This is a genomic window from Ascidiaceihabitans sp., from assembly GCF_039986515.1.
Classification (GTDB): Bacteria; Pseudomonadota; Alphaproteobacteria; order Rhodobacterales; family Rhodobacteraceae; genus Ascidiaceihabitans.
The window spans coordinates 507,004-551,274 of the sequence record NZ_JBDWQO010000015.1 but is presented as its reverse complement, the minus strand read 5'-3'; the positions used below and the strand labels follow the sequence as shown (position 1 = coordinate 551,274).

At 54.1% G+C, this 44,271-nt stretch carries 45 protein-coding genes and 1 pseudogene (1 of these 46 only partly in view); 23 read left to right on the top strand and 23 right to left on the bottom strand.

Annotated features, from left to right (window positions below; all coding sequences use genetic code 11):
• Nucleotides 1–223: hypothetical protein (locus ABJL60_RS17270; protein ID WP_348375604.1), on the bottom strand; the 223-nt coding region annotated here is incomplete at its 3' end.
• Nucleotides 224–642: 419 nt separating this feature from the next.
• Complete coding sequence (locus ABJL60_RS17265; RefSeq protein WP_348375606.1) at nt 643–1,830, bottom strand: diaminopropionate ammonia-lyase; 1,188 nt, start codon at nt 1,828–1,830, stop codon at nt 643–645.
• Nucleotides 1,831–1,939: 109 nt separating this feature from the next.
• On the opposite strand from ABJL60_RS17265, the gene ABJL60_RS17260 reads away from it, so the two are divergent.
• Nucleotides 1,940–2,410: an Lrp/AsnC family transcriptional regulator gene (locus tag ABJL60_RS17260; protein ID WP_348285374.1), complete on the top strand. Its 471-nt coding sequence runs from the start codon at nt 1,940–1,942 to the stop codon at nt 2,408–2,410.
• A gap of 222 nt (nt 2,411–2,632) precedes the next feature.
• On the opposite strand, the gene ABJL60_RS17255 is transcribed toward ABJL60_RS17260, so the two are convergent.
• Nucleotides 2,633–3,502: a LysR family transcriptional regulator gene (locus ABJL60_RS17255; protein ID WP_348285375.1), complete on the bottom strand. Its 870-nt coding sequence runs from the start codon at nt 3,500–3,502 to the stop codon at nt 2,633–2,635.
• Nucleotides 3,503–3,654: 152 nt separating this feature from the next.
• On the opposite strand from ABJL60_RS17255, the gene ABJL60_RS17250 reads away from it, so the two are divergent.
• Genes ABJL60_RS17250 through ABJL60_RS17240 form a run of 3 tightly spaced genes read left to right on the top strand, consistent with a single transcriptional unit; the run spans nt 3,655 to nt 5,988 of the window.
• Nucleotides 3,655–4,488, top strand: a complete 834-nt coding sequence (locus tag ABJL60_RS17250; RefSeq protein ID WP_348431238.1) for a hypothetical protein — start codon at nt 3,655–3,657, stop codon at nt 4,486–4,488.
• Between the two features lie 12 nt (nt 4,489–4,500).
• Nucleotides 4,501–5,052 carry an isochorismatase family protein gene (locus ABJL60_RS17245; protein WP_348375610.1) on the top strand — a complete coding sequence of 184 codons (552 nt, stop codon included), beginning with the start codon at nt 4,501–4,503 and terminating at the stop codon, nt 5,050–5,052.
• A gap of 24 nt (nt 5,053–5,076) precedes the next feature.
• Nucleotides 5,077–5,988 (top strand): NAD(P)-dependent oxidoreductase, encoded by a 912-nt coding sequence (locus tag ABJL60_RS17240; RefSeq protein WP_348285378.1) that lies wholly within the window; start codon nt 5,077–5,079, stop codon nt 5,986–5,988.
• A 346-nt stretch (nt 5,989–6,334) separates the two neighbouring features.
• On the opposite strand, the gene ABJL60_RS17235 is transcribed toward ABJL60_RS17240, so the two are convergent.
• The 4 genes from ABJL60_RS17235 to ABJL60_RS17220 all read right to left on the bottom strand — a co-directional run bounded on the left by ABJL60_RS17235 (nt 6,335) and on the right by ABJL60_RS17220 (nt 9,009).
• The gene (locus tag ABJL60_RS17235; protein ID WP_348375612.1) at nt 6,335–6,592 is read right to left on the bottom strand and encodes a hypothetical protein; all 258 of its coding nucleotides are present in this window, start codon (nt 6,590–6,592) and stop codon (nt 6,335–6,337) included.
• Complete coding sequence (locus tag ABJL60_RS17230) at nt 6,576–7,541, bottom strand: WD40 repeat domain-containing protein (RefSeq protein WP_348375614.1); 966 nt, start codon at nt 7,539–7,541, stop codon at nt 6,576–6,578. Before ABJL60_RS17230 ends, ABJL60_RS17235 begins: the two co-directional genes overlap by 17 nt.
• Nucleotides 7,542–7,621: 80 nt before the next feature.
• Nucleotides 7,622–8,593: a GTP-binding protein gene (locus ABJL60_RS17225; RefSeq protein WP_348285382.1), complete on the bottom strand. Its 972-nt coding sequence runs from the start codon at nt 8,591–8,593 to the stop codon at nt 7,622–7,624.
• Nucleotides 8,594–8,604: 11 nt separating this feature from the next.
• Entirely contained in the window at nt 8,605–9,009 is a 405-nt protein-coding gene (locus ABJL60_RS17220; protein ID WP_348375616.1) for a Fur family transcriptional regulator, read from the bottom strand.
• Nucleotides 9,010–9,104: 95 nt separating this feature from the next.
• Between ABJL60_RS17220 and ABJL60_RS17215 the strand changes: the two genes are divergently transcribed.
• From ABJL60_RS17215 to ABJL60_RS17200, 4 genes are read left to right on the top strand one after another with little or no spacing between them, the layout of a single operon-like run.
• Nucleotides 9,105–9,527 carry a DUF1636 domain-containing protein gene (locus tag ABJL60_RS17215; protein ID WP_348375618.1) on the top strand — a complete coding sequence of 141 codons (423 nt, stop codon included), beginning with the start codon at nt 9,105–9,107 and terminating at the stop codon, nt 9,525–9,527.
• 52 nt (nt 9,528–9,579) lie between these two features.
• Nucleotides 9,580–10,428, top strand: coding sequence for an ABC transporter ATP-binding protein (locus ABJL60_RS17210; RefSeq protein WP_348285385.1), 849 nt, complete (start codon nt 9,580–9,582; stop codon nt 10,426–10,428).
• Between the two features lie 16 nt (nt 10,429–10,444).
• Nucleotides 10,445–11,380: an ABC transporter substrate-binding protein gene (locus tag ABJL60_RS17205; protein WP_348375620.1), complete on the top strand. Its 936-nt coding sequence runs from the start codon at nt 10,445–10,447 to the stop codon at nt 11,378–11,380.
• A 48-nt stretch (nt 11,381–11,428) separates the two neighbouring features.
• Nucleotides 11,429–12,433: an iron ABC transporter permease gene (locus ABJL60_RS17200; RefSeq protein WP_348375794.1), complete on the top strand. Its 1,005-nt coding sequence runs from the start codon at nt 11,429–11,431 to the stop codon at nt 12,431–12,433.
• Between the two features lie 165 nt (nt 12,434–12,598).
• On the opposite strand, the gene ABJL60_RS17195 is transcribed toward ABJL60_RS17200, so the two are convergent.
• The 10 genes from ABJL60_RS17195 to ABJL60_RS17150 form a co-directional block, all read right to left on the bottom strand.
• Nucleotides 12,599–12,835 carry a hypothetical protein gene (locus ABJL60_RS17195; protein WP_348285387.1) on the bottom strand — a complete coding sequence of 79 codons (237 nt, stop codon included), beginning with the start codon at nt 12,833–12,835 and terminating at the stop codon, nt 12,599–12,601.
• 1,177 nt (nt 12,836–14,012) lie between these two features.
• Complete coding sequence (locus ABJL60_RS17190; RefSeq protein WP_348375622.1) at nt 14,013–14,780, bottom strand: TIM barrel protein; 768 nt, start codon at nt 14,778–14,780, stop codon at nt 14,013–14,015.
• Nucleotides 14,777–15,424: an aldolase gene (locus ABJL60_RS17185; protein WP_348375624.1), complete on the bottom strand. Its 648-nt coding sequence runs from the start codon at nt 15,422–15,424 to the stop codon at nt 14,777–14,779. The genes ABJL60_RS17190 and ABJL60_RS17185 overlap by 4 nt, the downstream gene beginning before the upstream one ends.
• The gene (otnK, locus tag ABJL60_RS17180) at nt 15,421–16,671 is read right to left on the bottom strand and encodes a 3-oxo-tetronate kinase (protein WP_348375626.1); all 1,251 of its coding nucleotides are present in this window, start codon (nt 16,669–16,671) and stop codon (nt 15,421–15,423) included. The genes ABJL60_RS17185 and otnK overlap by 4 nt, the downstream gene beginning before the upstream one ends.
• Entirely contained in the window at nt 16,671–17,567 is an 897-nt protein-coding gene (ltnD, locus tag ABJL60_RS17175) for an L-threonate dehydrogenase (protein WP_348375628.1), read from the bottom strand. The genes otnK and ltnD overlap by 1 nt, the downstream gene beginning before the upstream one ends.
• A 14-nt stretch (nt 17,568–17,581) precedes the next feature.
• Nucleotides 17,582–18,523 carry an SMP-30/gluconolactonase/LRE family protein gene (locus ABJL60_RS17170; RefSeq protein WP_348375629.1) on the bottom strand — a complete coding sequence of 314 codons (942 nt, stop codon included), beginning with the start codon at nt 18,521–18,523 and terminating at the stop codon, nt 17,582–17,584.
• 1 nt (nt 18,524) lies between these two features.
• Nucleotides 18,525–19,478: an ABC transporter permease gene (locus ABJL60_RS17165; RefSeq protein ID WP_348375631.1), complete on the bottom strand. Its 954-nt coding sequence runs from the start codon at nt 19,476–19,478 to the stop codon at nt 18,525–18,527.
• Nucleotides 19,475–20,440, bottom strand: coding sequence for an ABC transporter permease (locus tag ABJL60_RS17160; RefSeq protein ID WP_348285394.1), 966 nt, complete (start codon nt 20,438–20,440; stop codon nt 19,475–19,477). The genes ABJL60_RS17165 and ABJL60_RS17160 overlap by 4 nt, the downstream gene beginning before the upstream one ends.
• Nucleotides 20,433–21,962 (bottom strand): sugar ABC transporter ATP-binding protein, encoded by a 1,530-nt coding sequence (locus ABJL60_RS17155; protein ID WP_348375633.1) that lies wholly within the window; start codon nt 21,960–21,962, stop codon nt 20,433–20,435. The genes ABJL60_RS17160 and ABJL60_RS17155 overlap by 8 nt, the downstream gene beginning before the upstream one ends.
• A gap of 111 nt (nt 21,963–22,073) precedes the next feature.
• Nucleotides 22,074–23,153 (bottom strand): sugar ABC transporter substrate-binding protein, encoded by a 1,080-nt coding sequence (locus ABJL60_RS17150; protein WP_348375635.1) that lies wholly within the window; start codon nt 23,151–23,153, stop codon nt 22,074–22,076.
• A gap of 133 nt (nt 23,154–23,286) precedes the next feature.
• Here ABJL60_RS17150 and ABJL60_RS17145 point away from each other — a divergent pair, with 133 nt between their 5' ends.
• The 4 genes and pseudogenes from ABJL60_RS17145 to ABJL60_RS17130 all read left to right on the top strand — a co-directional run bounded on the left by ABJL60_RS17145 (nt 23,287) and on the right by ABJL60_RS17130 (nt 25,661).
• A complete protein-coding gene (locus ABJL60_RS17145) occupies nt 23,287–24,300 on the top strand; it encodes a LacI family DNA-binding transcriptional regulator (protein ID WP_348375637.1) in 1,014 nt (337 codons plus the stop codon).
• Nucleotides 24,301–24,322: 22 nt separating this feature from the next.
• Nucleotides 24,323–25,183, top strand: a pseudogene (locus tag ABJL60_RS17140) (type IV secretion system protein B4); the annotation flags it as partial.
• Entirely contained in the window at nt 25,180–25,404 is a 225-nt protein-coding gene (locus ABJL60_RS17135; RefSeq protein ID WP_348375639.1) for a hypothetical protein, read from the top strand. The pseudogene ABJL60_RS17140 and the gene ABJL60_RS17135, both read left to right, overlap by 4 nt.
• Complete coding sequence (locus ABJL60_RS17130; RefSeq protein WP_348375640.1) at nt 25,404–25,661, top strand: hypothetical protein; 258 nt, start codon at nt 25,404–25,406, stop codon at nt 25,659–25,661. Before ABJL60_RS17135 ends, ABJL60_RS17130 begins: the two co-directional genes overlap by 1 nt.
• Before the next feature lie 52 nt (nt 25,662–25,713).
• Here the strand turns inward: ABJL60_RS17130 and ABJL60_RS17125 are convergent, their stop codons facing one another.
• Together ABJL60_RS17125 and ABJL60_RS17120 are read right to left on the bottom strand one after the other, a co-directional pair.
• Nucleotides 25,714–27,126, bottom strand: coding sequence for a chromosome partitioning protein ParB (locus ABJL60_RS17125; RefSeq protein WP_348375642.1), 1,413 nt, complete (start codon nt 27,124–27,126; stop codon nt 25,714–25,716).
• A 249-nt stretch (nt 27,127–27,375) separates the two neighbouring features.
• Nucleotides 27,376–28,740: a DUF3179 domain-containing protein gene (locus ABJL60_RS17120; RefSeq protein ID WP_348375644.1), complete on the bottom strand. Its 1,365-nt coding sequence runs from the start codon at nt 28,738–28,740 to the stop codon at nt 27,376–27,378.
• 164 nt (nt 28,741–28,904) lie between these two features.
• Here ABJL60_RS17120 and ABJL60_RS17115 point away from each other — a divergent pair, with 164 nt between their 5' ends.
• Nucleotides 28,905–29,423 (top strand): redoxin domain-containing protein, encoded by a 519-nt coding sequence (locus tag ABJL60_RS17115; RefSeq protein WP_348290244.1) that lies wholly within the window; start codon nt 28,905–28,907, stop codon nt 29,421–29,423.
• Nucleotides 29,424–29,449: 26 nt separating this feature from the next.
• On the opposite strand, the gene ABJL60_RS17110 is transcribed toward ABJL60_RS17115, so the two are convergent.
• Entirely contained in the window at nt 29,450–30,118 is a 669-nt protein-coding gene (locus tag ABJL60_RS17110; protein ID WP_348375646.1) for a GntR family transcriptional regulator, read from the bottom strand.
• A gap of 320 nt (nt 30,119–30,438) precedes the next feature.
• On the opposite strand from ABJL60_RS17110, the gene ABJL60_RS17105 reads away from it, so the two are divergent.
• The 6 genes from ABJL60_RS17105 (at nt 30,439) to ABJL60_RS17080 (ending at nt 35,391) form a co-directional block, all read left to right on the top strand.
• Nucleotides 30,439–31,413: a TRAP transporter substrate-binding protein gene (locus ABJL60_RS17105; RefSeq protein WP_348375648.1), complete on the top strand. Its 975-nt coding sequence runs from the start codon at nt 30,439–30,441 to the stop codon at nt 31,411–31,413.
• Between the two features lie 72 nt (nt 31,414–31,485).
• Nucleotides 31,486–32,019, top strand: a complete 534-nt coding sequence (locus tag ABJL60_RS17100; protein ID WP_348375650.1) for a TRAP transporter small permease — start codon at nt 31,486–31,488, stop codon at nt 32,017–32,019.
• Between the two features lie 2 nt (nt 32,020–32,021).
• Nucleotides 32,022–33,308 carry a TRAP transporter large permease gene (locus ABJL60_RS17095; protein WP_348375652.1) on the top strand — a complete coding sequence of 429 codons (1,287 nt, stop codon included), beginning with the start codon at nt 32,022–32,024 and terminating at the stop codon, nt 33,306–33,308.
• 19 nt (nt 33,309–33,327) lie between these two features.
• Nucleotides 33,328–33,753 (top strand): heme-binding protein, encoded by a 426-nt coding sequence (locus tag ABJL60_RS17090; protein ID WP_348375654.1) that lies wholly within the window; start codon nt 33,328–33,330, stop codon nt 33,751–33,753.
• 19 nt (nt 33,754–33,772) lie between these two features.
• Nucleotides 33,773–34,654 carry an NAD(P)-dependent oxidoreductase gene (locus ABJL60_RS17085; protein WP_348291180.1) on the top strand — a complete coding sequence of 294 codons (882 nt, stop codon included), beginning with the start codon at nt 33,773–33,775 and terminating at the stop codon, nt 34,652–34,654.
• An 83-nt stretch (nt 34,655–34,737) separates the two neighbouring features.
• The gene (locus tag ABJL60_RS17080; RefSeq protein ID WP_348375795.1) at nt 34,738–35,391 is read left to right on the top strand and encodes an SDR family oxidoreductase; all 654 of its coding nucleotides are present in this window, start codon (nt 34,738–34,740) and stop codon (nt 35,389–35,391) included.
• Nucleotides 35,392–36,186: 795 nt separating this feature from the next.
• Here the strand turns inward: ABJL60_RS17080 and ABJL60_RS17075 are convergent.
• On the bottom strand, nt 36,187–38,562 hold the full coding sequence (locus tag ABJL60_RS17075) for a 1-deoxy-D-xylulose-5-phosphate synthase N-terminal domain-containing protein (RefSeq protein WP_348375655.1): 2,376 nt from the start codon (nt 38,560–38,562) through the stop codon (nt 36,187–36,189).
• Nucleotides 38,563–38,574: 12 nt separating this feature from the next.
• Nucleotides 38,575–39,780 carry a methionine gamma-lyase gene (locus tag ABJL60_RS17070; RefSeq protein ID WP_348375657.1) on the bottom strand — a complete coding sequence of 402 codons (1,206 nt, stop codon included), beginning with the start codon at nt 39,778–39,780 and terminating at the stop codon, nt 38,575–38,577.
• A gap of 114 nt (nt 39,781–39,894) precedes the next feature.
• Here ABJL60_RS17070 and ABJL60_RS17065 point away from each other — a divergent pair, with 114 nt between their 5' ends.
• Nucleotides 39,895–40,353 (top strand): Lrp/AsnC family transcriptional regulator, encoded by a 459-nt coding sequence (locus ABJL60_RS17065; RefSeq protein WP_348291174.1) that lies wholly within the window; start codon nt 39,895–39,897, stop codon nt 40,351–40,353.
• A gap of 123 nt (nt 40,354–40,476) precedes the next feature.
• Here ABJL60_RS17065 and ABJL60_RS17060 read toward each other — a convergent pair whose 3' ends face one another.
• The gene (locus tag ABJL60_RS17060) at nt 40,477–41,079 is read right to left on the bottom strand and encodes a helix-turn-helix domain-containing protein (RefSeq protein ID WP_348375659.1); all 603 of its coding nucleotides are present in this window, start codon (nt 41,077–41,079) and stop codon (nt 40,477–40,479) included.
• A gap of 265 nt (nt 41,080–41,344) precedes the next feature.
• Between ABJL60_RS17060 and ABJL60_RS17055 the strand changes: the two genes are divergently transcribed.
• From ABJL60_RS17055 to ABJL60_RS17045, 3 genes are all read left to right on the top strand, one after another.
• The gene (locus ABJL60_RS17055) at nt 41,345–42,484 is read left to right on the top strand and encodes a phosphoserine transaminase (RefSeq protein WP_348375661.1); all 1,140 of its coding nucleotides are present in this window, start codon (nt 41,345–41,347) and stop codon (nt 42,482–42,484) included.
• Between the two features lie 100 nt (nt 42,485–42,584).
• Entirely contained in the window at nt 42,585–44,180 is a 1,596-nt protein-coding gene (gene serA / locus ABJL60_RS17050; RefSeq protein WP_348291168.1) for a phosphoglycerate dehydrogenase, read from the top strand.
• 36 nt (nt 44,181–44,216) lie between these two features.
• Nucleotides 44,217–44,271, top strand: the beginning of a protein-coding gene (locus ABJL60_RS17045; protein WP_348375662.1) for a Stf0 family sulfotransferase. Its footprint extends 683 nt past the window's final position; the window shows 55 of its 738 coding nt (coding positions 1–55); it begins with the start codon at nt 44,217–44,219; its stop codon lies beyond the right edge, outside the window.

Genomic DNA, 44,271 nt, shown 5'->3' with positions numbered 1-44,271 from the left:
CAACTGGGAAACCAAAGGCATCGTTGTGCTCCCAAACGGCTTCAAAACTGACATCGACCAGCTTGGCACCGGCCTTGCCAAGAACCGACAGTTGTTTTTCGATTGCCGCCGCGACTGCTGATTCAAGATCATCAAAAAACCTATCTTTTGGAACGCCCAGCGTAACCTGAGAGAGATCAACAACCTCTGCACCTCCATGCTCGCCGCTAAGAACGTTATCCATCAACGCAATGTCACGCACAGATCGCGCAAGTGTGCCGACGGTATCGCGGGTATGGCATTTCAAAGGTAAAGTCACAGGCGCGACAGAAATTTACAAGTTTCACACAATGCAGTTGAAAAGGGGGTTGGGAAGTACCCCATGCATCTCAGCGAGAAAGGAGTGCAAAGAAGCGCTTCAAGCTGTTTGAAAGGCTTTGATTTTAAGGCTGTTCGCTTTACTGACGGGAGCTTCCATTCGAGCATTCTGCAGCATCAAACGCTTTGGGCTCGTAGCCGACCTTAGCTGCACAGCGCTTGAACGGCTGCTTTGGCTGACCGATGCTGCATTTTGCGCGAATGTCGGCGTTCGGAAAAAATGCTCAAAAGTACGATCCAGACCTTCTGATATCGCCGCAGTGATGAGTTTCTGTTTCAGTGGAGTCAAATTTCTCCTTCTATGATCTGGGCATAGACATTCGGATCAGTGATTCCGTCGGACCCAATGACGACGATGCGTGATTTGGCGTCCAGGCGTAAATTCCGCTGTAGAGCAGGTTGGTTGGCCACCGCAACAATAGCACAAAGCCCAGCGACACCGCTTTCGCCAGCTTCCAAAGGACCGTCGCCGCAGGCACCATTAGCCAATATCCGAACCATCGGACCGACAATGTTTTCAGGGATAGTGACAAAATCACTGGCGGCATCCGCAAGAACTGACCAAGCCAATTCTGATGGTTCGCCACACGACAGGCCCGCCATGATGGTTTCCTCGGAAATCTCCACGCTTGTCGCTTCATTCGCCCTAGCGCTTGCGAACAAACAGGGTGCGAGCTCGGGCTCGACAATCACGACACGGGGCGCATCGTGTCCCCATTCTTGATGGAAGACAGCCGTAACTGCAGCCGCCAATCCACCAACGCCGCCTTGCAGAAAGACGTGGGTTGGAGGCGTGGTATAGCTTTGTACAAGCTCGTGCGCCATAACCCCATAGCCCGCCATCACATCCAACGGGGGTTGCGTATAGCCGGGCCAAGATGTGTCCGAGACAATCAACCATCCGTGCTTTTCCGCATCGGCACGGGTTTGGGCAACCGTCGCGTCATAATCACCGTCAACGCGGATCACCTCTGCACCTAAGTTTCGCATGACATCGGCGCGGTGCTCACTGACTTCCGCATGAATGTAGATCCGACAGTTTGTGTGAAACTGTGCAGCACCCCAAGCCACAGAGCGGCCATGGTTGCCATCGGTGGCGGAAATTACGGTTATCGCTTTCGTCTGCTCGGCATAAAGGCCGCTGCGTATATCGACGGGATCCGCCAGCTTGCCAATAGATTTGGACAGCTCACGCTGAACAGTTCGCAAAACCGCGTAAGCCCCACCGAGTGCCTTGAAGCTGCCAAGTCTGAACCTTGGGCCTTCGTGTTTGTAGCGAAGATCACCGATGCCCAGCCTTCCGGCTAGCCCAGAAAGATCAATCAAAGGCGTCTCGGCATAACCGTCCCAGTGCGAAATCTCCTTTTCCGCGTCATCGAAATCTGCGCGGTTTAGGGTTTGCGTCACGGAGCCATCGAATAATGGTGTGCTTGCGTGGTGATCTAGGATAGCGGTTTTGAATGGTGTGAACATTGGACCTCTTTCTATCGATTTATGAAGCTTTAGTTCACTTGAGAGTGTATTTGTGCTCTAAATTACGGCAAAACATGCAACTTTTTTGCAAGATTGGCAGGCACCGTAAGTGAAAAGTTCAGAAGCCCTTGATCCGTTCGACTTGGAGATCCTTCGCATTCTACAAAAGGACAACACCGTGCCACAACGGGTGATCGGGGAGCGGGTCAATCTGTCGGCGCCATCTGTGCAACGCCGGGTTAAGCGGCTCGAGGCGTCGGGTGTCATCGCCGCCCAAACGGCCATTTTAGATCCCGCGCGTTTTGGACCCGCCTTAACCGTGGTTGTCCAAGTCGAGTTGAACGTTGAGACGGGAGGGGCAATCGAACTGGTCAAACAAAGCTTCGTCGATGCCCCTGAAGTGCAGCAATGCTATTATGTCACTGGTGAAGCCGACTTTGTGTTGATCATTCTGGTGCACGATATGTCTGAATATGAAGCCCTGACGCAGCGCCTTTTCTTTTCAAATGAGACGATCAAGAAGTTCAAAACCTTTGTCACAATGGACCGGACCAAAGTGAGTTTAGAAATCGACATCTGACCAGAACAAAGCGGACATTGAGTTGGTTTTAGTGAACGGTAGCAAAATCCGCTAAGCCGACCTTGAAGAGAAAAATGGGTTGAAAATTGCTCGCAAGTGCAGCTAAGGGCAGGAATGAGCCCGGTTCAACCGATGCTGCGAGATCTACGAATGGCCGCTTGAAGGCATTTCTCGAATTGTTCCCATGTGACTTAAGAGTCATCCTGGTGGTTTCAGCAATCCTCAAAAGCAAGTTGCCAACCATTCACAAAATGCCGTTGATGCGCGTTTCTCGGTTGAGGCGGAGTTTCGTTGGACGACGTAATGTGACTGCCCGTTTGCGACCGGATCACCGACAATTTTGACGGTTCTACCCGCCGCGATGGCTTGTTGCGCAAACCGCTCAAACATAATGGCACATCCATTCTCGGATGCTGCTAGTTCACAGGCCGCGACCGAGGTATCAACAACGATGCGTTGGGAAATCTTGTCAGTTGGCAGGCCATTAGCGGAAAGATAACGCGCCCAATGGTCGTCAAAACCCAAGACGTGAATCGCGTCAAGCTTCATCAGATCTGCGGGCCTTTGGACAGTCGTTGATGTTTGCATCCCGCAAACGGGGACGATCTGCTCGTCCGACAGTTTGATCATACGTGGTTCAGATTGGTTCTGCGCAGCCAACAAAATCTCGACATCCACGGGATGCTTTTCCAGCTCGTTTTGCCACAGTGATGTTACCAGCTTGATCCCGATATTGGGGTGTTGCTTCTGAAATTTAGAAAGCTGTGGGGAAAGCCATATGATCATCGCCGCTGAGGCGCGCACAGTGATGGTTTTATCCAACTCTGGTCCAAAAAGCCCGCTTGTTGAAAACGCGATGTGTTCAAGGGCGTCACGCACTGAAACCAAATAGGCCTGACCGATGTCCGTTAGCTGCAGGCTTCTGGCCCGGCGAATGAACAGGTTTTGCCCCAACTTGGTTTCTAATGCTTTGATGTGCTGACTAACAGCCGTTTGGGTCAGTCCCAGTTCATGGCTTGCCGCCGTGAAACTAAGGTGACGGGCAGCTGCGTCGAAGGTGCGCAGCCAATTCAAGTTGAGGTTCTGTTTCATGGAGCTTGGATAAAATATTTATGTTCATGAACGCAAATAGTTTCGTTTATCTTATGATTTAGGTCGGTTTAACAAAGGGAAACGCCTCATAAGAGGCCACCGTATCAAGGGAGAACGAGATGCTACAGACCAACCTCGGCACAGATACAGACATGGCCCTGAACCTTGTCGACCTTTCTCGCTACCCAATTGCTGATCTGGAGACAGGCGAAGGCGCGGAGTTTCTCAAAACGTGTCAGGACCACATGGAGGCGCATGGTTGGTGCAATCTAGATGGCTTCATCCACGCGGATGCATTGGCCGCCCTTGAGGAAGAATCCAGCGACCTGTTGCCCGGTGCCGAGGTGCTGACAATCAAGCGCAATATCTATCAAGGTGCGATTGATCCATCCTTGCCCGAAGATGATCCGCGACGTCGCGAATATACGCATGTCGCGACACAGTTGGCCGACGATCAGATCCCGACCGACACGCTGATCCAGCAGCTCTATCAGTCCGATATCCTCACGGATTTTGTTCGCCGTGTGCAGAAAAAACCGGTCTTGCATCGCTGTGCAGATGAATTTCAGGCGTTAAATGTTGTCGCGCTCCACCCTGGCAGTTGGCACGCATGGCATTATGACACGACCGAATGCACCGTGACGCTGTTGTTGAAAGCTGCTGAAAGTGGCGGTGATTTTGCGTTCCTCCCTAATTCCCGCACCGACGAATCCGAGGATCGTGACGCGGTCGACCGACTGTTGGCTGGCGACATGTCGCACGCGCAAAAGTTTGACAGAGGTGCCGGAACGTTCACGCTATTTCGGGGCGGATATTCCTTGCATGGTGTCACCGAAGTGTTTGGCGCCACTCCAAGAATTACGGCGATTATGACCTATGACGAGCAGGAAGGTCGTGTCATCAGCGACGACATCAACGTGCGCATCTATGGTAAGCGCGTCGAGAAGATTCTAAGAGACCGCAAGGTTGCATTGGCCCAAGGGTAAAGGAAAATCACAATGAAAACTGCTCTTCTCGTTATTGATGTGCAAATGGCACTCGCTCATGAAGATGCCGCCGGTGCCGTGCGATCATGCCCGGAAGCTTCCGAAAATATCGCACGATTGCTGTCACAGTTTCGCGCTTCCGGCGACAAGATAATCCATGTCCATCACCATGGCACTGATGCGAATGATCCGTTTTATCCAGACGCACCAGGCGCTGCTGTTCAGCCATTTGCAGCCCCTCAGAATGATGAGCAAGTGATCATCAAGCACGTCTCCAGCGCGTTTGGCGGAACGACACTTCTGTCGGATTTGCGAGGTGCGGGAATTGAACGGGTGATCATCAGTGGTGCAACCGCCAATCATTGCGCGGAATCGGCTGCACGTTCAGCCAGCAGTCTTGGTTTTGATATGGTCTATGCCTCTGATGCTGTTTGGGCCTATGAGGCAACCGGGCCAGATGGGGTGACCCATTCCGCCGAGCAAATTCACTCAGTCACGCTTGCAAACCTTCACGGCGAATTTGGTGCAGTTCAATCGACCGATGAAATCCTAGCCACTGCATAATTACCAACCTTAGGAGACGACCACATGCGCATTGGCTTTATCGGACTTGGCACGATGGGTGGGGCGGCGGCCCTGAACTTGATCAAAGGCGGGCATCAGCTGGCCGTTTGTGATCTGGACCCTGACCGCGCCAAACAACATCTCGAACTTGGAGCAACTTGGGCTGACACGCCCGCCATGGCCGCCAAAGATGCCGACATCGTCTTCACGATGGTGTTTGGCCCTAAGCAGATCGAACAAGTAGTGCGCGGTGAGAACGGGCTTCTTTCGGCGATGAGAGAGGGTCAAATCTGGGTCGATATGACGACCAATCAGCCCAATCTTGCGCGGGAACTTGGCCTCGAAATCGCTGCCAAAGGCGCGCAAGCGGTCGATGCACCTGTTTCCGGGGCAGTCGATGGCGCACGCACTGGCAACATGCCCCAATTCGCTGGGGGCGACGAAGGAACCATTGAGCGCATCCGACCCGTCATGGAACTGATGGGGCCGATGCACTACATGGGGCAAAGCGGTGCTGGATCGATCACCAAACTGGCCAGCAACCAGCTCTGGGCAATTCACGCCACAGCGATGGGTGAAGCTTTGGTCATGGCGGTAAAGTCCGGCGTTGAATTGTCCCGCGCATGGGAAGCCCTAAAAATAGGGGCCAGCGAAAGCTGGTGCATGCACCATGATGCCCCTTCAGTCTTTGCCGGGCACTACGATCCATCCTTCACGTTGGACCTGTGTCAAAAAGATCTGGGGCTCATTGTCGAGGCCTGTGATGATGCCGGGACAGCAGCGCCAGCCACACGCCTGGTCTGCGCGCAATTTGAGGAGGCGCGACAAACTTATGGCGGCGACAAAGGCGAGCTGCATGTGGTCAAGCTGGAAGAAGATGCCGCGGGAGTGTCACTGCGCATGGAAGGAGATTGGGTACCTCATTGGGAGAAGTAGTAAGCGAGGAACCCTTTGGTCGCTCTATCAAGGACTCTTAAGCAGACATTGGAGCAGATGCAGCGAAAGAGCGCTTCGTCCTGCTAAGCCGACTTCTAAGAAAAACAATGGGTTAGAAATTGCTCGCAAGTGCAGCTAAGGGCAGGAACGAGCCCATTGTGTGAATTCAATTTTTTCGCTGCGCGCTGCCGCGTAGAAAATGCCGCAGGTGAATGATTTTCTATTTGGCAGCGCGGCAAGAAAAGCGGTCATTCCGACAAACTGCGTCCACCAGAAAATGTGCAAGGATCAGGTGGCTTCGACGCGCCGATTGCCCCGAGATATGTCCGGATGGGACTTCCTTCTTCTAGTCGCGAGTGAGAAGCGCGATATCTGCTTTTGTGATCTCTGCAATGGATTTTCCGATACGCCAGTCGCGCATGTCTGCGCCTTGCGCGCGTGCGGTGATGACAGTCTCAATCGGTGGGCAATCCGGTTCATGGCACCGCAGTTCTGCAAGGCTCAAGATGGTGTCGTCCGGCAGTTGGAACGCTTCGGTGAACAATGTCTTGACGCGGGCAATCGCATCGGGGTCAGGTTGGGCGTTGTTAAACATGTTGAGCAAAGCTGGTTCCTTCCCAAAGAGGTGCCCAAAGCACATTTCCAGCAGCGTCACCAACAAGGATATGGAGCCCAGCAATAATGATTTCGATGACTTCCGAACCGGTAGACCCAGATATGACAATCGCCGGTTTCGTTTCATCAAGCTCTGCCAATTGCACTGCACCATCTCGGAACCCAACAAAGACGGCGTCTTGGTCTGGCAGGGCATGCACGCAAGTGACGAGTTCATCTTCATTGTAGGCCACGCAAACAGGCTTGCGACCCAAAGGTCCGTCCTTGCCATCGAACGGCCAGGCGATGGCTTCGTCCGCGCCTGAGGTGACAAGGTGCGGGGTTTCGCCGACCCAAGCCAAGCTTTTGATTTTTGCCGGATAGCCCGGCATTGCGAAATCCCCTTTGTCCCGCAAACGCCATGCATGAAGCGCGTTTTCTTGCATGCATGTCACCAGATATTTGCCATCGGGGCTAAAGCAGGTGTCACCGTGGAAGCCTTTCCAGAAGACCTTTGAAGACTTCCAACGCTTTTCGCGTGCCCAAATGGTCGCCCCGCCATAGTAACTGACCGCAAGGCGTTTACCTTTATCGTCAAAGGCAAGTCCGCCAACGGTGCTAGCATGTTCAAAGACGGTGACCTTGCTTTGCCCGAAGGTCCAGACATGCGCCTCTTTCCCTGACGAGCAGGCAACATGGCCGTGGCTCGCGGCAACGCAATCCACCCAGCGGGTCCCAAAATGCGCCAGCTCTTCAACGCCTCCTTCAAGGGACGTCCGCAGAAATTGACCGTCATCCCCGCCGGTTAGAACATGCCCGTCGCCATCCGCCGCCAAGCAAAGGACAACGCCCTCATGCAGCTTAAGCTCTTTGGGCATCTTGTCAGAGCGGAAAATTCGCAGCATGCCGTCTCCAAAACTGACAACAACTGCATCGCCAACACTAACGGCACCTGTCACTGGAGCACCAAAAGCGAACCGCGTGCCACGTTGTTCAAGCGCGGTCGGAGGGAGGCCGGCCTTGCGTGGGAGCTCGGCCGTTACGCCGCTTTGCACGCTTCAAATCCTTCCTTAAGTCCCATGCTATCAAGATCGCGCCCGATGAACACAACACGTGAGTTGCGTGGCTTGCTTTCGGGCCAAGGCCCCATTTCCGATCCACTCATCAGCATATGTACACCTTGAAAGACGTAGCGATCGTCTTCTCCCGCGAAGTCAAGAATACCTTTTGAGCGCAGAATATCCTGGCCATGTGTTTGCAAAAGCTTCCCAAACCAGGTTTGAAACTTGTCCAGATCAAGAGGTGTTTCTGATGTGAAAGACACACTGGTCACGTCATCATCATGCTCATGATCGTGGTCTGACGTCAGAAAATCTGGCTCAACTTCCAGAACCCGATCCAAGCTGAACGCGTTCAACCCGACAACCTCGTCAAGCGGAGCGGTACAATGCGTAGTGCGGATGATCTTCGCATAGGGATTGATTTTTCGAATGCGCGCCTCGACCCGTCCCAGCCCGTCGGCATCGACCAAATCTGTTTTGTTGAGCAGAACGACATCGGCAAAGGCGACCTGTTCTTCGGCTTCATGATGTTCGCCAAGCTGACCATCAAGATGCACGGCATCCGCAACGGTCACAATCGCATCAAGTTTGGTGCGGCTGGCGACATCCTGATCAACGAAAAAGGTTTGTGCAACGGGAGCGGGGTCGGCAAGGCCAGTGGTCTCTACAATGATAGCATCCAGCTGATCGGCCCGTTTCATCAGACCGCTCAGAATCCGGATCAAGTCGCCACGAACGGTGCAACAAATGCAGCCATTGTTCATCTCGAAGACTTCTTCATCGGCATCGACCACAAGGTCGTTGTCTATGCCCTCTTCACCAAACTCATTAACGATGACAGCATATTTCTTGCCATGGCGTTCCGTCAGAATCCGGTTGAGAAGTGTGGTCTTTCCGGCTCCTAGAAAACCAGTCAATACGGTTACGGGTACCTTTGCGATCTGGTCCATTGCTTATCCTTTCAATGGGCTGACACGCCGGTGTTGCAATCGCTGCATCGGCCGTGAATTTCAAGAACTGTATGGTTGGGGGCAAAGCCAGTCTGCTCTGACAGGCTTGCAATGCTTTGTGTGAATTCAGAAACGACATGCTCGGAGACGTTGCCGCAATCATCGCATATCGCGAAGACGGGGGTATCGTGATCATGTCCGCCGCAACAAACCGTCCAGGCGTTAAGGGACTCGATCCGGTGTACCTGGCCTGCATCCAGCAACTTCTCCAGCGCACGATAGACGGTCGTCGAGGCAGTTACCCCATCTGAACGAAGACCTTCTAAAATGTCATAAGCCGAGAGAGGACGATCCTGCCCTTTTAGATAACGTAAGACACGGTCCGCATGAGTGACCCGCTTTGCCTGCTTCTGCACTGTCTTGCCCTTCGCATCTATTGCGCTTGACGTCATGTAACAGGTGCGATTACTTAATGCAATGTTACAACATTACATCCTAGAAACGTGGGTACATGAGTGACGAGCGCGCAGTTTTGTCGATCTGCATGACGTGTCGGGACGGTCGTGAGGCTGAAACGGGCACGCGTGGCGGGTCGCGCCTTGCTGAGGCAATCTTTGCGCGCATTGACGCGCTCAACGCAGCTGGTGTGACACTTCGTGGTGTAAAATGCATGAGCCAATGCAAGCGTCCTTGCATTGTGTCACTCAGCCAAAACGACAGGTTCACGTATGTATTTGGCGATCTTACTCCCGACGAAACCGCGCATACAGACGCGTTGCTGGAACTTGTGGAGCGGTACAACAACGCCCCTGAAGGCTTTTTAGAGCGCAAGGATCGGCCAGAGCTTTTGCAGGCCAACATTCTTGGACGTTTCCCGCCTATCCACAGTGCATCACAGCTGGTGTCGCGTCTCGACCCGGTCGCCGCAGAGTGACCTGCGTTGGGGCGAGCCGCCATGAGCCGGGGCAGACAAAGAGGATGAAGACATGAAAGACCTGCCTTTAGATCACGCCCTGCTCGATCGCGATAATCCGCCTCAATCATCGGTGAATATGGCGACCGCAGCCCATCTGAAAGTCGCAAACGCTTGCTGGACTATTCCAAAGAGCGATCAGCGCGTGCTGCATCCCATTAGTTTTGAGCTGACGCCGGGTCGGGTTCTTGGCGTTGTGGGACCAAACGGGGCTGGAAAGTCGACGCTTTTGCGGTTGCTCTACCGTTTCCATGCCCCGTCCGAAGGAACTGTTGAAATAGACGGAACTGATATCTGGACCCTGTCGGCCCGCGAAGCAGCACAATCCGTTGCTGCCGTCCTGCAAGAGCAACCAACTGACTTTGCTTTGAATGTACGCGAGATCGTGGCGCTGGGGCGCACGCCACATCGAAAAGGCTTTGGTGGTATGTCGGGGGCAAAGGATGCCGCGATAGTGCAGGATACGTTGGATCGCCTTGATCTGGGCCGTTTTGCTCACCGCCGACTTGGGACGCTATCGGGCGGCGAACGACAGCGCGTGATGGTCGCCCGCGCCTTAGCGCAGGAGCCGCGTCTCCTCATCTTGGATGAGCCGACAAACCACCTCGATATTCGACATCAACTCGAAGTTCTGGCCCTGATCCGCGACCTGCCACTCACGATTGTGACGTCATTGCATGATCTGAATATGGCGGCATCGATATGCGACGATGTGTTGATGCTGCAGGGTGGGTATCCATTGGGGTTTGGACCGCCACACTCCGTTCTTACCGAAGAAAATGTTTCAACAGCCTTCTACGTGACAGCGAGGCAAGAACGTCTTGCGCCTAGTGACACCAATCACCTGACATTCCAACTTTAGATTTAAGGACAACACCATGAGATCTATCATTCTCAGCGCTCTTTCGCTCGGCCTCAGCGCAGGGCTGGCCTCGGCCGAAACCAGTGTTGAAAGCTGTAACCGTACAGTGACATTCGACGCGCCGCCCGAGCGTGCAATTTCGAACGATGTCAACCTGACCGAGATGATGCTTGTGCTTGGTCTGACTGACCGAATGGTCGGCTACACAGGCATCAATGGGTGGAACAAGCTCGACGCGGAAATGCGCGAGGGTGTCGCGGCACTGCCCGAATTGTCCGAACGCTACCCATCCAAAGAAGTCCTCGTTGGTGCAGATGCTGACTTTTTCTTTGCGGGCTGGAACTACGGAATGAAAGTCGGGGGCGAGGTCACACCAGAAACCTTGGAACCCTTCGGTATTCAGGTCTACGAGCTGACGGAAAGCTGCACCCATATCATGGATAAAGGCCGGGCCAGTATCGAGGACTTGTATGCCGACTTGGCGAATCTTGGCGCGATCTTCGACATTGAAGAAAGGGCAACCGCGTTGATCGACGGCTATAAGGCGGAGCTGGCGACATTCAAAGACGGCTTGGAGGCAGGAGAACCTTTGCGGGCATTTGTTTATGACAGCGGCGAGGACGCGCCGTTTACTGCAGGGCTATACGCCATGCCCACCGCGATGATCGAAGCCGCAGGCGGCACGAATGTCATGGACGGGTTTGAGAAAAGCTGGGGCACCGTGACCTGGGAAGAAGTTGTCGAACAGAACCCGGAAGTAATCGTGATCATCAATTACGGTGAGGTCACCGCAGAACAAAAACGCGAATTCATGATGTCAAACCCCGCCTTTGCTGAAATCGACGCAATCAAGAATGATCGTTTTGTGACGCTTGAATATGTTGAGGCAACGCCCGGCCCGCGCAATATTCAAGCGATCAAAACCCTTGCCGAGGCATTCTGGGCAAATTGATCAATGAGTGACACCACAGCACGATCAGCCCCGGCCAAAAGCGCAGGCATGTCCTTTCTCTTGTTTGGCGGCCTTGCGGTGCTGCTTGTGTCTTTGTCCATTGCTGTATCCGTGGGGGCCGTTGCGGTGCCTGCGGGCACGGTTTGGGGGGTTTTGGCCAACAAGCTTTCGCCAGGTTTCATCGAACAGACTTGGAGCCAAGGTCGCGAAGCAATCGTCTGGAATATCCGTTTTCCGCGCGCAATCTTGGCGATGATGGTGGGCGCAGGTCTCGCAATCGTCGGGGCCAGTCTTCAGGCTGTCACGCGCAACCCGCTGGCCGATCCGCATCTTCTGGGCATCTCATCGGGGGGCGCGTTTGGTGCGATATTTGCTCTCCTACATTCAGGTTTGTTTCTAGGGGCTTTGACAGTACCGCTGTTGGCATTCTTCGGGGCGCTCGCCGCGACATTGATTGTCCTTGGCGTCTCGCGCCTCGCCGACGCATCAAGCGCGGATAGGCTGGTCCTTGCTGGCGTCGCTGTGTCGTTCATCATCATGGCTGCAGCAAACGGGTTGATATTTCTTGGCGATCCGCGTGCCTCCCACACGGTCGTCTTCTGGATGCTCGGCGGTCTTGGCCTCGCGCAATGGGATCAACTGGTCTATCCGCTCGTGATCCTGATCCTTTGCGGTGCGTGGCTGACCTTGCGGACGACCCAATTGAACGCAATGACAATTGGGGATGAAACAGCCGCTACGCTCGGTATAGCTGTTGCCCGGTTTAGACTGGTCGTTTTTGTGGTCGGAGCCCTCATTACGGGGGTGATGGTCGCGTTCTCGGGTATTATTGGGTTTGTCGGTCTCATGGTCCCGCATATTGCGCGCATGCTTGTTGGAGGCGACTATACCCGTGTTCTGCCCGCATCAGCATTGGTCGGCGCAATCTTTCTGCTTTGGGCTGATATTGCCGCACGCACAGTCATGGCACCAGAAGACATGCCAATCGGCATTGTGACTGGGATTGTTGGCGGTATGTTTTTCGTGTGGCTCCTTGGGCGGCGTTCCCTGTGAAGCACAATTGCGAAAAGGCCAGAGAGGTTTTTTAGGAGCTGAGAAGCATCGCGTTCTTCAACCGTTCCGCAGGCGTCGCAAATTGAGAGAACGAATGCCTGATGCGTTCCCCCGCATTGGCAAACGATATAGGCTTTGCGCGACTTTACGCGATGAACCACACCGCTATTCGTTAAAATGGCGAGCGCATTGTAAACTGTAGATAGCCCGATTATTCGATGCGTAGAACGCGGCCCACTTAGCACACGCGCGGGCGCAATGGGTGCGCTGTGCCAGCATGGTGAGCAGCTCGGCGCCTTCATAGGGCGGGAATTGCCGGTAATATTCTTCAAAGATCGTGTTGAGTTCAGCCGAGCCGTATTGGTGAATGTCCGGGCTGATCATCGCTTTGACCTCGCCCATCCCCGAAGCTGGTTGTCTGGGGTATAAGGACATGGGCCACTATACACTCACCAACAGTGAAAGTGTCGCGACACGCGCCGATTATACCTTTGCCTATCACAAGCTCAGCGGCAGGGTTTTGATCTCTCTCCACCATTCTTCGCTGACATGGGTTCCGCCAGATGAGGCGTCATCTGGTCGAGCTTACTATTCAAAATTCGGCAACGTGAGGACAGCTGCAGCGAATGCCTCAGGTGCTTCCTGTGGCAGATTGTGACCCGCGACGTCCACGATCCAGCGTTCATAAAAGTTGGTGAACTGTAGGCGATCAACGTCCTCATCCTGAGACGGACCAACTCCGTCATTGTGCCCTTGATGAACGATGCTGGACACTTTGACTTTGGGTCGAGTGGCCAGTCGTGCCTCGATCTTATCCTAAGCGGGGTCATCCGGAACGCCACCAAAACGATGGCGATAAGAATGCAACACGATCTCGACGAAATCTGGGTGGTCAAATGAGGTCGCCGTCGCGGCCCAGGTTTCCTCGCTGAGCTGCCAAGTTGGCGACCATAGCGATCAAATGAAACGGCAAATATCACGCCGGTTTTCCGTCAATGCAACGCGGCCGCGGTCCGTATGAAAATAGTACATGTACCAATAGCGCGCTTCTTCGACCGCAGGAGCAGGTCTGCCAGCATTCGCGATGTTCTGAATGTTGTAACCCTGGAAAAGCCCCGTCGCTTTCGAAAGGAAAGTGGCTTAAACGAGCACTTGGGGCGTCACTAAAACGTGACAGGTCCATAGTCGAGCCCCGAACTGAACACAGCGGGTAATGCAATATCCTGACGCGCTCTGAATTCAACATGAAGTGCGTCACCTTGAACCTGAACAAGCGCTTCAAGAAACCGTCCCTGCGGCAAAAGTTCAAAATAGGCGTGCAGATAATGTCGATTGGGATCTGGGTTGGCTTCTGCTCGTTTTCGAACATTGCAAGAGGGACAGATTGGAATGAGGTTTCGACAATAGATCGATAGGACGCCAAAGGTAGTCTTGGGAAGAAAGTGATCCAGTTGTTCTGCAACACCAATTCCGCAAATTGGGCATGCCTCCATACCATCTGACAACCTCTCTCGAAGCCCGCTTATTGCTGGCGCAGCACTTGCTATTTGATAACAAATGCTTGCCGGTACATCTCAGCCTATATCGTTATACCGGTCATCCAGTCCAGCGTCTTTTCTGTTGGGCCCTTGGGCTTGTATTCCGCCCCGAGCGGTGCGTTGTAGCCCAAGTCGGAAATGACTTCGAATATATAAGGGTAGTTGATTTCACCACCGATCGGTGCGCCGCGATCCGGAACCGATGCAAATTGAATATGTCCGATAACGGGCAGTAAATCAGAAAGGCGATGGGTCAGATCGCCTTCCATCAGTTGCACATGGTAGCAGTCAAACATCAGAGCGATATTAGGTTTGCCAACCTGAGCAATGATGTCCCTTGCCTGTTCCGTTTTCTGAAGGAAATAGCCCGGCGCATCGTAGTGATTGAGCGGTTCAATCAGGATTTTGATCCCATGCGGCGCTGCCGCGTCGCAGGCATAGTGCAGATTGGAAACAAAAGCGTCATGGGCTGCAACACCTTGTGCGAAACCTGCCATGACGTGGATCGCGCGGGCATTGATTGCAACCGCGTAGTGCAGCGCCTCGTCGATTGCGGCGCGTGCGTCTTTGGTGCGATCTGGCAGCGCGGACAAGCCATTTTCCCCGTTGTCGACATCACCGCGTCGGGTGTTTAAGCCCAGCATGACCAATCCGGTCGCGTCCAACGCAGCCTTTACTTTGTCCACAGGTTCGTCATAGAGCCAATGGCATTCAACGGCTTCAAATCCTGCGGCCTTGGCGGCATAGATCGCGTCTGGCAGTGACAGGTCGGCCCAAAGAAACCCTAGATTGGCCGAAAATTTGGTCATGTATCCCAATCCACATCGAAATGTCTCACCAAATCAGTGACTTGGGCAGGCGTCAGTTGTCGCGCACGCAAACCCTGCATCATCATTGCAAGGCGCGCAGTATCCTCAAGCTCTTCGATGGCATTACAGGCCGCTTCGACATCCTTACCAGCCACCACCGGCCCGTGATTAGCCAGCATCACCGCACTGCGCTTGCCGGCAAGACCACGCACGGCTTGTCCCATGGCCGGATCACCGGGCCGAAAGAAGGGCAGCAGTTGGACCTTGCCAAGTTTCATAATCGCGTAAGGGGTCAGCGGGGGTAGAAAGTTGTCCGCATCTACATCAGGCATCAATGACAAGGCCACGGCATGACATGAATGCAGATGCACCACGGCACCCGCCGAGCTGCGCGTGTCATAGAACGCTGAATGAAGAGGCATTTCCTTGGTCGGCGGATCGCCATCAAGAAAGGCTCCTGTGCTGTCAAACCGTGATAGTCGTGCCGGATCAAGACGCCCAAAACTTGTGCCGGTGGGAGACACCAGCAACCCGCCATCTTCCGTACGGGCAGAGATGTTCCCCGTTGACCCACCGGTCAGTCCACGGTCAAACATAGACTTTGCTAAAGTACAGATCAGTTCACGTTGTCTGGTTTCAGTCATGCGGTCGATCCAAGGATGCCTGCAGCTTTCGCAAAATAGTCAGGCCCGCCAAAGTTACCGGACTTCAGGGCGATCACCAGCCTATCGCTGGCGCGCAAAGCAGGCACACCGGGGTCGATTTCGGGCCCAATTTCTAGGGTCGTCAACTGTAGCCCTTCGACAATTGCACCGGATGTCTCACCCCCTGCGGTTAATACTTTGCGGATACCTCCTGCGATTAGAATACGGGACACTTCGGCAAAGAAAGCCTCGAGGGCATCTGCGCTTTTCTCGCGTCCGAATTCTTTTTGAATGCCGGCCACGACAGCAGGATCAGCCGAACTATAAGCCAAAGGGATACCCTCAGCGTCTATCAACCACTCCGCAACCGTTTGCGCGTGCAACACGCCATGGATTACGTCGCTGGCTTTGATTTCATAGGAAGGGTTGGTTTTGCTGTGCAAGGCAACTTGCGCCCGCGTCGCGTTTGAACAAGAGCCTGACAAAGCAACACACTTACCGGTTTCGCCACGCCAACTGCTACCGGTATTTGCGATCTGCCCGCGCTTGGCAAAGTTGCGCGGCAAGCCAAGCGCCACACCGGACCCGCCCGTGATCAACGGCAGACCGTCGGAGGCAGCCCCGATTTGCAACAAATCTTCATCGCGCAAAGCATCAACAACGATCAGCCGTTTGCCGGCGTCATGTTCTATACTCAACGCATCCTTGATGGCTTGTGCGCCCGATAGAACGGCATTTGCATCAACATGACCAACGCTGTGCCGCGTTTGCGGGGTCAGCCAACGACGAATGTCAGGGTCTGTCATTGGTGTTAGGGGATGGTTCTGCAAACCGCTTTCGTTCAGCAGCGTATCATTGACAAAAAGATGCCCCTGATAGATTGATCGGCCGGTTCCCGGGAACGCAGGGCAGACAATAACCTTGTGCGCATTCAATGCATCGGCAAGCGCATCGGCCACAGGCCCGATGTTCCCTGCGGCGGTCGAGTCAAACGTCGAGCAGTATTTGAAAAAGAACTGCTCACATCCCTGCTCTCGTAGCCAAGCCAATGCCTCCAGTGATTGTCGCACCGCCTCCTTAGGGTCATTTGACCGGGATTTGAGCGCGATGACACCGGCTTCGACGTCAGGGTGGGCGAGTTCTGAGGGCACACCTGTATATTGCACACTGCGCATGCCTTGCTTTGAAAGGGTATTCGCCAAATCGGACGATCCGGTAAAATCGTCCCCGATACAGCCCAGCAACATCAGGTATCTCCCGGCAATGTCAGACCCGCATTGCGTGCATAGACTTTGGCAACAGCGGCATCATCTTCCGCGCCGAGGCCAGATCCCGACGCTGCCAAAAACTGTTGCAGCGCTGCGGCTGTTAAAGGCGCACCGAATTTAGCGGACTTGGCGACATCAAGGACGATTCCAAGATCTTTGGGCCAGATATCAATGGTCGAATGTGGCGTGTAATCACCGGCAACAATATGTGGCGCACGGTTTTCCAACATCCACGATGTCCCCGCACATTTACTGATCACCTCAACAAATTGCGCTGGTTCGACCCCTTGGGTCATGCCGAACGTCATCGCTTCAGCCATTGCAGCAATGTGTACGCCTGCCAAAAGTTGGTTAACCGCTTTCATCGCCGATCCAGCACCCGCGCAATCACCCAATTCAAAAACAGTCGATGCTGTAGCGTCCAGAACGGAGCGCGCGGCTGCAAAGGCATCCTTGGTGCCAGAAGCCATCACACTTAGGGCGCCCTCACTTGCCTTAACCGATCCCCCCGAAATTGGTGCATCAAGGTAGTGGACGCCCGCTTTTTCGCATTTTGTGGCCATCTGCCGCGCAAAGTCGGGTGCAACGGTCGCGCAGGCCATGACAACTGCGCCAGGCTTCAGCCTGCCGACGACACCATCACTGCCAAATAAAACGTTTTCGGTCTGCAGCGCATTCAGGACCACTACGAGGACCGCGTCCAAAGTATCGGCGACTTCAGCCAGCGTACCTACGGTCCCGCCCTCATCTTGCAACCGTTGTGTCGTTTCAGCGTCAATATCGTAGCCAAACGTCGTATGACCTGCGCGCAGCAACGACTGCGCCATGCCGTAGCCCATCGACCCTAGGCCAATCACTGCGATATTCTTTTGCATATGGCGTCCCTTTGCTATGATTGTGATTTAAGGATTTGCGCCGCATCGGTGCGGTTCGACCTCACCCACCAAACGCAATCTGACGAGGTGATAAACATATCTGTCCCGGATGCTCCTCCAAAGCAGATGTTAGACGTCGGCGATGGCAGTCTGATCTTACCCAGACAATTGCCTGCGGTGTCGAGGCAATGAATACCGTCCAAAGCGCTGGTCCAGATCAGCCCGTCATGATCGACCCTAAAACCATCAGGAATGCCGGGCATGATCTCGGCGAAGACGCGCCCGCCTGAAAGTGTGGTCCCATCGACATCAAACACGCGGATATGATGCGGTAAATTGTAGTCGATACCGGGGAAGCTTGCGCCACGGATGGCGCCAGAGTCCGCGATATAAAGTTGGCTTTCATCAGGTGAAAATGCCAACCCGTTGGGCTTATCAAAATCGGTGACGACCGCCGTTATGGCACCGTCAGGGGTGACGCAAAAAACGTAACACCCGCCAATTTCACTGTCGGCAGGGTACCCTTCAACATCAGAGTTGATGCCATACGGCGGATCCGTGAACCAAACAGAGCCATCAGATTTCACAACAACATCGTTAGGAGAGTTGAGCCTTTTGCCCTGATAGCTGTCTGCGATGACTTCAACCGCATCGGCGTCTAGGGGATCCAGCCGTCGGATCACCCGCCGCCCGCCATGTTCGCATGATACCATGCGACCTTGGCCATCCAGCGTGTTGCCATTGGCGAATTCACTCTCTGGTAACGCGACAGTCGCCTGGTGCCCTGGTTGCCATTTCATCATCTGCTTGGCGGGAATGTCATTGAAATAAAGCGTGTCGTTCAGCCAAACCGGCCCTTCGGTCCAAGTAAAGCCATTCGCAATCATTTCAGGCGGCCGGTTGATATCGATCATTTCCGCAAAAGACGCGTCGAAGGTTTCATAGAATGCATCCATATCAAGCAGCCCTCTTGCGCAGAGTTTGTAGCAGGAGCATCGCCAGAATGATCACGCCAAAGATGATATTGCGCCAAGCGTCCGAGATTTGCATGACGGACAGAATGGACGTCAAAAGCGTGATAAACAGTACCCCTCCAATTGTACCGACAAGACTGCCGCGACCACCTAAGATTGATGTGCCGCCGATGACGACTGCCGCAATTGTAGGCAGCAAAAATGGGTCGCCCATGGATTGATACGCCTGATTTGCGTAACCCGCGAGCAGCACGCCGCCAAAAGCTGAACATACTCCGGCAATCGCGAAGGCCGCAAAAATGACCGAAGGGGTCGAGACACCGGAAAGGAATGTTGCCTTTTCGTTGTAGCCGATGGACGACAGATACCGGCCAAATCCCGACCGTTTCAACAACAACGCCATCGCCCCGGCCGTTGCCATCCAGACGATAAACGCTGCTGGAATACCGGCGATGTTGCCTGTCGCGAGCCAGACCATGGTTTCGCTGGCTTCACCTTTGGGGTTAAAACCGCCGGTGTTCAGCACCGCGACGCCTAGCAACATCGAATTCACAGCCAAGGTCCAGACCATTGACGGGATACGCAGAATTGCAACGCCCACGCCATTTATGATGCCGACTACTGCGCCAAACAGAAGTGCCAGAGGTATAGCAAGCGCCGTCAGAAGTGGATCACCAGTGCCTGCCAAAGAGGTCGACACAATCGCCGCACCGCCCAAGATCCAAGGCACTGACAGATCAATGTGGCCTAGCAAAATAACCAGCGTGGCACCAAGCGCCAGAAGGCCAAGGAACGCGGAAATTTGAAGCTGCTGTGTCAGATACTCAAATCCAAGGATCTGCGGGTAAAAGAGACTTCCGCCCAAAATGAGCAAGAGTGTACCAGCATAGGGCACCAAACTGTCGAGGCTTGGCATGCGTTGCGCAAAAGTGCTCATCGTCCAAAGACCTCCAGCCGGTTCTTGACGCGCAGAACGTCAGCGCCGCCAATTGCAATTGCTGTCGCTAGGATTAGCCCCTCGACAAATGGTTGTGCGAGCGGGGGAAGCCCTGAAAAGAACATCAGTGCGCCGATTGTTTTGAGAATGAATGCACCGGCAATTGCGCCTGTCAGCGTGCCAACGCCGCCGCGCAATGCCACGCCGCCCAAGACAACTGCAGCGATTGAATTCAGTGTAAAGTTTGGTCCAATTCCCGCATCGCCGGTTGTTGTCACGAAGCTAAAGTAAAGCCCGGCCATGCCAGCGAACAAGCCACCCAAAGTAAACGATGCCAAACGGATCTTGGTCACCGGCATGCCTGATTGGAATGCAGCCTGTTCCGATGATCCCACAGCATACAGTCCAAGCCCCAATCCGGTGCGCCGCAAGGGCACCCAGATCAATCCAATAACCCCGGCGGTGATAATCAACGCGGTTGGAATGCCGAACACATCAAGCGTCATCGCATCGGCGAGGTCATAGTCAATTTGCCCACCGGGTGTGGGCCGCAAAAGCAAGGCGACACCCACAAAAAGCGATGCCGTCGCCAAAGTGACGACAATGGGCTGAATGCGCCCATAAACCACAAGCAATCCGTTGAGCAGCCCACATCCTGCCCCAACCAAAAGGACAGCAATAATTCCGAATGCCATATCAAGGCCCGACCCAATCACAAGGTATGATGCGACACAGTTCGTCAATGCCATGACTGCCCCCACAGACAGATCAATCCCGCGCACGATTACGGCGAAGAATTGCGCAATTGCTGCAAGGGCAAGGATCAGGGCTTGGTTCGCCCAGATCGTAATCACATAGGTCGTGGGGCCTGCCGGATGTGTTGCAAGGTAGAACGTCACTAAGACGCCTAATACAAGGACGGCAAAGGCCTCTCGTTGATTTGCACGCAAGAGATCACGCATGATGTGTGGCCTCCGCTTGCTGTGTACCAACATGCATATTCAAAGAGGCCGCAATAATGTTCTCGGCCGTAGTATCGCCACCAGACAAGTGCTGGACGATACGGCCATCGTAGAAAATATGCGTCTCGTCACACAGGTGTATCAGTTCTTCGTAGTCGGTGGACAACAATAGAATAGCAACGCCACTATTGGCCAACCTACGCAACAGCGCGTAGATCTGGGTCTTAGTTTTGACGTCGATCCCGCGCGTCGGATCAGCCAGCAACATGCAGCGCGGCCCAAGCGCGAGCCACTTCGTAAGGGCCACTTTTTGCTGGTTGCCACCTGACAATTCCGAAATCGTTTGATCAAGGCTGTCACATTTCAATTCCAGCGCATCGAGGAACGGCTGGTAAATCGCAGGATCACCCGCGTCGATACCGTTTATACCAAGAGCGGCGAGTTCCAGATTACGGGCAATGCTTTGATCCAACACCAGACCTTCGGTTTTGCGATCCTCTGGTACCAGCGCAATGCCCAGCTCTGGCGACTTTGCGGTCTTGGGGTGTGTGATCGCAAGGGTTTTACCGCCCATCACACAGGTGCCAGTGGTGCCTTTCAGCAACCCAAATAGACCATGCAAAACGTCACCCTGACCTTGACCGTCTAGCCCGCCCAAGCCGGTAATCTGACCTTTGCGCAAGGTGATAGAAACGTCGTGTAAACGCTCACCCCAACCAAAACCGTTAATGGCAATAACGTCTTCGGCGTTTGGGTCAGCTTTCGGTTTTGGCGGAAACAGATCATCAATCCGCTGTCCGACCATCTTGCTGATGATGGCACCGTAGTCATAAGCGCCGTTATCAAACGTCTCGACATGCGCGCCATTGCGAAAGATCGAGATGCGGTCAGCCAGCGCTTCGATCTCATGAAATCTATGTGAAATAAAGAGAATGCCGACGCCTCGGTCACGTTCTGCTCTGATCAAGTGGAACACTTTTTCAACCACGGATGCATTCAGCGCGGAGGTCGCCTCATCAAGGATCAGCAGTCTTGGGTTTCGTGAAAGTGCTTTGGCAATCTCAACTTGCTGGCTTTCTGCCAGAGTGAGGTCAGCAATGCGGGTGTTCATTCGGATTGATGCACCGTCGATTTTGTCCAAGACAGCTTGGGCACGGGCCACAACTTTCGCGTCAAGCCGGCCCAGCCCTGTGCCGGGTGCACCCAACATAAGATTTTCACGCACGGTCAGGTCAGGAACCAGCGAAAGCTCTTGAAACATGCAGATAAGCCCGCGGGACATAGCGTCAGCGGGCGACATAAGTTGCGTCGGGGTTCCATCAATATGTATATCCCCAATGGTCGGCTGAATGACACCTGATACCAATTTCATCAGCGTCGATTTTCCGGCGCCATTCTCACCTAGGATCGCGTGAATTTCGCCACCAAAACAGGAGAATTGCACCTCTGAAAGTGCTTTGGTCGCGCCATATATTTTAGAAACACCCGAAAGATGCACGATGGCTGTGTCAGGTCGCGGCATAGCGAAAGGTCCACCTAAATGATCAGGGTCTTGTAGGCCTGGCGGCACGGTCTGCCGCCAGGAAAGTGTTTATGTGAGTCGTGTGAGTGGATAGTAAGGGCTGGGGTTAGTTTAGCTGTCGTCGGCGCTTTGACCCAATAGTTCTTCAGGCGTGAAGGGCGCAAAACAATCTGGGAAACCCGTCCCAGTATTGAACGATTTGGGCAAGTCGGGGAAGTAGTTCACCCCAGCTTCAAGATCACCTGCCATGACCTGCGGGATTGGCAAGAACACTGTTTGCGGCAGCTCATTGCCCTGCAGCAAGGCGACTGCAGCTTCGAGTGCGATCGACGACATAGCAGGCGCCTGCGCGGCAGAAATGCCGGGGATATCAAGTTCGTCCATCAACATCCGAACACCGTTCTCACCGTCGACGCCCATCGGCACGATTGGGTGATTTGCGGCCTGCATTGCGTTGATCGTACCAGCGGACCCGTGCTGCGATACAACCGCATCAAATTGACCGTGTGTCGCAAGTGCGTCGGCGACGACTTTCTGGCTTGTGCCTGTGTCCCAGTTGCCAACAACCTCAACGATCTCAAGTCCATCGACGTTTTCAAGCACACTCATCATACCCAGGCGGCGATCACGGTCGGTAGCGTTGCCGGGCAGGCCATTTACCATCAGGATTTTGCTAGCCTCGCCGCCCAGCTCGTCCATAACCGTTTGTGCCTTCAGGCGTCCAAGCTCAAGCTGGCTTTCATTGATTTGAACAACACGGTCAGTGTCCAAGACATTGTCAAATGGGACCAGAACCGTGCCAGCACGCTCGGCGCGGCGAATAACAGGCTCAAATGCACTCGGGTTCACAGCGATGAATGTAATGGCGTCGTATCCGGCGGCGATAAAGTTATCGATAGCGGCGATCTGGGCGGCACTATCATTGCCCACAGAGACGACTGTGAATTCTTCAATGTTCGCCGCATTTTCTGGACGCGCCGCCCATGCCTTTGAAGCCTGGATAGCTGCAATACGCCAATCGTTGCCCGCAAACCCGTTCACAAACGCCATTTTGTAGGGCCCATCTTTGGCCACACCTTGAATGGTGCTCGTGCCCGGGGCGGGAGCAAAGCACTCTGCGCGGTAAGTTTCTGCCATCGCAGCTGTCGACGTTAGCGCGGCAAATGCCGTTCCTAAAAGCAGCTTTTTCATTTGAAATTCTCCCAGATCATCATTTTCGAAATATGTTTACGTAAACATATTGAACTTTCCCTACATGTTTACGTAAACATCTGTCAAGAATTTCCTGAGTGGCGTGGCACAATTATTGCGAGAAAGGCTTTCGATGAATACTAAAGTTACGCGTCCAACTATGGACGACGTTGCAGATAAAGCAGGCGTTAGCCAGATGACCGTCTCGCGTGTCATGAACGGCAAAGGCTATATCTCGAAAGAAGTCCGCGACCGCGTTAAATCTGCAGCGGAAGAAATAGGCTATGTGCAAAACCGGCTTGCGCGGGGATTGCGGTCGGAAAAGACCCCCCTCATCGCAGTCGTGCTGCCAACCTTGGGTAACTCTGTGTTCAATGATGTTCTTAGCGGAATTACCGATGCTTTGACCGACCAAGGTTGCCGACCGGTCTTTGGGGTGACGGAATACTCGCTGGAAAAAGAAGACGCACTGGTGCGAGACCTTCTGTCCTGGCGGCCCTCGGGGATAATTTTGGCCGGATTGGAGCACTCTGACGTCACGCGCAAAGCGATTGCCGCGGCTGGTGTCCATGTTGCCGAAATTATGGATATCGACGGTGCGCCGATTTCTGTGGCGATTGGCCTGTCGCAGACTGCGGCAGGTATTGCGACAGCCAAACATATGCTGGCAAAGGGACATCGGCGTTTTGTCTACGCCGGAAGCCAAAGCGGGCAGGATTTGCGGGCAGGCAAACGCCTTGAAGGCTTCCGCCAGACCCTGCGCGAGGCTGGCGCGACGCTGCTGTCACAGGATATAAGTGAAAAACCATCGTCCATGATGGAAGGACGTCGGATGACGTCTGATATTCTGGCGCGGCCGGTTAAGCCCGATGCGATCTACTATTCGAATGATGACCTTGCCACGGGCGGCATCATGCATTGCCTATCAGAAGCCATTCGGATGCCACAAGACATCGCTTTGGCTGGATTCAATGGCTTGCCCTTTCTCGATGCCTTGCCGGTGCGTCTGACCACCATCCAAACACCACGCTACGAAATAGGGAAGCAGGCCGGAAAGTTCATTTCGCGACCAAGCGATGATCATTCTGAAAGCAGTGCGCGTACAATCGATCTTGGCTTTAAGTTGTGCGAAGGGCAGACGTGCTAGTCTTGGTGCGGCGTTCGCTCTCGTCAACGACCGCTTTTCCAGTTGTCTGACCTTGCTTGCTAGGCTCCTGCTGCAACAAAGCCGATGCTGCGAGCGCAACCACAAACCACTCACCCCGGCACAGACCAACCGCATCCAAGAGGTCGTTCGGCAAAACGCATCTGCCTCTGATACTGATCTACGCAACTGGCACGATCTCGCATCCCTGTTTGTTTCCGCCGATGACGACGGAGATTTGCATGAACGCTTGCAGGAATGGACGGCTGATGGCCGCTATGGCTGGATTTTTGGCCAGACCAAAGAAGACACATTCTCGCTTGAAGGCGATGTAGTCGGATTTGACCTTACAGGCATCCTGGACAGCGAAAGCGAAAAAGAGCGGATGGCGGTCCTGTCTTATTTGTTTCGTCGCGTCGAACGTGTGATCGAAGACCGCCAGCCAACAATCATAATCATCGATGAAGCTTGGAAGGCCCTCGATAACGGATATTTTGCCGAACGCTTGTCCAATTGGCTTGTCACTGCGCGCAAGCAAAATGCGGTCGTTGTGATGATGACCCAATACGCCAGCCAGTTGGAACAAACCCGCACGGGTAGGACCATCGTGGAGGCCGTTCCGACACAGATCTTGCTGCCAAACATTCGGGCGAACGCGTCCGACTACGCGATGCTTAATCTCCAAAGCAAAGAACTCGATGTGCTGTTGAACACGGGCAGCAATTCTCGGCTTGGGCTCGTCAGGGACGATGAAGGTTCGGTCGTGATCAACGCTGACCTCAGTGCCTTGGGTCCGCTACTGACCATCCTCGGCGGGATGGAAAAAGGAGAACAATTGGTGGGTGCCGACTATCGCCAACGCCCAGATTTTTGGAGGACTTCATGAAACGAACCACTTTGATCATATTGTGTGCTTTTGGCCTTGGTGCCTGCGGTGACTATCAGGGACCAAATGCAAATTGCTTCGAACGAGACACCGTTGCGCGATCATCCGACAGCCTGAGCTTCCTTCAATCAGCTGGTGGCCGCGTCTCGACCAGCGCCGCACCCGTTGCCGATTGCAATTTCGTTGCATTGGATGCGCCCAAACAAACCGAAGCGCAGTAGTGCGTGCATCCCTCACAGTTACTGCGATTGGAATGATCTGGGCGTCTGCCGCAGTCAGCCAAGGCGTGCCAACCGTGGATGGAAACCTGTTTATCCGAAACGAAGCGGCCAACCTGCGTCGCGAGAGTGACTTAGCTACACAAGCCGAACGCCTTTCAACCACAGAAGCGATTTCCGAAATCGAACGCGAACAACTCGCTGTGCTGCAGCAGATAAGGTCAACCAAAAAAGGGCCCCGCGTGAGCGGAGCCAGTTGATCCTCACCACAAGGATAATAGGCAGGGCACTCAATGTGCCCTGCCACAGTGTCTAGGCCATGCCTTCTGGCACCCATGCCGCAATCCGCGCGATCTGCGCCTCTGTAAGCCCTTGCGTCTCTTGTGCCTCCCCATCTCCAAAGAGCACGGCCATTTTATCGGCCTTCTCGGATTTTTTGAGTTTGGCGAATGTCGTGACGGTTGGATGATCCTTTTTGAGGTCCAACAGATCGCGCCATTGCTGGATCAAGTAAGGACCCCCAACACGGCCAAAAAAGTTCTCAGCGTTTGGAGTAAAGTTGTCACGGATATTCGTTTCAACTGCCTTGTCGATCACCTCTGCCAGATCAGTATCAACCGTGAGCAGGGATGCGAGATGGCGGATGATTTCGTCCATGATGAACTCTGGCCCTTTGGCTTTGTAAGCGCGAAACACGCGCGCCATGTCGCTGCCATATTTGGCGCTCGGTGTTGGTTTGGTCAGTCGCTCGTCCAAGGTGTAGCCTGACATTGCTGTGCTTGGGACGTTTGGCACGTCGTCCTTGCGCAGGCCAAAGGCAGATGTGTAGCCAGACTTGCCTGACAATTGGAACGCAAAGAGCGCCAACAAGAGGTCGGGATCGCCCAAGATGGCGTCTTGACGTGCCCCCGTCGCGATGCGCCCCAAATCCATTGCCAGTTTTTGTGAGATTGGCGACTTGGTGCCTGTGCTGCCGACGTGGTTGGATTTTTCCAGGACACCTGCGTCAATCGCTGCCTTTTTGTCTGTGCCTTTCACAAGGCCAGCCTCAACCTGCACCGCGCCGTGCGTGTCGATGTAGACCAACACACCTGCATGGGCCTTTTGATCCTCGGTGAACGACCCATCAAGGATCGCTTGCAAAGCAGCAAGCTGGGCGTGACCTTCGTCGTTTAACACGTCTTGTTCGGCTTGCTCTGACAGCGTGTCATAGTCTTCACTCTGATCATTAGACAACGTGCCGCCCTCGGCATAGATGCGCGACAGTTTCATCTCCTCGATCTGATACCAACCGATATAGCTGTCCCCGATGGCTTCGGCCCATTTCCAGCCCTCGGCTTGCAAGGTCGCGGCAGCGTCCTCCAGCTTCTTGCCAAACAACGCGTCAAGAATGGCAGGATCATCGATCAAAACTTCCTCTGCAAACAGATCACTGCCTGTGCGACCCCCTGCGGCCCTATAGGCGTCAAGACCCACAAACACGGCGCGGCGGTCACTGTCTTTCACAGCATCGGGTTTGAGCATCTTTTTGATGCGGTGATCGCTCTCACCTTGGCCGCGCACGTTTTCCAAGATTTCCAAGGTCAGCTTTTCATCATCACTGATGCTGAAAGCGGCTGCATTCGACAGGCTAATTTCACCATTGCGCAGGGCATCAATCACTGGATTGGGCAGGTTGGCCAAGGCAAGGCGGCGATAGACATGCGCCTCGGTGGCCCCATACAAGCCAGTGACTGCTGCTGAATGGCTGTTTGGGCCGCAAGAATTCTAGCGACGGGCCAAGTGAACCTTACCCGCGACATGGCAGGTTACAACTTTTTTACTGCCCGACGCGTGAACATAGTGCATTGCCCATTCGAGAATCTCTTTCAATAAACAAGTGATGGGAGAGCTCAGGAATTCTGGGCAGAAATAGTACCCTCCATTTTGCAAATTTGAACTTTGCTTACCCTAGGCAGTTTTTTGGAAACGGCATCAATGCTCATATAGCTCAGAGTTGGCAGCTAGATAACTGTTCCAGGCAAACCAATACGCGATGTGCCCTGCAACACGTGGAAGCTTTTGCCCCTCGGAGCTAATCAGTGCAGTTTCAGTGATCGACCAGTCTAGATCGTCATCTGATGTCAGGCTCGTCAAACCCACTTCGAAACGACGCGTACCGCGTTCAAAAGCACGTACAGTGCGCGTTTCGGCATCCCCAATTAAGACGATCTGCCGTCCTAGAATTTCATCGTTGATCAAGGGCGTGTTCCGGAACGCGTCCAGAGGCCAGGCTTTTGCGCCGCCAAACTGACGAATGCCAAAGACAAAGTCCTTTTGCGCAACTTTACCTTGGTCTACGTCAACCGGAAACATGAGATAATTCGAGGTGAAATAGTCATTGTAAACGACCCCCGATCCGTAGTCCCGATCAAATCCGGTATTCAGCGACAAAACCCGCGTCGTAGGGTTGGCGGCGTGCCAACTTGCCCAAGTGTCTATCACGATTGGGCGCTGCACCAGTACATGTTTCTGGCGCACCATGGGTCCTGACACAGGCTCGCCGGTGAATTGGTTCCAAAGAGAATGGGTCGTACGGTCGAACATAAGTTTGTTAGACCGGTACAAAAAACCAGAAGACCCGAAAATCAGAGGATCGTGTTCCGAGGCGAGTTTCGTTTCAAACAAAATGCCTGAGCCACACAGCGTGCAATAGGCCAAGGCGACAGGGACGCCTCCAATGACATCGTTAAACATCTCATGCCACCCCATGATCCGAAGTGGATAGGCACGCGCGTCTCCGTTTATCTCAACGCCAAAAACCAAGTCATCACTTTGCAAATAGTCCGCTTCATCTGCTCTGACCAAATCAGGAGCATCGAGCGAAGGAATGCCATCCTTGCGAACGCCTCCCCATATGATCTCTTCCAACCTGATGCGCATCGCGTCCGGTTGGATATCTTGAGGGTCCAAAAAGATCTTGAAATTTGGATCAATGGCAAGGAATATCTCTCGTTTGAACTTGATGAAGGACGGATCAGGTATCACTTGCGGGTTGCGTTCTTGCCAGAGCATCCAGTCGAACCAGCTTTGGGCGTCCTTTTCCCCAGTGATCGCAGACAGCGCTTGCGAGATGTTCGAATTTGGCCCGTTGGTAAATCGCATGCTGGCAATCAAACCTGCTGCCATATCTGGAAGGCCCCGCTGCTTGATCGTTTCCAGCGCAGCAAAGAACTCCGCTGGCGTGCCATTGATGAGGTCGCGCTGAAGCTGGTACAAATCCACAGATTGGGAAAAACCTTGCCCAGGTATCATAAGGCTTGCGGCCAGTAAGGCAGTGATATCGCGGCGCGTTGGCATCTTGGGATTCCTTGGCTTACTTGCGATCACCCTAAGCCGCGCGTCCTTCACACACACCCAACTTTGTCGCGATCATCTTTTCAATTCCCAGTTAGATGTGTATGGAATTGCACGAATAGCATTCTCGCTAACCTACCCGTAGATGATCAAAGGACACCCTGCCCATGACTTCAGCCAAACCCAATGTCGGTGCCCCCATCGGAGAAATGAGTTTCCATAGTGCAGCTTCTGCTGATTTGCTAACCATAGGCCAGAACAAAGACCGCTGGACGATGCTGTTTGTCTATCGGGGCAAACATTGTCCACGCTGCAAGCGGTTCCTGAACAAGCTGAACGCTGTGTTGTCCGATTGGACAGATGTGTTGGACGTTGTTGTTGTTTCGGCGGATACCAAAGAAAAAGCACAGGCTGATCTGGCAGAGTTCGGATGGGATTTCGATCTTGGATATGGCATGACCGAATCCCAGATGCGATCCCTTGGCTTGTACGTCTCAACGCCTTTGTCAGAAGCAGAAACAACAGGTGTCTTTGCCGAACCGGGTGCATTTGCGATCCGTCCGAACGGCACCTTGATGTTGGTTGACATTTCAAACGGTCCTGCCGCCAGACCTGATCTGGAAGAGCTGTTGGACGGGATGAAGTTCAACATCGATAATGATCGCCCAGAGCGGGGAACAGCCTGACTTTAGCTCATCTCGCCGCGAAGTCCCTACTCGAAGTAGTTCGGATGTGTCTTGTGGATGTACTCGATCGTCGCATCCAGCCGCGACAGGTGCTTGCGCATGGCACTTTGCGCGCGCTCAAGGTGCCCCGACGCCAAACCTTGCGCAATCTCGCGGTGGTCGTCGAAAATTGATGTGGCTTCGCGAGATTCCTCAAGGCTGAGCAAACACAGGCGATCCACTTTTTGCTTACATTCAAGCATCACTTCGAATGCCAGGGGATTGCCGCTGAGCGCGTAAATCAGCTTGTGATAATCATAATCCAGCGCGTGAAATGTTACCAAATCGTTGTTCTGCAATGCCTGTTCTTGCAGGGTCAGGTTTTCACCGAGCTTCACTTCACGGGCTGTGTCCCAAACTGTGGCCGCTCGGCGAACAATTTCCATCTCCAACGCCAGCCGCACAAGACGCGCAAGCTCTAGCCGCTCCATCGAAAAGCCCCGCACTTCGGTTGCTTTCTGCGGTCGGATAACAAGCAAATCGTCGTTTCCGAGCTTGGTGAACGCATTGCGGACGGGCTGGCGAGACACGCCAAAACGCCGTGCTACTTCGGTCTCCGACAGCTTTGTTCCGGGAAGAATTTCGAGTGAAACAATCTCTTCATGCAGGGTCTCATAGACCGCGTCTGTTGTGGTTCTTCTTACAATATCTTCCACAGGAATCTTCTCTTGCCCTCATCACGTTTGTCAGATCACATTGCCAGTGACACACTCTAATATGTTGAAATTAATTTCAAATATCCAGATGCCGCAGCCTATGTATCCAATCTACAACTGGGTGCAAGAAAGGCGCTGAGACCGAACATGTCAAGGACAGCAGGGCTTAAAAACATACTTATTGACAAACTTGGATACTAGTCTCCATATTGAGTTAGCAGCGATTCCGGCTCTGGGAGGTGGCAGGAAGCTTTTCGGCTTGCGCCCTCCCAAACTTAGAAAGCCAGAACCTGTCCAAACACAACGGGGGAGGAGAACCCATGACTTTCACGAAATCGCTCTTTGCAGCCGCGACTGCTGTTGCTCTCATCGCATCATCCGCTTCAGCCGATGGCTGGCGCGCTTGGAACATCCACAACGACGGTCACCCAAACACCGCGGCAATGGACAAATTTTCTGAACTGGTAAACACAGCCACAGGCGGCGAAGTTACTGTCGACGTCTTCCACGGTGGTGTTCTCGGCTCGCAGCCAGACGCGCTTGAACAGGTTCGGATCGGTGCCATCGAGATCGGTAACTTCAACCTTGGTCCCATCGGCCCAATGGTAAAAGAAGCAAACCTTGTTTCCTTGCCCTTCATCTTCAAAAGCGTGCCACACATGTTCCGCGTTCTCGAAGGCGAAGCAGGCCAGACCGTTGCCGCAGCAATGGGTGACGCGGGCGTTCTGCCACTGGCATGGTTCGATGCTGGTGCACGCTCATTCTATAGCCAAAAGCCGATCAACACGCCCGCCGACGTTGAAGGCCTGAAGATCCGCGTCATGAACAACGACCTCTACACGTCTATGATCTCAGCGATGGGCGGTAACCCGTCCCCGATGGCGTTCTCCGAAGTGCAGCAGGCGTTGAAGACCGGTGTTGTTGATGGTGCGGAAAACAACTTCCCCTCGTTCAAGAACGTTGGCCACTTTGAAGTGACAACACACTACTCCCTGTCCGAGCACCTGATCATTCCTGAGTGCATCTGTGTTAACACTACAAAGTTCAACGCGTTGTCCCCAGAAATGCAAGCCGCCGTACGTGGTGCCGCAGAAGAAGCAGCCCTGTTCCAGCGTGAGCTGTGGGCCGTTGATTCCGAGCAGGCACGCAAAGACGTCGAAGCCGCAGGCATCGCCGTGAACGAGATCGCCGACAAAGCACCGTTCCAGTCCGCGATGGACAGCGTCTATGCTGATTATCTGGCTGCAAACCCAGACATGAAAGCACTGGTCGAAATGGCACAAGCCACTGAGTAAGTTCTGAAAAAAACACCAAAGAGCGCCCTTCCTTTCGCAAAGAGGGGCGCTTTTTTTACCGGAGGAACGACCTTGCCCGACACCAAACCCCAGCCCGTGTTTCTCAAACGCATGAACACTGCTTTTGAATTCCTGACACGCATTTGTATCGTTCTGGCAGCAATCTCATTGGTTGCGATGACGGTGTTTTATGTTTGGCTTGTGTACGGGCGTTACGTGCTTAACGACACGCCGACATGGGTGGAACAGGTGTCGTTGCTTTTGGTAATGGTTATTACATTCTTAGGCGCGGCCGTAGGTGTGCATCAACATTCACACCTGTCCGTGGTGGTGTTCCGCAACATCGTTCCCAGACCCGTTCGGAACTTTTTTGTCCTCGTAACTGATCTGTTGATGATTGGTTTTGGTGGCATGATGTTCTGGTACGGCATTGAACTTACGAAATTCAAATGGAACTCGTTGATCCCGCTGATCCAAGTGTCAGAGGGGCTGAGATCCTTGCCACTAACAATCTGTGGTGCGCTGTTGTGCCTATTCTCCATCGGTCATTTGGTCCGCCTGCTGACAGGCTGGGACGAACGCCAAGATAACATTGACGAAAGCTGATCATGGGACTTTTCTTACTTCTGGGCGTGTTTGCCTTGTGTGTGATGATAGGCGCACCTGTTGCCTTCTCCCTTGGTATCTCTGCGGTTGCTGCATTCTGGTACGAAGGTTTGCCGTTGATGATTGGTTTCCAGCGGATCGTCGCAGGAATTAGCCTGCAAGCCTATCTGGCCATTCCGTTTTTCATTTTTGCCGGTGACTTGATGTTCCACGGCGGCATCGCAGCAAGGCTGGTGCGGTTTGCGCAGGCGGCTGTGGGCGCTGTGCGCGGCGGATTGGGCATCGTGAATGTCTTTTCGTCCATGTTGTTTGGCGGCATTTCCGGCTCCGCTATTGCGGATATCTCGGCATTGGGATCCATCCTGATCCCCGCTATGAAGGAAAAAGGCTATGATGCGGACTATGCGGTCAACGTCACCGTCACGTCCTCCATCGCGGGCATCATCATCCCGCCCAGCCATAACATGATTATCTTTGCACTGGCAGCGGGCGGCGGTGTGTCCATATCAAAGCTGTTCCTGGCGGGTGTCGTGCCGGGCATTTTGATGTGTCTGTGTTTGGCACTGGCGGCATATCTCGTTGCAATTAAGCGCGGTTACCAAGCTGAAAAATTCCCCGGCCTTGCAGCTTTGGGGTGGGCCTTTGCCGGCGCTATTCCCGGATTGTTCACAGCCGTGATTATCGTTGGCGGTGTGTTGAGTGGCGTTTTCACCGCAACTGAATCCGGTGCAATTGGTGCGATCTACGCCTTCCTTGTCACCTTGATTGTGTACCGCACCCTCACGTGGGAAAATTTCAAGACGACTGTCGTGAGCTCCGTGCGCACGACATCCATGGTGTTGGTCTTGATCGCCTGCGCGGGCGCGTTTGCCTACATGCTGACATTCTACCGTGTGCCAACCAAGACCGTCGATTTGCTGCTGGGAATCTCTGACAATGTGATCGTGATCTTGTTGTTGATCAACCTGATGCTGCTGGTGTTGGGGATGATCATGGACATGGCGGCGTTGATCTTAATCTGTACGCCCATCTTCTTGCCAGTGATGAACGCTTTGGGCATCGATCCCGTCCAGTTCGGGATCATCCTGCTTGTGAACCTTGGCCTTGGGCTGTGCACGCCGCCTGTTGGGACCTGCCTGTTTGCGGGATGCGTGGTTGGCAAACTCCCGATGGAGAAAGCGATCAAAACGATCTGGCCGTTCTATCTGGCGATTTTGGCGGCCCTTATGCTGATTACCTTTGTCCCCGCCATTTCATTGACCCTGCCAAATCTGATCATTGGCAATTGATGCATAAAGGGATGAGAATATGTTGAATATCCAGCGCCTAGACAGTTCCGACGCAGCCGTGATTATCAGCGGTGCCCGCGCCAAAGCGATAGAGATCGGCGTGCCGATGTGTATCGCTGTCACGGATGAAAGCGGCAATCTGATCGCCTTTGAACGGATGGATGGTGGCAAAATCACCAGCATCAATCTGGCCATAGACAAAAGCTATACTGCGACAGGCATTCAAAAGAGCACCCAAGCCTTGGGCGAGGTAAACCAACCCGGGATGCCCGCACATGGCATTGCCTCCACCTTGGGCGGCCGGATGGTCGCAGTCGGCGGCGGCGTTCCGATTTTATCAGACGGCGTTGTCGTGGGTGGCATCGGCGTCAGCTCAGGATCGCCCGCGCAGGACCACGATGTGGCCGAAGCCGGTGCGAACGCGTTTTCGACAGATCAACCATAAGACAATGCAGGAGTATGACATGACACAACCAACGATCGGTTTCATCGGCCTTGGTCTGATGGGCGGCAACATGGCGGAATGCCTGCAAAACAACGGCTTCGACTTGGCCGTTATGGGCCGCAACAAAGACGCGGTTGCCGCAGCAGTCGAGCGCGGCGCTGTTGAATTTGCCACACCAAAAGCAATGGCCGAGGTCAGTGACATCGTGATGCTGTGCGTGACCACGTCTGAGGTGGTGGAGGGGCTGATTTACGGTGACGATGGAATTTTGGCGGGCATCAAAGACGGCGCGGTGGTCATTGATTTTGGCACGTCGATCCCTGCATCCACGCGCAAGATTGGGGTCGATCTGGCCGCCAAGGGCGCTGGTATGATTGACGCCCCCCTTGGCCGCACACCTGCCCACGCCAAAGACGGCCTATTGAACATTATGGCGGCGGGCGACATGGCGACCTATGAAAAGGTGAAGCCAGTTCTGGATGTTCTGGGCGAGAATGTTTTTCACCTCGGGGACCTCGGCGCGGGCCATGTCGCCAAGTTGATTAACAACTTCATGGGCATGACAACCGTCTGCACCATGAGCCAAGCCTTTGCCGTCGCCAAGCAATCGGGGATCGATGGTCAGCAACTGTTCGACATCATGTCAGCGGGGCCGTCCAACTCCCCCTTCATGCAGTTTTGCAAGAAATACGCAGTTGATGGCGTAAGTGACTTGGGCTTTTCCATCGCAAACGCCAGTAAGGACATCAGCTACTTTGTTCAGATGATGGACGACATGGGCACCAGCAGCCAGATCGCTGAAGGTACTGCCACCAACCTTGCATCCGCATTGGAGGCGGGTATGGGCGATGGAAACGTTCCCGAAATATTCGATTTGTTCATGAAGTCGGCGTCGTCCTAAGACGACCCACTTTCCGACCTGACACGCAGAAACATAGCACCGCGAAAAAGGATCCTCACTTAAAACTCGAAAACAAAACCGCAATCGTCACCGGCGCTGGCCGTGACATCGGTGCCGCCGCCGCTCTCAAGCTAGCCTCAGAGGGCGCAAACGTCGCAGTGAACTATTTCGCCAGCAGCGCAGGCGCGGATAACGTCGTTGCCAAGATCAAGGCAAATGGCGGCAATGCAATCTCCCTGCAAGGTGATTTGACCAAGCAAGAAGACGTTGACGCGCTGGTGGGTAAAACAATCGCAGAGGCGTCCTTGGAACATTGGATGGCGGTGATGAACCTCAACCTGACCAGTACCTTTATGATGACCAAAGCGTGCCTCGCGCATATGGACAAAAGCACGATTGTGAACCTTGCCAGCCAAGCAGCGCGCGATGGCGGCGGCCCCGGCTCTGTGCCCTACGTCACCTCAAAAGGGGCGATTGTGACGATGACAGGCGGTTTGGCCAAAGAGCTGGGACCGAAGGTCCGCGTCAACGCGCTCTGCCCCGGCATGATTGATACGGATTTCCACAACATCCACACCCCGGACGCAGGTCGCCGTGGTTTTGAGGCGAACGCGCCAGTGAAGCGCCAAGGCAATACGGATGATGTTGCCAATCTAGTTTTATTCTTGGCTTGTGAAGACAGTGCATTCATTACGGGTGCGAATACCGACATCAATGGCGGTATGGTGTTTTCCTGATCTGGCAGCTTCCGTGAGATCATAAATTTGATAATCGGCTGATCCTGCAATCCCTGCTTTGGATGTGCCGATTCCACCACTCATAGTCGTTAGCACCAATGTACGCTCAGGCAGCGTTTCTGATATAGAGTTTTGGTGGCTGTCAAAGGCTAACTTTCGCTGGGCCAGGTCATTCTGAAAGTATGGGCGCATAATGGTCTAATGCTTGCACAGAATGAAGTGGTGGTGAAGCGACCTGAAGCTGACATAAGATTTTGCGCTGCGATACTGCGTCAGCGTTGTGTTGATACTTGTGCAAAAGAGGTGAAAATGCGCAGGTCATGCCGAGCGTCCAACTTCCTGCCGTCAGCCTGAAACGCAAAGCTTGGGTTAAGGGCCGCTTTGCGGGATAAACAGGCGTGGCTTCAGGTGGCAGAACGATCTAGGTACCTGATCTGATACCAGCTTCGGCGGACATGCTAGAATTCGGTCATGTTATCGCGTCCAGCCTGCTTGAGGGCGTTTTGAAAATAGAACAGATCAAAATTTCAGACATTTGAAGGCTATTGGTCAAACCGTCACTTTGTTCCGCCACTTGAACAGACTTTGATGAGCCTTGCAGCATCGGTGAAAGAGGGCTCGAAGAAGCCGTTCGCTGCAAAAAGGCGCGAATGGCCAGTTTGGGCCGTCTTTGCTGGTGAAGGTGGCACAGCAAAGTGAACATGCTGCGGCCGACCTAATGGCGGTTGTGAGCCCAATGTAACAAATGCTGCATCACTCAAGAACGACCGCTATCGGCATTTCCTTCGACTTTGCCTACCCAGCGACTTTGATGTGTGGGATAGGGCGACCAAGAGACAGCTCACTTGCGGAATTGACCAACGCATCGGCGTCGATCCGAAAGTGCCTATATAGGTCAGCGATCGAGCCCGTTTGCCCGAAATGTTCAACCCCGTGCGAGATCGTTTGATGCCCCCAAACACCGCCGACCCATGACAGTGTAGCGGGATGGCCGTCGATGACAGTGATCAGGACGCAGTTTCTTGGCAGGCCTAGTAGTAATGTTTCGATGTGCGAGGCGGCAGCTTTATTGCCGTTTGCCCGCGCTCGCTGTGCGGCCGCCCAGCCTGCGTTCAGGCGGTCAGCCGATGTCACGGCGAGGACACCGACATCGCGGCGGCCTTCTCCGATCATGCCCGCTGCTTTGATGGCTTCTGGAGCAACCGCGCCTTGATAGACAATGACCACTTCGCAGTTGGCACCGGGTTCGCGTAGCCAGTAAGCCCCATCGATTGCGCCTTGTTTAAAGGCATCATTGACGCGCTTGCCGGGCTGTTCGATCGGGTTGGTTGTAAGGCGCAGATACACCGATCCTCCGGTTTCGTCCCGTAACCATGTACGCTCGTCCGGATCGTTTTCGCCGTCTTTTTGCAAGTGGTTGAACGACCACTCCATGATCACGGCCAACTCATCTGCAAAGGCGGGTTCGAACGCAGCAAGCCCATCTTGCGACATGCCGATCAGCGGAGATGCGATAGATTGGTGCGCGCCGCCCTCATAAGAAAGCGTGACGCCCGACGGTGTGCCAACAATAATAAATCGCGCGTCTTGGTAGCACGCGTAGTTTAAGGCGTCCAAACCGCGAGACACGAAGGGGTCATAAACAGTGCCGATAGGTATAAGGCGTTTGCCGAACATCGAATGTGACAGACCTGCCGCCGCCAAAAGCAGGAAGAGGTTCATCTCTGCGATGCCCAGTTCGATATGTTGGCCCTCTGGCGTAAACTCCCATTTTGCGGTCGACGGGATGTTTTCGGTTTTGAACATGTCTTCTTGGTGGTTCCGCGCGAACAATTTACGACGGTTCACCCATGGGCCGAGGTTGGTTGTGCCTGTCACGTCCGGTGACGTGGTCACGATGCGTTCGGCGAGATCGCTGTCGCCTTTGGACAGGTTATCCAGGATTTTCCCAAATGCCATTTGGGTCGATATTTCACGATCTGAAGTCAGCTCAATCGACGGGACATCGATCACGTCGTCGTGGTAGCGGCGCGGGCCCTTGGCGAAGAATGGCGCCTTTAACAGTTCGTCCTTAAACACAACAGGGTCGGCAACGGTCGCGAATTTGTCCCATTCATGTCCTTGCGCGACGCCCATGTATTCCTGCCATTCGGCCATCTGGGTTTTGTTCATCAACCCACCATGGTTGTCTTTGTGTCCTGCGATTGGCGTGCCCCAGCCTTTGATCGTGTAGGCTAAGAAGCATACTGGGCGATCGTGGTCGATTGCAGCAAAGGTATCAGCCATGGTTTGCACACAGTTGCCGCCGAGGTTTTCCATCAATTCGGCAAGTTCTTCATCGCTGCGGCGTTCTATCAATGCTGTGACATCGCCCTGATCGCCAAGTGCATCCATTAGACGCTCTCGCCAAATGGCACCGCCCATGAATGTCAGCGCAGAGTACAATTGGTTCGGGCAGTCATCGATCCATTGACGCAGTTTATCGCCGCCCGTTTCTTCGAAGGCCGCGCGTTGTAAGTGGCCGTATTTGACACGGACAACATCCCAACCGAAGGCGTCAAAAATCTGCTCAACCCGCTTGAACAGACCCTCACGCACAACGCCATCGAGCGACTGGCGGTTATAATCGATGATCCACCAGCAGTTGCGCAGATCGTTCTTCCAGCCCTCTTGCAAGGCCTCGTAGATGTTGCCTTCGTCCAGTTCCGCATCGCCCACCAGCGCGATCATCCGGCCCATTTTCTGTTCAGCACCCCAAGATTTAGCTTGGATGTAATCTTGAACAATTGACGCAAACGACGTGACCGCGACGCCCAGACCAACCGAACCTGTCGAAAAATCAACATCGTCGATATCTTTGGTGCGCGACGGGTAACTCTGAACGCCGCCGTAACCGCGAAAGTTCTCCATCTTCTCGCGCGTTTGATTGCCCATCAGATATTGGATCGCGTGGAAAATCGGCGAAGCATGTGGCTTGACCGCGACCCGATCTTCTGGCCGGAGTGTTTGGAAATACAGCGCGGTCATGATCGACACCATCGACGCAGATGATGCCTGATGCCCACCGACCTTGATACCATCCGCTTTGGGGCGAATGTGGTTAGCATTGTGGATCATCCAGTGGGACAGCCACAAAAGACGTTGTTCAATGGTCTTGAGATGCGCGGACATATTGGCGTTCCTTTAGGCTGCGTTTTCAATAAAAGACCTAGGTAGGGCCTGTACGAGATCGGCAATGATGTCGTCCACTCCCTCAAGGCCAATTGATAGCCGAACGAGGCCCTCGCTGATGCCATGTTCGGCCAGTTCTTCTGTGGAGTAGGTTGAGTGTGTCATGCTGGCAGGGTGCTGCACCAATGTCTCGGCATCTCCCAAAGAAACGGCACGTGAGATAAGTTCCAGCCTGTTCATCATTTCAATTCCACCTTGTTTTCCGCCCGTCAGTTCGAAAGCAATCATACCGCCAAACTGGGACATTTGTTGTTTGGCGAGATCATGTTGCTCGAAACTTTCTTGCCCTGGATACCATACTTGTTGCACGGCAGGTGACGTTTCTAGCATCGCGGCGATCGTGGCTGCACTGCTGCAATGACGATCCATGCGCAATTCGAGCGTCTTAAGCCCGCGCAAGATCAACATCGCATTGAACGGGGCCATCACAGCACCGGTCATATCCTTCATCCCCTGAAGGCGAATGTCAGCGACCAGCTCTGCGGAACCAACCAACAGACCCGCCACAACATCGCCGTGACCACCAAGGTATTTGGTGGCTGAATGCACAACAATGTCGGCACCGTGCTTGATTGGTTGGGTCAGATACGGCGTGGCATAGGTGTTATCGACTACAACCTTGGTACCATTAGCGTGCGCGATATCTGACACAGCCGCAATATCAACCAAGCGCATGTTCGGATTGGCAGGTGTCTCGAAGTACACGACTTTTGTCTTGTCGGAAATTGCAGCGGTCAGGTTTTCTGCCTGCGTCAGATCAACGTGGGTGACTTTGACCCCGAACTTGGCCAACCCATGATGCATGAACGAGAACGTGCAGCCATACAGCGTTTTGTCCAAGATGATCTCGTCGCCCGGCGCAAGGAGCGTCCATAGGGTTGCGGTAATCGCAGCCATGCCCGATGCCAAAGCGAGCCCAGCTTCAGCCCCTTCAAGCACTGCGATACGACGCTCAAGCAAGTCGTTCGTCGGATTTGAGATGCGCGAATAGATATGCCCGGCTTGCTCCCCTGCGAACATGTTGCCACCAGCTTCGGCCGTTTCAAAGACAAAGGTCGATGTCAGATGCAGTGGCGGCGTCAAAGCCCCTTCGTTGTCCATCGGGTCATATCCATGATGGATTGCCATCGTTGAAAAGCTGTTTGGGTGATTGCGCATGCCGAGCCTCCGTGAGTGTTCCCTGAGTAATTTAGGACAGGTTAAAGGCTTACGGATTGCTAATTATGCCTCGTTTAGATAATGATTTAGCAGATTATGCTAACAAGGTTCGATATGGACGCCAAAGATCGCCAGATCATCCGGGCATTGCAACGCAATAGCCGGATCACGAATCAAGATCTCGCAGCAGAGGTAAACCTGTCGCCGTCACCTTGCCTGCGTCGCGTGAAGTTGCTGGAACAAAGGGGCGCACTCACAGGCTACACAGCTGACATCGACGCAGAGGCATATGGTTTACCCGTGACAGTCTTCGTGCGGGTCAGCCTGACAGGGCATACAGAGAAGATCGTGCAACAGTTTGAGAAGCAGATCAGTCGGCTGGATCAGGTTCTTGAATGTTTTGTGATGACTGGCACGTCTGATTACCTGTTGCGAGTGGTCGTCGCGGACCTAGCCGATTACGAAAGCTTCGTGCGCAAGCGCTTGCACCCGATTGGCGGGATCGGTTCAATCGACAGCAGCTTCGTTTACGGAGTGGTCAAGAAAACAGGCATATTCCCACTGCTTGATTGATGCGAAGCTTGGCCTGTCGTGAAACGGGCAAAATTGAAAGCAGACCCTGGCAAGACAGAAGGCGATGACTTCTTCGTCCCGCGTACCGGACCTCGGCGCACTGCGCAGCGAATGTGCGAGGGTTTAGGCTTGGACCGCCTGCAGTAAGTCCTCCAGCTCGATCCCTTCCTTCATGGCTTCTTCGATCTGGGCCAGGCAAACCGCTTCGCCGCGCAATCGGTCGGGCGGATAGGCCGCCAAAATCTTATCGGCCTCCACCGCCTCGCGCCTGCGCGACGGAGGTTCTTTCTTAGGTTCAATGGTAAGGTTCCTGTCCCGATTTGAGACTACCCCCGTCTCACCCTTGAGACTTTTCCCACGCTTTTCTGAGACGTTTCCTCCCGTCTCATTTTGAGACTCAACCCCGTTTGGACCACTTCGGCCACCCTTTGGACGCGAACTGGGACCAAGGGTAATATCAAGGTGCAGCTCATACTGATTGGACCCGCGCCCGCCGTCGCCGTCGCCACGTGCATGGCGCGTTACGAGCCCGCATTCTTCCAAGGTCGTCATGTGCCGGAACAACGTGGCCCGACCCATCTCGCACTCATCCGCCAACCGCTGTGCGCTTGGGTTGCACTGGCCGGTTTCCTTGTTGTGGAAATCCGCTAGTTGGATCAGCACGATCTTGACGGCGGGCTTTAAGCCTTTGACATTCGCGGCCCAGATCAGCGCCATGGCACTCATGACGCCACCTGACCCGCCAGAAAAGGGCTGATTGCATTAAGCATACCACACGATTCTGTGGCTTGGTGTTGTGGAACAAAACCGGATTTCCTTGTGTCAGATTTGTGCCAATAGGAAACATGCGTTCCTGCATCGCTGTGCAAAAGGCTACATTTACTCGCATAGCAAGTACCTTTGCCTGTTGCTGTTTTTACTGGGGTTCCGTATGTCCAGCGGTGGGACACCCTTCCCCAACGAAGGGCATTTATCTGTAAGGGTAGCATCAATGGCTATTGAACAACCGGCAACGCGGCCGGCTAATCCGCGTTTTTCGTCTGGCCCCTGCGCCAAACCCCCCACCCATGATTTGGCAAAATTGTCTGACGCGCCTTTGGGCCGTTCGCATCGTGCTGCCGTCGGCAAAGCCAAACTACTGGCCGCGATCCAAGAGACACGCGATATCCTCGGCGTGCCGGCAGACTATAAGATCGGTATCGTACCGGCTTCCGACACAGGGGCCTTTGAAATGGCCATGTGGTCGCTTCTTGGCGAGCGCCCCGCGCAGATGATCGCGTGGGAAAGCTTCGGCGCGGGCTGGGTCACGGACGTGGTCAAACAACTCAAGATCGACGCCACAACGCATACCGCTGACTACGGCGAAATTGTCGACATGGGTGCGCTGAACTACGACTCCGACGTCTGTTTTACATGGAACGGCACCACATCCGGAGTGCGCATGCCAAACGGCGACGCGATCCCAGCGGACCGCAAAGGCCTGACGCTGTGTGACGCAACATCCGCCGCCTTCGCGATGGACCTGCCGTGGGACAAGCTGGACGTTACTACGTTCTCTTGGCAAAAAGTGCTGGGCGGCGAAGCAGCGCACGGCATGCTGATCCTCAGCCCTCGCGCCGTGGAGCGCCTCGAAAACTACACACCCGCATGGCCCCTGCCCAAAATCTTCCGTCTCACCAAAGGTGGCAAACTGATCGAGGGGATTTTCAAAGGCGAAACGATCAACACACCGTCCATGTTGGCGGTCGAGGACTACCTTTTCGCGCTGGATTGGGCGCGTTCCGTTGGTGGGCTCAAAGGGCTGATTGCACGCGCAGACGCCAACACAGCAGCGATCACGACGTTTGTTGAAAACAACGACTGGATCGATTTCCTCGCGACAGATCCCGCGACACGGTCCAACACATCCGTTTGCTTGAAGTTCGCGGATGACCGGATCACAGACGGTCCAGCCTTCGCCAAAGCTATTGCAAAACGGCTTGCTGACGAAAACGCAGCCCTTGACGTCGGTGCCTACCGCGACGCGCCAGCAGGTCTGCGGATCTGGTGCGGGGCCACGGTGGAAACAGCAGACATCGAAGCGATGCTGCCATGGCTCGCCTACGCCTTCGATCAAGAAATCAACGGTTAATTCTCTGCCCCCGATCCGCTTCATCTCGCAGGTTAAACCTCGGGGGAGGCCGCAGGCCGGGGGCAGAGCCCCAAACACATCTGACACAAGGACCAAACCCATGGCCCCCAAAGTACTCATTTCCGACAAACTCAGCGAAGCGGCTGTGCAAATCTTCAAAGACCGCGGCATCGACGTCGACTTCCAGCCCGACATCGGCAAGGACAAAGACAAACTGGCCGAAATCATCGGCAACTACGACGGCCTCGCCATTCGCTCCGCCACCAAAGTGACCGAGAAAATTATCGCTGCTGCGGATAACCTCAAAGTCATCGGGCGCGCAGGTATCGGCACCGACAACATCGACAAAGAGGCCGCGTCGAAAAAGGGCATCATCGTGATGAACACGCCCTTCGGCAACATGATCACAACGGCAGAACATGCCATCGCGATGATGTTTGCTGTGGCGCGTCAAATCCCCGAGGCCTCCGAATCGACACACGCCGGCAAGTGGGAAAAGTCGAAGTTCATGGGGGTCGAGCTGACAGGCAAAACCCTTGGCGTCATCGGTGCGGGCAACATCGGCGGGATTGTGTGTGACCGTGCGCGGGGTCTGAAGATGAAAGTCATGGCCTATGACCCCTTCCTTGGCGAAGAAAAGGCCAAGAAAATGGGCGTCGAAAAAGTCGAATTGGACGAATTGCTGGCCAAGGCAGACTTCATCACCCTGCACGTCCCGTTTACCGACCAAACCGCCAACATCCTTTCCAAGGAAAATATTGCCAAAACCAAAAAAGGCGTGCGGATTATCAACTGTGCGCGTGGCGGTCTTGTGGATGAAGAAGCATTGGCAGAGGCCCTCAAATCTGGCCACGTTGCGGGTGCCGCCTTTGACGTTTTTGCCAAAGAACCTGCTAACGAAAACCCGTTGTTCCACCTGCCCAACGTCGTCTGCACCCCGCACCTTGGCGCGGCCACAACAGAAGCACAGGAAAACGTGGCGCTGCAAGTGGCTGACCAAATGGCCAACTACCTGCTGACAGGGGCGGTCGAAAACGCGCTGAACATGCCGTCCGTGACCGCGGAAGAAGCCAAAGTCATGGGGCCATGGGTGTCTCTGGCAGGCCACCTCGGGTCGTTCATTGGGCAAATGACGGACGAGCCAATCAAGGCGATCAACATCCTTTATGACGGCGTCGTGTCCGAAATGAACCTCGCCGCGCTGAACTGTGGCGTGGTCGCGGGCATCATGAAACGTGCGAACCCTGACGTGAACATGGTCAGTGCCCCTGTCATCGCCAAAGAACGCGGCATTCAGGTCAGCACGACGAACCAAGATAAATCCGGAGTCTTCGATGGCTATATCAAGGTGACGGTGGTGACGGACAAACGCGAACGGTCTGTCGCTGGCACGGTGTTCAGCGATGGCAAGCCGCGCTTCATCCAAATCAAAGGCATCAACATCGACGCCGAGATCGGGGCGAACATGCTTTACACCACAAACGAAGACGTGCCGGGCATCATCGGTGTCCTTGGGAACACCATGGGCAAAAACGGCGTGAACATCGCGAACTTTACGTTGGGCCGGAACGACGTGGGCGGTGAGGCGATTGCGCTTCTCTACATTGACCATGCGATCGAACCAAAAGTGGTGGATGCGTTGGAAACCACAGGCATGTTTACCCAAGTCAAACGGCTTGCCTTCGACGTGGCTTAAACCCAACATGGGCGCGTTCATTTGAAGATCGCGCCCATGCCTGACTATGACAGCTACATTGTATGCACCACGCCACGCAGCGGCAGCACAA

Excerpts from the sequence above, each read along its gene's own strand:
- ABJL60_RS17200 (WP_348375794.1), top strand. The coding sequence starts at position 11,429 with ATGTCCTTTCTCTTGTTTGGCGGCCTTGCGGTGCTGCTTGTGTCTTTG.
- ABJL60_RS17090 (WP_348375654.1), top strand. The coding sequence starts at position 33,328 with ATGTTGAATATCCAGCGCCTAGACAGTTCCGACGCAGCCGTGATTATC.
- ABJL60_RS17165 (WP_348375631.1), bottom strand. The coding sequence starts at position 19,478 with ATGAGCACTTTTGCGCAACGCATGCCAAGCCTCGACAGTTTGGTGCCC.
- ABJL60_RS17095 (WP_348375652.1), top strand. The coding sequence starts at position 32,022 with ATGGGACTTTTCTTACTTCTGGGCGTGTTTGCCTTGTGTGTGATGATA.
- ABJL60_RS17150 (WP_348375635.1), bottom strand. The coding sequence starts at position 23,153 with ATGAAAAAGCTGCTTTTAGGAACGGCATTTGCCGCGCTAACGTCGACA.
- ABJL60_RS17085 (WP_348291180.1), top strand. The coding sequence starts at position 33,773 with ATGACACAACCAACGATCGGTTTCATCGGCCTTGGTCTGATGGGCGGC.
- ABJL60_RS17185 (WP_348375624.1), bottom strand. The coding sequence starts at position 15,424 with ATGACTGAAACCAGACAACGTGAACTGATCTGTACTTTAGCAAAGTCT.
- ABJL60_RS17255 (WP_348285375.1), bottom strand. The coding sequence starts at position 3,502 with ATGAAACAGAACCTCAACTTGAATTGGCTGCGCACCTTCGACGCAGCT.
- ABJL60_RS17155 (WP_348375633.1), bottom strand. The coding sequence starts at position 21,962 with ATGCCGCGACCTGACACAGCCATCGTGCATCTTTCGGGTGTTTCTAAA.
- ABJL60_RS17135 (WP_348375639.1), top strand. The coding sequence starts at position 25,180 with ATGAAACGAACCACTTTGATCATATTGTGTGCTTTTGGCCTTGGTGCC.
- ABJL60_RS17055 (WP_348375661.1), top strand. The coding sequence starts at position 41,345 with ATGGCTATTGAACAACCGGCAACGCGGCCGGCTAATCCGCGTTTTTCG.
- ABJL60_RS17170 (WP_348375629.1), bottom strand. The coding sequence starts at position 18,523 with ATGGATGCATTCTATGAAACCTTCGACGCGTCTTTTGCGGAAATGATC.
- ABJL60_RS17105 (WP_348375648.1), top strand. The coding sequence starts at position 30,439 with ATGACTTTCACGAAATCGCTCTTTGCAGCCGCGACTGCTGTTGCTCTC.
- ABJL60_RS17265 (WP_348375606.1), bottom strand. The coding sequence starts at position 1,830 with ATGTTCACACCATTCAAAACCGCTATCCTAGATCACCACGCAAGCACA.
- ABJL60_RS17065 (WP_348291174.1), top strand. The coding sequence starts at position 39,895 with ATGGACGCCAAAGATCGCCAGATCATCCGGGCATTGCAACGCAATAGC.
- ABJL60_RS17240 (WP_348285378.1), top strand. The coding sequence starts at position 5,077 with ATGCGCATTGGCTTTATCGGACTTGGCACGATGGGTGGGGCGGCGGCC.
- otnK (WP_348375626.1), bottom strand. The coding sequence starts at position 16,671 with ATGTTGCTGGGCTGTATCGGGGACGATTTTACCGGATCGTCCGATTTG.
- ABJL60_RS17115 (WP_348290244.1), top strand. The coding sequence starts at position 28,905 with ATGACTTCAGCCAAACCCAATGTCGGTGCCCCCATCGGAGAAATGAGT.
- ABJL60_RS17060 (WP_348375659.1), bottom strand. The coding sequence starts at position 41,079 with ATGAGTGCCATGGCGCTGATCTGGGCCGCGAATGTCAAAGGCTTAAAG.
- ABJL60_RS17205 (WP_348375620.1), top strand. The coding sequence starts at position 10,445 with ATGAGATCTATCATTCTCAGCGCTCTTTCGCTCGGCCTCAGCGCAGGG.
- ABJL60_RS17120 (WP_348375644.1), bottom strand. The coding sequence starts at position 28,740 with ATGCCAACGCGCCGCGATATCACTGCCTTACTGGCCGCAAGCCTTATG.
- ABJL60_RS17210 (WP_348285385.1), top strand. The coding sequence starts at position 9,580 with ATGAAAGACCTGCCTTTAGATCACGCCCTGCTCGATCGCGATAATCCG.
- serA (WP_348291168.1), top strand. The coding sequence starts at position 42,585 with ATGGCCCCCAAAGTACTCATTTCCGACAAACTCAGCGAAGCGGCTGTG.
- ABJL60_RS17250 (WP_348431238.1), top strand. The coding sequence starts at position 3,655 with ATGGCCCTGAACCTTGTCGACCTTTCTCGCTACCCAATTGCTGATCTG.
- ABJL60_RS17075 (WP_348375655.1), bottom strand. The coding sequence starts at position 38,562 with ATGTCCGCGCATCTCAAGACCATTGAACAACGTCTTTTGTGGCTGTCC.
- ltnD (WP_348375628.1), bottom strand. The coding sequence starts at position 17,567 with ATGCAAAAGAATATCGCAGTGATTGGCCTAGGGTCGATGGGCTACGGC.
- ABJL60_RS17245 (WP_348375610.1), top strand. The coding sequence starts at position 4,501 with ATGAAAACTGCTCTTCTCGTTATTGATGTGCAAATGGCACTCGCTCAT.
- ABJL60_RS17070 (WP_348375657.1), bottom strand. The coding sequence starts at position 39,780 with ATGCGCAATCACCCAAACAGCTTTTCAACGATGGCAATCCATCATGGA.
- ABJL60_RS17215 (WP_348375618.1), top strand. The coding sequence starts at position 9,105 with ATGAGTGACGAGCGCGCAGTTTTGTCGATCTGCATGACGTGTCGGGAC.
- ABJL60_RS17195 (WP_348285387.1), bottom strand. The coding sequence starts at position 12,835 with ATGGGCGAGGTCAAAGCGATGATCAGCCCGGACATTCACCAATACGGC.
- ABJL60_RS17225 (WP_348285382.1), bottom strand. The coding sequence starts at position 8,593 with ATGGACCAGATCGCAAAGGTACCCGTAACCGTATTGACTGGTTTTCTA.
- ABJL60_RS17190 (WP_348375622.1), bottom strand. The coding sequence starts at position 14,780 with ATGACCAAATTTTCGGCCAATCTAGGGTTTCTTTGGGCCGACCTGTCA.
- ABJL60_RS17145 (WP_348375637.1), top strand. The coding sequence starts at position 23,287 with ATGAATACTAAAGTTACGCGTCCAACTATGGACGACGTTGCAGATAAA.
- ABJL60_RS17160 (WP_348285394.1), bottom strand. The coding sequence starts at position 20,440 with ATGCGTGATCTCTTGCGTGCAAATCAACGAGAGGCCTTTGCCGTCCTT.